This window comes from Acinetobacter brisouii CIP 110357, from assembly GCF_000488275.1.
GTDB lineage: Bacteria > Pseudomonadota > Gammaproteobacteria > Pseudomonadales > Moraxellaceae > Acinetobacter > Acinetobacter brisouii.
On record NZ_KI530763.1, the window covers coordinates 403,448 to 461,118 of the forward strand.

49 protein-coding genes, 2 tRNA genes and 3 rRNA genes (2 of these 54 running past the window's edge) are annotated in these 57,671 nt (G+C 43.2%); 18 read left to right on the forward strand and 36 right to left on the reverse strand.

The genetic code is table 11. From position 1 onward, the window contains the following. A protein-coding gene (locus tag P255_RS12760) for a homocysteine S-methyltransferase family protein (RefSeq protein ID WP_035365551.1) crosses the window boundary here: on the forward strand, window positions 1-580 show its 3' portion. It extends 296 nt beyond the left edge of the window; only the last 580 of its 876 coding nucleotides appear in the window; its start codon lies beyond the left edge, outside the window; it ends in the stop codon at window positions 578-580. A 5-nt stretch (window positions 581-585) separates the two neighbouring features. Further along, the gene (locus tag P255_RS12765; RefSeq protein WP_004902841.1) at window positions 586-1,926 is read left to right on the forward strand and encodes a basic amino acid/polyamine antiporter; all 1,341 of its coding nucleotides are present in this window, start codon (window positions 586-588) and stop codon (window positions 1,924-1,926) included. A 61-nt stretch (window positions 1,927-1,987) separates the two neighbouring features. Here the strand turns inward: P255_RS12765 and gltP are convergent, their stop codons facing one another. Next, window positions 1,988-3,274 (reverse strand): glutamate/aspartate:proton symporter GltP, encoded by a 1,287-nt coding sequence (gltP, locus tag P255_RS12770; RefSeq protein ID WP_004902843.1) that lies wholly within the window; start codon window positions 3,272-3,274, stop codon window positions 1,988-1,990. A 526-nt stretch (window positions 3,275-3,800) separates the two neighbouring features. Here gltP and P255_RS12780 point away from each other — a divergent pair. After that, the gene (locus tag P255_RS12780; RefSeq protein ID WP_004902846.1) at window positions 3,801-5,171 is read left to right on the forward strand and encodes a phosphohexomutase domain-containing protein; all 1,371 of its coding nucleotides are present in this window, start codon (window positions 3,801-3,803) and stop codon (window positions 5,169-5,171) included. A 49-nt stretch (window positions 5,172-5,220) separates the two neighbouring features. Here the strand turns inward: P255_RS12780 and P255_RS12785 are convergent, their stop codons facing one another. The 13 genes from P255_RS12785 to tviB form a co-directional block, all read right to left on the reverse strand. Continuing rightward, window positions 5,221-7,059 (reverse strand): LTA synthase family protein, encoded by a 1,839-nt coding sequence (locus P255_RS12785; protein WP_004902848.1) that lies wholly within the window; start codon window positions 7,057-7,059, stop codon window positions 5,221-5,223. Window positions 7,060-7,177: 118 nt separating this feature from the next. Then, window positions 7,178-8,194 (reverse strand): UDP-glucose 4-epimerase GalE, encoded by a 1,017-nt coding sequence (galE, locus tag P255_RS12790; RefSeq protein WP_004902851.1) that lies wholly within the window; start codon window positions 8,192-8,194, stop codon window positions 7,178-7,180. Window positions 8,195-8,196: 2 nt separating this feature from the next. After that, a complete protein-coding gene (gene pgi, locus P255_RS12795) occupies window positions 8,197-9,864 on the reverse strand; it encodes a glucose-6-phosphate isomerase (RefSeq protein WP_004902854.1) in 1,668 nt (555 codons plus the stop codon). Next, window positions 9,861-11,120, reverse strand: a complete 1,260-nt coding sequence (locus P255_RS12800) for a UDP binding domain-containing protein (RefSeq protein ID WP_004902856.1) — start codon at window positions 11,118-11,120, stop codon at window positions 9,861-9,863. Before P255_RS12800 ends, pgi begins: the two co-directional genes overlap by 4 nt. 15 nt (window positions 11,121-11,135) lie before the next feature. After that, window positions 11,136-12,011, reverse strand: a complete 876-nt coding sequence (gene galU, locus P255_RS12805; protein ID WP_004902858.1) for a UTP--glucose-1-phosphate uridylyltransferase GalU — start codon at window positions 12,009-12,011, stop codon at window positions 11,136-11,138. 14 nt (window positions 12,012-12,025) lie between these two features. Further along, window positions 12,026-12,646, reverse strand: coding sequence for a sugar transferase (locus tag P255_RS12810; protein ID WP_004902861.1), 621 nt, complete (start codon window positions 12,644-12,646; stop codon window positions 12,026-12,028). Window positions 12,647-12,798: 152 nt separating this feature from the next. Next, the gene (locus tag P255_RS12815) at window positions 12,799-13,959 is read right to left on the reverse strand and encodes a glycosyltransferase family 4 protein (RefSeq protein WP_004902863.1); all 1,161 of its coding nucleotides are present in this window, start codon (window positions 13,957-13,959) and stop codon (window positions 12,799-12,801) included. A 3-nt stretch (window positions 13,960-13,962) separates the two neighbouring features. Then, window positions 13,963-15,000, reverse strand: coding sequence for an NAD-dependent epimerase/dehydratase family protein (locus P255_RS12820; RefSeq protein ID WP_004902866.1), 1,038 nt, complete (start codon window positions 14,998-15,000; stop codon window positions 13,963-13,965). Continuing rightward, window positions 14,997-16,103 (reverse strand): glycosyltransferase, encoded by a 1,107-nt coding sequence (locus P255_RS12825; RefSeq protein ID WP_004902867.1) that lies wholly within the window; start codon window positions 16,101-16,103, stop codon window positions 14,997-14,999. The genes P255_RS12820 and P255_RS12825 overlap by 4 nt, the downstream gene beginning before the upstream one ends. A gap of 12 nt (window positions 16,104-16,115) precedes the next feature. Next, a complete protein-coding gene (locus P255_RS12830; RefSeq protein WP_004902869.1) occupies window positions 16,116-17,198 on the reverse strand; it encodes a glycosyltransferase family 4 protein in 1,083 nt (360 codons plus the stop codon). After that, window positions 17,195-18,154: a glycosyltransferase family 2 protein gene (locus P255_RS12835; protein WP_004902870.1), complete on the reverse strand. Its 960-nt coding sequence runs from the start codon at window positions 18,152-18,154 to the stop codon at window positions 17,195-17,197. The genes P255_RS12830 and P255_RS12835 overlap by 4 nt, the downstream gene beginning before the upstream one ends. A gap of 9 nt (window positions 18,155-18,163) precedes the next feature. Beyond that, on the reverse strand, window positions 18,164-19,432 hold the full coding sequence (locus P255_RS12840) for an oligosaccharide flippase family protein (RefSeq protein ID WP_004902872.1): 1,269 nt from the start codon (window positions 19,430-19,432) through the stop codon (window positions 18,164-18,166). Between the two features lie 8 nt (window positions 19,433-19,440). Beyond that, window positions 19,441-20,718: a Vi polysaccharide biosynthesis UDP-N-acetylglucosamine C-6 dehydrogenase TviB gene (gene tviB / locus P255_RS12845; protein WP_004902874.1), complete on the reverse strand. Its 1,278-nt coding sequence runs from the start codon at window positions 20,716-20,718 to the stop codon at window positions 19,441-19,443. A gap of 286 nt (window positions 20,719-21,004) precedes the next feature. On the opposite strand from tviB, the gene P255_RS12850 reads away from it, so the two are divergent. Then, on the forward strand, window positions 21,005-21,703 hold the full coding sequence (locus tag P255_RS12850; protein ID WP_004902876.1) for an FKBP-type peptidyl-prolyl cis-trans isomerase: 699 nt from the start codon (window positions 21,005-21,007) through the stop codon (window positions 21,701-21,703). A 51-nt stretch (window positions 21,704-21,754) separates the two neighbouring features. Next, window positions 21,755-22,447, forward strand: coding sequence for an FKBP-type peptidyl-prolyl cis-trans isomerase (locus P255_RS12855; protein WP_004902878.1), 693 nt, complete (start codon window positions 21,755-21,757; stop codon window positions 22,445-22,447). Between the two features lie 54 nt (window positions 22,448-22,501). Here the strand turns inward: P255_RS12855 and murJ are convergent, their stop codons facing one another. Next, window positions 22,502-24,049: a murein biosynthesis integral membrane protein MurJ gene (gene murJ / locus P255_RS12860; protein ID WP_004902879.1), complete on the reverse strand. Its 1,548-nt coding sequence runs from the start codon at window positions 24,047-24,049 to the stop codon at window positions 22,502-22,504. Window positions 24,050-24,119: 70 nt separating this feature from the next. Beyond that, window positions 24,120-24,695: a 1,6-anhydro-N-acetylmuramyl-L-alanine amidase AmpD gene (gene ampD, locus P255_RS12865; protein ID WP_004902881.1), complete on the reverse strand. Its 576-nt coding sequence runs from the start codon at window positions 24,693-24,695 to the stop codon at window positions 24,120-24,122. A 155-nt stretch (window positions 24,696-24,850) separates the two neighbouring features. Here ampD and P255_RS12870 point away from each other — a divergent pair, with 155 nt between their 5' ends. Continuing rightward, a complete protein-coding gene (locus tag P255_RS12870) occupies window positions 24,851-25,228 on the forward strand; it encodes a diacylglycerol kinase (protein WP_004902882.1) in 378 nt (125 codons plus the stop codon). 40 nt (window positions 25,229-25,268) lie between these two features. Here the strand turns inward: P255_RS12870 and rph are convergent, their stop codons facing one another. After that, window positions 25,269-25,985, reverse strand: coding sequence for a ribonuclease PH (rph, locus tag P255_RS12875; RefSeq protein ID WP_004902885.1), 717 nt, complete (start codon window positions 25,983-25,985; stop codon window positions 25,269-25,271). A gap of 470 nt (window positions 25,986-26,455) precedes the next feature. Between rph and P255_RS12880 the strand changes: the two genes are divergently transcribed. After that, window positions 26,456-27,052 (forward strand): TetR family transcriptional regulator, encoded by a 597-nt coding sequence (locus P255_RS12880; RefSeq protein ID WP_004902887.1) that lies wholly within the window; start codon window positions 26,456-26,458, stop codon window positions 27,050-27,052. Between the two features lie 53 nt (window positions 27,053-27,105). Here the strand turns inward: P255_RS12880 and P255_RS12885 are convergent, their stop codons facing one another. Further along, a complete protein-coding gene (locus P255_RS12885) occupies window positions 27,106-27,723 on the reverse strand; it encodes a thiol:disulfide interchange protein DsbA/DsbL (RefSeq protein WP_004902889.1) in 618 nt (205 codons plus the stop codon). Between the two features lie 183 nt (window positions 27,724-27,906). Here P255_RS12885 and ubiG point away from each other — a divergent pair, with 183 nt between their 5' ends. The 4 genes from ubiG (at window position 27,907) to P255_RS12905 (ending at window position 30,708) form a co-directional block, all read left to right on the forward strand. Further along, on the forward strand, window positions 27,907-28,620 hold the full coding sequence (gene ubiG / locus P255_RS12890; RefSeq protein WP_004902891.1) for a bifunctional 2-polyprenyl-6-hydroxyphenol methylase/3-demethylubiquinol 3-O-methyltransferase UbiG: 714 nt from the start codon (window positions 27,907-27,909) through the stop codon (window positions 28,618-28,620). Window positions 28,621-28,623: 3 nt separating this feature from the next. After that, window positions 28,624-29,295: an HAD family hydrolase gene (locus tag P255_RS12895; protein ID WP_004902893.1), complete on the forward strand. Its 672-nt coding sequence runs from the start codon at window positions 28,624-28,626 to the stop codon at window positions 29,293-29,295. 32 nt (window positions 29,296-29,327) lie between these two features. After that, a complete protein-coding gene (locus P255_RS12900) occupies window positions 29,328-30,074 on the forward strand; it encodes a YciK family oxidoreductase (protein ID WP_004902895.1) in 747 nt (248 codons plus the stop codon). 250 nt (window positions 30,075-30,324) lie between these two features. Beyond that, window positions 30,325-30,708: an RcnB family protein gene (locus tag P255_RS12905; protein WP_004902896.1), complete on the forward strand. Its 384-nt coding sequence runs from the start codon at window positions 30,325-30,327 to the stop codon at window positions 30,706-30,708. A 27-nt stretch (window positions 30,709-30,735) separates the two neighbouring features. Here P255_RS12905 and P255_RS12910 read toward each other — a convergent pair whose 3' ends face one another. The 4 genes from P255_RS12910 to ribF form a co-directional block, all read right to left on the reverse strand. Beyond that, a complete protein-coding gene (locus P255_RS12910) occupies window positions 30,736-31,218 on the reverse strand; it encodes an FKBP-type peptidyl-prolyl cis-trans isomerase (RefSeq protein ID WP_004902898.1) in 483 nt (160 codons plus the stop codon). Window position 31,219: 1 nt separating this feature from the next. Further along, the gene (lspA, locus tag P255_RS12915) at window positions 31,220-31,744 is read right to left on the reverse strand and encodes a signal peptidase II (RefSeq protein ID WP_004902900.1); all 525 of its coding nucleotides are present in this window, start codon (window positions 31,742-31,744) and stop codon (window positions 31,220-31,222) included. Next, complete coding sequence (gene ileS / locus P255_RS12920; protein ID WP_004902901.1) at window positions 31,737-34,571, reverse strand: isoleucine--tRNA ligase; 2,835 nt, start codon at window positions 34,569-34,571, stop codon at window positions 31,737-31,739. The genes lspA and ileS overlap by 8 nt, the downstream gene beginning before the upstream one ends. A 67-nt stretch (window positions 34,572-34,638) precedes the next feature. Further along, entirely contained in the window at window positions 34,639-35,640 is a 1,002-nt protein-coding gene (ribF, locus tag P255_RS12925) for a bifunctional riboflavin kinase/FAD synthetase (RefSeq protein ID WP_004902903.1), read from the reverse strand. Between the two features lie 218 nt (window positions 35,641-35,858). Here ribF and P255_RS12930 point away from each other — a divergent pair, with 218 nt between their 5' ends. Continuing rightward, window positions 35,859-36,431, forward strand: a complete 573-nt coding sequence (locus P255_RS12930; RefSeq protein ID WP_131375913.1) for a 5'-methylthioadenosine/S-adenosylhomocysteine nucleosidase family protein — start codon at window positions 35,859-35,861, stop codon at window positions 36,429-36,431. 16 nt (window positions 36,432-36,447) lie between these two features. Here the strand turns inward: P255_RS12930 and P255_RS12935 are convergent, their stop codons facing one another. The 3 genes from P255_RS12935 to P255_RS12945 all read right to left on the reverse strand — a co-directional run bounded on the left by P255_RS12935 (window position 36,448) and on the right by P255_RS12945 (window position 39,833). Next, window positions 36,448-37,074, reverse strand: coding sequence for a TetR/AcrR family transcriptional regulator (locus P255_RS12935; RefSeq protein WP_004902907.1), 627 nt, complete (start codon window positions 37,072-37,074; stop codon window positions 36,448-36,450). A gap of 128 nt (window positions 37,075-37,202) precedes the next feature. Then, window positions 37,203-38,561, reverse strand: a complete 1,359-nt coding sequence (gene argA, locus P255_RS12940) for an amino-acid N-acetyltransferase (protein ID WP_004902908.1) — start codon at window positions 38,559-38,561, stop codon at window positions 37,203-37,205. Between the two features lie 327 nt (window positions 38,562-38,888). Then, complete coding sequence (locus P255_RS12945) at window positions 38,889-39,833, reverse strand: DMT family transporter (protein WP_004902910.1); 945 nt, start codon at window positions 39,831-39,833, stop codon at window positions 38,889-38,891. A gap of 107 nt (window positions 39,834-39,940) precedes the next feature. Between P255_RS12945 and P255_RS12950 the strand changes: the two genes are divergently transcribed. Then, the gene (locus tag P255_RS12950) at window positions 39,941-40,834 is read left to right on the forward strand and encodes a LysR substrate-binding domain-containing protein (RefSeq protein WP_004902912.1); all 894 of its coding nucleotides are present in this window, start codon (window positions 39,941-39,943) and stop codon (window positions 40,832-40,834) included. A gap of 139 nt (window positions 40,835-40,973) precedes the next feature. Here the strand turns inward: P255_RS12950 and rrf are convergent. The 8 genes from rrf to P255_RS12990 form a co-directional block, all read right to left on the reverse strand. Continuing rightward, window positions 40,974-41,088, reverse strand: a 5S ribosomal RNA gene (rrf, locus tag P255_RS12955). Between the two features lie 213 nt (window positions 41,089-41,301). After that, a 23S ribosomal RNA gene (locus P255_RS12960) occupies window positions 41,302-44,193 on the reverse strand. A gap of 363 nt (window positions 44,194-44,556) precedes the next feature. Further along, a tRNA-Ala gene (locus P255_RS12965) sits at window positions 44,557-44,632 on the reverse strand. Window positions 44,633-44,665: 33 nt separating this feature from the next. Continuing rightward, a tRNA-Ile gene (locus tag P255_RS12970) sits at window positions 44,666-44,742 on the reverse strand. A gap of 60 nt (window positions 44,743-44,802) precedes the next feature. Next, window positions 44,803-46,340 (reverse strand): 16S ribosomal RNA (locus P255_RS12975). Together the 16S, 23S and 5S rRNA genes with 2 tRNA genes alongside form the textbook arrangement of a ribosomal RNA operon. A gap of 380 nt (window positions 46,341-46,720) precedes the next feature. Further along, the gene (locus P255_RS12980) at window positions 46,721-47,287 is read right to left on the reverse strand and encodes a peptidylprolyl isomerase A (RefSeq protein ID WP_004902914.1); all 567 of its coding nucleotides are present in this window, start codon (window positions 47,285-47,287) and stop codon (window positions 46,721-46,723) included. A gap of 98 nt (window positions 47,288-47,385) precedes the next feature. After that, complete coding sequence (locus tag P255_RS12985) at window positions 47,386-48,438, reverse strand: alpha/beta hydrolase (RefSeq protein ID WP_004902916.1); 1,053 nt, start codon at window positions 48,436-48,438, stop codon at window positions 47,386-47,388. A 132-nt stretch (window positions 48,439-48,570) separates the two neighbouring features. Beyond that, window positions 48,571-48,807 (reverse strand): hypothetical protein, encoded by a 237-nt coding sequence (locus P255_RS12990; RefSeq protein WP_004902918.1) that lies wholly within the window; start codon window positions 48,805-48,807, stop codon window positions 48,571-48,573. Window positions 48,808-49,453: 646 nt separating this feature from the next. On the opposite strand from P255_RS12990, the gene grpE reads away from it, so the two are divergent. From grpE to P255_RS13015, 5 genes are all read left to right on the forward strand, one after another. Further along, a complete protein-coding gene (gene grpE / locus P255_RS12995; RefSeq protein ID WP_004902922.1) occupies window positions 49,454-49,987 on the forward strand; it encodes a nucleotide exchange factor GrpE in 534 nt (177 codons plus the stop codon). Between the two features lie 120 nt (window positions 49,988-50,107). Next, entirely contained in the window at window positions 50,108-52,057 is a 1,950-nt protein-coding gene (gene dnaK, locus P255_RS13000; RefSeq protein WP_004902925.1) for a molecular chaperone DnaK, read from the forward strand. 140 nt (window positions 52,058-52,197) lie between these two features. Beyond that, complete coding sequence (locus P255_RS13005; protein ID WP_228130669.1) at window positions 52,198-52,728, forward strand: FUSC family protein; 531 nt, start codon at window positions 52,198-52,200, stop codon at window positions 52,726-52,728. 56 nt (window positions 52,729-52,784) lie between these two features. Next, window positions 52,785-53,735, forward strand: coding sequence for a M57 family metalloprotease (locus P255_RS13010; RefSeq protein ID WP_004902928.1), 951 nt, complete (start codon window positions 52,785-52,787; stop codon window positions 53,733-53,735). 66 nt (window positions 53,736-53,801) lie between these two features. Then, a complete protein-coding gene (locus P255_RS13015) occupies window positions 53,802-54,176 on the forward strand; it encodes a hypothetical protein (RefSeq protein WP_004902930.1) in 375 nt (124 codons plus the stop codon). A 56-nt stretch (window positions 54,177-54,232) separates the two neighbouring features. Here the strand turns inward: P255_RS13015 and P255_RS13020 are convergent, their stop codons facing one another. From P255_RS13020 to purE, 3 genes are all read right to left on the reverse strand, one after another. Next, complete coding sequence (locus P255_RS13020) at window positions 54,233-55,546, reverse strand: lytic murein transglycosylase (RefSeq protein ID WP_004902933.1); 1,314 nt, start codon at window positions 55,544-55,546, stop codon at window positions 54,233-54,235. A 527-nt stretch (window positions 55,547-56,073) separates the two neighbouring features. Then, window positions 56,074-57,195, reverse strand: a complete 1,122-nt coding sequence (locus P255_RS13025) for a 5-(carboxyamino)imidazole ribonucleotide synthase (RefSeq protein ID WP_004902935.1) — start codon at window positions 57,193-57,195, stop codon at window positions 56,074-56,076. A 13-nt stretch (window positions 57,196-57,208) separates the two neighbouring features. Then, on the reverse strand, window positions 57,209-57,671 hold the 3' portion of the coding sequence (purE, locus tag P255_RS13030) for a 5-(carboxyamino)imidazole ribonucleotide mutase (protein WP_004902938.1). The gene runs 53 nt beyond the window's last position; 463 of the gene's 516 nt are visible here — the last part of the coding sequence; its start codon lies beyond the right edge, outside the window; the stop codon is at window positions 57,209-57,211.

The window sequence follows — 57,671 nt, forward strand, 5'->3', positions numbered from 1 at the left end:
CTTGCCACCATTATTTGGTTCGTACCGCGCCGATTTATTTCAAGAAGATCATGTGCGTGAACTGGCTTTGCCGATTATTGAAACATTGGCAGATCAGGTCGATTTCTGGTTGGCTGAAACTCAATCCAGCCTGAAAGAAGTGGAAATGGTACACAACCTCCTTCCAAAAGATGGCAAAGCGTACTGGGTTTCTTTCACCTTGCAAGATGTGTTGCAACAAGACCGTGCTTCCTTGCGTTCGGGTGAAAACCTTGCACAAGCGGTTGAAGTAATTCGTCGCATTGGAGCAGAAGCGGTGCTATTTAACTGCTGTCAGCCTGAAGTGATTTTGCAAGCCATTCAGGAAATCAAACAACTGGCCCCTGAGTTGACCATTGGTGCTTATGCCAATGCTTTCCCGCCACAAGATGAATCTGCCACTGCCAACGACGGTTTGGATGAAGTGCGTCAAGATCTTGACCCAATGGCTTACTTAAGCTTTGCCAAACAATGGCAAGATGCAGGCGCATCTTTAATTGGCGGTTGCTGTGGCATTACCCCTGCGCACATTGCCGAGCTTTCTGCATTTTTTAAAGAATAATCATCATGTCTTCTGCAAAAATTGGTTTACTGTCGCTGACCGCGCTGGTGTTTAGCTCCATGGTTGGCTCTGGGGTGTTTAGCTTGCCGCAGAACATGGCAGCCGTCGCCAATGGTTCAGCCCTGCTGATTGCATGGCTGATCACAGGCGTTGGTATTTTATTCTTGGCATTTTCATTGTTGTATTTATCACGTCAGTACCCTGAACTGGACGGCGGGATTTATAATTATGCCCGCGCAGGTTTTGGCGAACTGATTGGCTTTTGCTCGGCATGGGGCTACTGGCTGTGTACCACGATCGGCATTGTCGGTTATGTGGTGATTGTATTTTCAAGTCTCGGCACATTCGTAGATACGAAGGAGCATGTGATCTTTGGCGATGGCAATACCCTTTATGCCCTGATCGGTTCATCAGTCTTTGTCTGGTTGGTACACTGGCTGGTCAGTCGCGGCATCAAAGAAGCAGCAGTGGTCAACCTGATCGCAACGATTGCCAAGATTGCCCCGATGGTGGTGTTTATTGCCTGTAGTTTAGTCGCATTTAAACTGGATGTATTCAAACTCAACTTGAATGACTTCTCCCTAAAAATGCCGCTTTGGGAACAGGTCAAAGACCTGATGCTGATTACCTTATGGGTATTTACAGGCATTGAAGGTGCTGTCGTACTGTCTTCTCGGGCGCGCAACCGTCATGACATTGGTAAAGCAACTGTTTTTGGTGTGTTATTGGCGCTGGCATTTTATGTCATGGTCACGGTTTTATCTTACGGTGTCACCAGCCGTGCCGAGATTGCAGGTATGCATAACCCGTCTATGGCGACTCTTTTGACCCAGTTGATTGGGTTGCCAGGCACGATTGTGATTACTGTCGGTCTAATGATTTCGGTAGCATCCTCGTATTTGAGCTGGACGCTGTTCGCCACGGAAATTCCGTTCTTGGCTGCAAAGAATGGTGCTTTCCCTGCGATGTTTCTCAAGACCAATGCCAATAACGTGCCGATTTCATCGCTGTGGCTGACTTCGATTGTGGTACAGGCGGCATTGATTGGCGTGTATTTTTTCAATAAAAACTACACGTGGCTGTTGATGATTTCTTCCGTGATGATTCTGTTGCCGTATTTGTTGGTTTCAGCTTTTTATCTAAAAGAATCAGGTAAAAACAAACAGCCTAAACATATCCTGATTGCCTTGGTTGCTACAATTTATGCGGTATGGTTATTGTATGCGGCAGATCTATCTTTGCTATGGGATTCGGTACAACTGTACATGGTCGGGCTCATGATTTTCATCTATAGCTATGTAAAACATAAAAAACGTCTGACTGCGGATGACCAATCATTCACATAAATAATCCCTGACATAAAAAAACGGCTCTGATGAGCCGTTTTTTTATCTGCCAAAAATCATCTTATTTGTAGGATGCTTCATAAGCTTTGGCTTTGTCTTCGTCAAATTGCTTCTGCCATTTACTAATCACAAGCACAGCCAAAGCATTACCCACTACGTTCAGTGCAGTACGTGCCATGTCTAAAATACGGTCAACACCTGCAATAAACGCCAGACCTTCCAGTGGAATACCGACTGAACCCAAAGTCGCCAATAACACCACGAAAGATACGCCAGGAACACCTGCAATCCCTTTTGATGTCACCATGAGAGTCAAGACCAGCACGATTTCTTGAGCAATCGATAAATCCTTACCGTAAAGCTGAGCAATAAAGATTGCTGCGATACTTTGATACAGTGTAGAACCATCAAGGTTGAATGAATAACCTGTCGGTACCACAAAGCTCGAAATGGCTTTTGGTGCACCGTAAGCTTCCATTTTTTCCATGATACGTGGCAAAACGGTTTCAGAGCTTGCAGTTGAATACGCCAAAATCAATTCGTCTTTGAGAATCTTGATCAGGGTAAAAATGTTCAGACCACAAATTTTTGCCACCAGACCGAGTACACCCAGACCAAAGAACAAAATTGCGCCATAAACCAAAATCACCAGTTTTGCCAAAGGTACCAAAGATGCAAAACCGAAGGTCGCTACAGTCGCTGTAATCAGTGCAAATACACCCACAGGCGCATAGAGCATGATCATGTGTGTGACTTTAAACATCGATTCAGAAACCGCTTTTAACACATTCAGTAATGGTTGTTTGGTTTCTACAGGAAGAGCAGCTAAACCAATCCCGAACATGACCGAGAAGAAAATAATCGGTAGCATCTGCCCACTTGCCATCGCACTGAAGATGTTCGATGGAATAAGGGACAAGATCGTTTGCATCAAACCATGAGATTGCGATTTTACTTCTTCAGTCGTATGTTCATATTGGGAAATATCCACTTTATGAAGCAACGACATGTCAACGCCTGTACCAGGATGGAAGACATTGGCACACACAATACCGACAACAATCGCAATTGTGGTAATAATTTCAAAGTAAACAATGGTTTTTACACCCAAGATCCCAAGCTTTTTGGAATCTCCAACCCCGGCAATACCCAAGATTAAAGTTGAAATCACAATCGGTACAACGATCATCTTGATCAAGTTAATAAAAATTTGACCGGCTGGTTTCAAAAAGTTATTCACAACATTTTGCTGAATATCGGGTTGGTTGTGTAAAATTGTTCCCACAACGATACCCAAAATCAATGCAATTAAGATTTGCCAGGCAAGACTAATCTTGAATTTGTTCATAGGCTGAGACCTTATACGATCCAGTTAGTTGTCCACAGTAATGGGCAGACATTAACGACGGAAGATGGAAAAGAATAAAGCATATAAGTCGAAATCCAATTTCGAGGCCGCTCCAAAATGGGACTACTCTACTCATGGGTTATTCTCTCGTCAACATAAAAAATTTACAAACAACGAACAAAAAAAATCTGAAAATACAAATCTTCATTTAATTCAAAATGTTATTTTTACTTTTAAATTTATTTTTTTATTAAGAATTTATTAACAATTCATTAAAACATCTTACTCTATATGAATAAAATGCAAGAAATATAACTATAAGTTATTATTTTTCATATATTTAATTTCTATTTTTTTATAAAAAACCTCAATATTAATTGGAAAAATGTCTAATTGCTTAAAATGCCAATTTATGCTTTAAAAGTTCATGGTTTCGAGGTCATCTGTTGTATTCATACGTATAAACATAACCCTAAAGCCCGCTATAATATGCTGGTCAAATAACCATATTATTCCTCTGTAAATCATGACTAAACTTAGCTGTTTTAAAGCCTACGACATTCGAGGCAAACTCGAAACTGAACTCAATGAAGAAATTGCCTATAAAATTGGTCGTGCTTACGGTCAAATCTATCAACCTAAAACCGTTGCAGTAGGCTGTGATGTCCGTCTCAGTAGCGAAAGTCTCAAACAAGCCACGATTCGCGGTCTCAATGACGCAGGGGTAAATGTGCTTGATTTGGGCATGACAGGTACAGAAGAAGTTTACTTTGCAGCTTTTCATCTCGATGTTCAGGGTGGGATTGAAGTGACCGCAAGTCACAACCCGATGGACTATAACGGCATGAAACTGGTGCGGGAAAATGCCCGCCCGATCAGTGCCGATACAGGCTTAAAAGAGATTCAGGCATTGGCAGAAACGGCTGCATTTACTGAAGTGAGTCTAAAAGGAACCACTCAAAGCTATAATATTCTGGCTGAATTTGTGCAACATCTTTTGACCTACATTCAGCCTGAAAAAATTCGCCCGCTGAAACTGGTGGTCAATGCAGGCAATGGCGCCGCAGGCCATGTGATTGATGCGATTGAAACTCAGTTTAAAGCATTGAATGTTCCTGTCGAATTTATCAAGGTTCATCATGAAGCCGATGGTACATTCCCAAATGGTATTCCTAACCCATTGCTGATTGAAAACCGTGACAGCACTTCACAAGCCGTGATTGCGCATCAAGCTGATATGGGTATCGCATGGGATGGCGACTTTGACCGCTGCTTCCTGTTCGATGAAAAAGGTCAGTTTATTGAAGGCTACTATATTGTCGGTTTACTGGCACAAGCCTTTTTGTTGCAACATCCAAATGAAAAGATTGTGCATGACCCTCGTCTGGTCTGGAACACACAAGATCTTGTCGAAAAATACCAAGGGCAAACGATACAGTCCAAATCAGGTCATGCTTTTATTAAGCAAATCATGCGTGAAGAAAATGCGATTTATGGCGGTGAAATGAGTGCCCACCATTACTTCCGTGATTTTGCCTACTGTGATAGTGGCATGATTCCATGGTTACTGGTTGCAAGCCTGTTGTCTGAAACCCAACAATCTTTGTCGAGTCTGGTCGAAGACATGATTGCCAAGTTCCCGTGCAGCGGTGAAATCAACTTTAAAGTTGCTGACAGCCAAGCAACGATTCAGAAAATTTTTGATCATTATGCCGATCAGAACCCGATCATTGACCGTACCGATGGCGTGAGTCTGGACTTTGGCGCATGGCGTGTCAATGTTCGTTCTTCCAATACTGAACCGCTCTTACGCTTAAACATTGAAAGCCGTCGTGATAAACAACCTCGCCCAATGCAAAGCTATGTGGATGAACTTTCAGCCATGATTCAAAGTTAATCATTTGGCAATTAAAAAAGCTCGGCAGTTGACCGAGCTTTTTTAATGCTTAATTGACTGTTTGAGGCTTGAGCAACTGATAAGTAAAGTTTTGCCCATTTACCGTGTCATTATTTAAGGCTTTATATTGATCCAGCAATTGTGCCTTATCGAACTGACACGAAGCTTTTTCATGAATAAATTTCTGATGAATCACATCATAGCATCGTGAAACACGCTCAATAAACTGATAATACGGTGGCAATGGCAAATTCGCCAGATGCAAAATTTTCGGTGCTAAAAAGCTGGTTGCTATATACGGCTGTGCCAGTATTTTGTGCTGTACAGGATAATTACTCCACAATAGTAACGGCGTTTCGTAAGCATTCAGCTCTTCACGATTCGGATCATTTTCAAAATAATGATATTCATCATAGACATTTTGTAAATTGGGCAAATGATCGCCAAAAGCAATCACAATGGTTGGGCGATCTAGGGTTTTGACAAATTCAGTCAAATCCCGAATATGCTGATCGGCACGTGCCACCCCTGCAGTATAGGTTGCCATTTTCTGCTGTGCGCTTTCTGACAGGTTCGGATTGAGTTTATAGGACTGTGTTCCATAACGGTCATCCGCATACATCGGATGGTTTTCGACCGTAATTGCATAAATAAATTTTGGCTGATCGCTGGCAAGGTTCAATTCGGTTTTAATCGAATCAAAGATCACATCATCATTCGCCCAGCCCGCCTGATTAAATATGGTCGAATGATTGGCTGAATTCATCATGTTTTCCAGAGACACAAACTTGTTAAAGCCCATCTGCTGATAAACACGGTTACGATTGTAGTAATAACGCCAGTTGTTGTGCATGGCGATGGTGTCGTAACCCAAGCTGTTCAAATATAACGGCAAGGAATAAATCGGTTTACGGATTTTGGCCACATAAACCAGCTCGTTACGAAAGAAAATCGTATTTAAACTGGTGAGCGCTTCAAATTCGACATTGGCAGTTCCACCACCAAATGATGGAGACAAGAGTGCCGACACCCGATTTTGACTGGTAAATGGGGTGAGATTTTTGGGTAATTTTTTATCGAGTAATCGTGGATTCCACATTGACTCATCCATGACCACCACAATATTCGGTTGCTCTGTGGTCGAAGATGTCGTGGGACTTGTTACAGCAGATGTCTCTAAAGGTTTAAAAATCTGTTGGATGGTTTCACGTGAAACCGTTTCATGCGGTAAAAAAGCTTCAGTTAAGCTATCCAAAATTTTCGACATGAAAAATGTGGTAAAGCCAAAATTCTGAATTTTACGAAAATCACCCATCCAGTCACTGCGGGTATTGGGAAAGCCCGACATATTTAAACAAATGCTGGGATAATCAGGTTTGCTGCATGCCCCTATCGGGCTTTTGATATAGTTTAAATAAATTGCCGAGCAGAATATCAGCACACTCAGTGTAATCTGTAGCAAATAAGTTTTGAGTAATGTTGTTTTTTCTTTTTTAAAACAGAAAATTAGCACCGCAAAAAATATGGCAATAAAGGCAAAAAAAGCAATTTTAAGTGCCAGAGGCGCAGCCTTAAAGGCTTCTGAAAACAATAAAATATCGTCAGGGCTAAAATTGGTAGAGAGATATTTTTCTTTTTTGAAATTAATAAATTCAATCAAACCGACAAAAATCTGACTGAGTACCAACGCAGTATATTGTCGCCTGAACAGTGCAGCAAAGACCAAAATCAGGCTGTAGTTAAACACACAGGACATCAACGTCTTGGCAAGGCGGTCAGGAGAGAAACCTTCAAGGAAGAAATTCCAGTTAGAAGCAAGATAGATTGAAAAAAACGTAGAAAAACAAGCCACAAGCAAAAATAACATTTGCTGGCGTAAGGTGTTCATAAGGCAGGAGCAAGGAGATTAATCAAACAGATGGTAAATTATAGCAAAAGATTGTCAGCCCTACGGGAAAGCGCCAATAAAAATGGCGCATTCAGCGCCATCTCTATCATTGTATGAATTATCGATAACCCTGTGGATTCTGTTTTTGCCAGTTCCAGCTATGTTTCAGCATATCCTCTAACTGATACTGTGGCTGCCAGCCCAATTCTGCAATCGCACGCGCATTATCGGCAAAACAAGTGGCAATATCCCCTGCACGGCGCGGAGCGAATTCAAAGGCAATCGTTACACCATTAATCTGTTCAAAGCTATTTTTGATTTCAAGAACTGAAATACCCCGCCCTGTACCAATATTCCATGCTCGACAACCTTGCTGTTGCAAACGGTTTTTCAACGCACAAACATGTGCATTGGCTAAATCGACCACATGAATATAATCCCGCACCCCTGTGCCATCAGGCGTGTCATAATCATTGCCAAAGATCGACAATTTTTCGCGTTTTCCAACAGCAACCTGTGTGATATACGGCATTAAGTTATTAGGAATGCCTTGTGGATCTTCACCGATATGCCCAGTTGGATGTGCACCGACAGGGTTAAAATAGCGCAATAAAGCAAATGACCAGCGTTCATCAGACGCTGCCAGTTTTTCCAGCATTTGCTCAACGACTAGTTTGGTATAACCATAGTTATTATTCGGCATGGCAGTTGGCATGTTCTCATTCAGCGGCGATGGATGCGCGTCACCATATACCGTAGCCGATGAGCTAAACACCAGACGAAATACCCCCGCCCGTTGCATTGCCTGTACCAAGTTGATACTGCCAGAAATATTATGATCAAAATAAGTGAGTGGGATCTGCTGGCTTTCACCTACGGCTTTTAACCCTGCAAAATGGATCACCGCATCAATCGCATACTCGGCAAAAATCTGATCCAGCACTCGACTGTCGCGAATATCACCTTCGATAAATTGCAGTGATTTTCCCGCAATTTTTTGTACGCGCTGCAAGGCTTCAGGTGAACTGTTACTGAGATTATCCAGTACGATGACTTCATAATCTGCTGCAAGCAAGGCGATACAGGTATGTGAACCAATATACCCAGCTCCGCCTGTGACTAAAATCGTTGCCATGTTTATTTTCCTAACAGAATCGTGAGTAAGCCTTGTGTCGATGCATCCAGTTGCAACTCATCTTGCTGCTGACCATTTAAAATCGGCAATAACTGATTGGCAATTTCCTTGCCTTTTTCCACGCCCCACTGGTCAAAGGGATTAATGTTCCAAATCACGGATTGTACAAAAACTTTATGCTCATAACAGGCGATCAGCATGCCCAAACTATATGGATTAAGCTCATCCACCAACAGGGTTGAACTACCCTGATTCCCCGCATACTGTTTATAAATGGGTAAATGATCCAGCTCACTTTTATCCAAAGCTTGATTACCAAATGCCAGTAAACGTGATTGTGCCAAACAGTTCGACAGCGCCAGATGATGCTGCTCGATCAGGGCACTGGCATTTTCCACATAGGTAAATTGCTGAGCATTGTAACGTTGTACAGGAGCAAGAAAATCACAACTGACTGCATGCGTGCCCTGATGTAGCAATTGATAAAAGGCATGTTGGGCATTTGGGCCAACTTCCCCCCAAACAATCGGGCAGGTTCTCATACTGACTTTTTGACCATTGCGCTGAATCGATTTACCATTCGATTCCATTTCCAGTTGCTGCAAATACGCCGCAAAATATTTTAAACGCCCGTCATAAGGTAAAATGGCATGGGTCTGTACATCGAGAAAATTGGTATTCCAAACCCCAAGCAGCCCCATGAGTACTGGAATATTCTCTGCAAAATCAGTTGAACGGAAATGCTGATCAATCGCATGCGCCCCTGCTAAAAACTGCTGAAAACCTTTAACGCCAATGGTTAAAGCAATCGGTAGACCAATACATGACCATAGCGAATAACGCCCGCCCACCCAGTCCCAAAGCAGGAACTGTTTGTCCGCAGCGATTCCCCATGCCGTCATCTTATCTGCTTTGGTCGATACGCCAATAAAATGACTTTTCGTCACCTTATCTTGCTGGCCCAAAGCTTTTTCAAGCCACAAACGCGCAGTTTGTGCATTGGACAGCGTATCAATCGTACCAAACGATTTCGATGAAATAATAAACAGTGTCGTCTCAGGTCGTAGCTGATGCAGCAAATCTGAAAGCTGGCTGCCGTCCATGGTCGAAACAAAATGCACATGCAACGATTTTGCGGTATTGACTTTAAAATCCGACAAGGCATGGGTCGCCATCAGTGGCCCTAGGTCAGACCCACCGACTCCGATATTGACCACATCCTGAATCACTTCACCTGTTGCACCACGATATTGCCCTGCATGGATTTTTTCCACCAAAGCATACATACGCTGTAATTGCTGCTGAACTTGATCGGAAAATGTAGGAAATTCAGCGGACTTCGCAGGCAAACGCAGTGCCCAATGCATCGCTGCACGCTGTTCAGTATAGTTAATCCGCTGCTCGGAAAATAAGGCTTGAATCCATTCCTTAAGCTGTTGTTGCTCAGCTAAGCGAACCAACTGCTGGATAATCCGCTGGTCAATACGTTGCTTACTATAATCCAGAAACAACTGTTCAAACCGCAATGAAAACTGTTGAAAACGCTCGGCATCTAGTTCGAATAACTCCGTCAGATGTAACTGCGACATCGTTTCAGCCAAACTGCTGAGTTGTTGCTGTGCCAAACTGGTTTGGTGTTTGGGGAAATGGGTAATATTTTCTTCTGTCATTGTCGACCAACCCCTGCGTAGGCAAAACCTTGTGCCTTCACATAATCAGGATCATAAATATTGCGTCCATCCAGAATTAAAGGATGCTGCATCAACTGATGCAAAAGACGATAATCTAAACTTAAATACTGTTTCCATGCCGTCAGCAAACATAGTGCTGCTGCACCTTGCGTGGCTTCATACTGATCTTCACACAACACCAAATCAGCACGGTTTCCATATTGCTCGGCAATCAGTGATAAAGCCTGTGGATCATGTAATTGCACAATCGCACCTTGCGCCCAAAGCGCTTGCAACATGGTATGAATCGGAGAGTAATCGGTACGTGGTGTGTCCTCTTTAAACGAAGCCCCCCAAATTGCAATCACTTTGCCTTTCAGGTCACACTGATAATAATTCCATAGCTTACGGAACAGGATTTCTTTTTGTTGTTCATTAATTTCCCAGACCTGCTCCAACAACTGACCTTTCACCCCTGCATCTGCAATCGTTTTAGACAGCGTTAAAATATCGTGGGAAAAGTTTGCTCCGCCAAAGCCTGCCCCTGCTGCCAAATAACTCGAACCAATTCGATTATCTGCCCCCAGACCTAAGCGAACATTGGCAATATCGATATTGAGTTTTTCTGCTACCTGAGCCAGATCATTCATATAACTAATGCGTGTTGCCAACATGCCTGAAATACTGAGTTTAGTGAACTCAGCGTCTAGAACTGGCATAAAGACATAATGATGATTTGCGCGATAAAAAGGTCGTAAAATCTCTTTGATTTGTGGCTTCACATCCAGATGATCAATGCCAATCACCACATGAGAAACTTGTAAGACACTATTAATGGCATTGCCTTCTTGCACCATATCTGGCAAATAACACCAATAATCTTGAGGCAATTTTTGTTTTAAGGCTGTTGTCCCATTTAAACCAAAGCTAGAACCATTAATCATTAACTTCGGATGAATAATCGGCTGTTGTTGTAAATAATTTAAAATAAAATCAACTTGTTGTTCTTCATTGCTATTAAATGCAAAAAAATAAGCATCTATATGTAAAGGGATTTCTGCTAAATCACATACTGATAATCTTTTCGTCTGTGCCTGAGTAGAGATGAGCTGATTAACCGTTTTATCTTGATACTGGATAGAACTCGTTTGATCATCACTTGAATATGGACTCCAAAAAACCTGGTGTCCATATTCTGCAAATAACCCAGCCATAACGCCCGCATTCAATGTCGCTCCATAAACTGCGATTTTCATGGCATTTCATCTCTCTTAAAGTTTCAGTTCCTGAATGAGTTCAATAAATTTTTCACCCAATTTAGGATGCTCAACAGCATAGTGCAGTACTGCCTTGAGGTAACCGAGCTTGCTGCCACAGTCAAATGTCACACCAGACATACGATAGGCTTCGACCGCATCAGTTTGTTGAAGCATCGCAATCGCATCGGTCAGCTGGATTTCATTGCCTGCGCCTTTCGGTGTCTGCTGTAATAACTGCATGATTTTGGCAGGTAAAATATAACGCCCGACCACAGATAAATTACTTGGTGCAGTGCCTACAGCAGGTTTTTCAATAATGCCCTGCATGACTATACTTTGCCCTTCGACAGGGACTGTATTTACATCAACAATGCCATATTGATCGACCAAATGGTCAGGCACCGCTTCAACCATAATTTGTGCAGCTTGTACCTGTTGGTAACGCGCGGCCATTTGTGCCAAATCATTTTGCTCAGTTTGACTTTTGACCAAAACATCAGGTAACAATACTGCAAATGGCTCATCACCAATCAATGACTTGGCGCACAATACTGCATGCCCCAAACCCAAAGGCTGCGGCTGGCGCACACTCACAATGCTGACATGCTCAGGCACAATCTGGCGAATCTCTGCCAACAAGTCCCATTTTTGTTTTTGTTCTAATGTGGTTTCAAGTTCAAAATTACGGTCAAAATAGTTTTCAATCGAGGCTTTTGAAGAATGTGTCACCAAAATAATCTGTTCGATACCCGCTTCAACGGCTTCACGTACGACATATTCGATTGCAGGTCGATCAACTACGGTGACCATTTCTTTTGGAATGGACTTGCTGGCAGGTAAAAACCGTGTTCCCAAGCCTGCAACAGGCAAAATCGCTTTTTTAATCATTCATTTCACTATTATCAGGTTTTAGTTTGTTTCGATACGTCAGGATCACTACCTGTAAATAGTGATGGCCCTACATGTCCAGGCGCATTAATGCCTTCTTTTTTCAGCATCACCGATACGGTCTTGAACATGATTTTGAAGTCCACCCAGACATTGTGATGATCAACATACCAGACATCACATTTAAAACGCTCTTCATAATCGAGCTCGTTGCGCCCACTAATCTGTGCAAGACCCGTCATGCCTGGACGCACTTCCAGACGGCGTGCCTGTTCAGGGGTATAGTGCTCAACAAACTCTTTGAGCATCGGGCGAGGCCCCACTACACTCATGTCACCTTTAATGACGTTAAGCAATTGCGGCATTTCATCCAGACTGGTTGAACGCAACTTTTGACCAAACGGCGTAATGCGCTGATCGTCTGGGAGTGGATTGCCATGCTGATCAAGTGCGTCTTTCATAGAGCGAAACTTCATCATTTTAAACAGCTTGCCATCTTTCCCTGGACGTTCTTGGTAAAAGAAAATTGGTGAACCCAAATTCTTTTTGACCTTGAAGGCAACATAAATAAACACAGGCAACAAAATCGTAAATGCAATAGAAGCAATAATGATATCGACAAGTCTTTTGAGCATGATTATTTCACCCGCAAACCGAAATCACATCGCATAGCGATAGTAGACATTTAATTGAACCTTGTTGAAACTCTGGTCTGCCGAAATGGTAGATCAATTTTTAAAAGCATATTTTATCAACTCTTGGGCGAAACTGCCATTCATGTACAGCATCAATGCACCGATGAATCTGTCACAAATTGCATCGCCTGTAACATTTGCTGGTTAACCTGTTTGACCTCATAACGCTGCTGTACCAATGCCAAAGAGCTGGCTGCCATCTGTTCGATCTGTGCAGGCTGTTCGATCAGGCGTTGCATTGCTTGGGCCAGTGCATCGGCATCGCGTACAGGGACTTTAAAACCATTTTGCCCTTCAATCACCGTTTCCTTACAACCTGGTGCATCGGTGGTGATAATGGCACGGCGCATTGCCATGGCTTCGAGTACCGAACGTGGAATACCCTCACGATAAGACGGCAACACAAAAATATTGGCTTGGCAAATCGCCTGACGGACATCACTGAGCTTGCCCCAGTACTGAATCAAACCCGATGCCATCCACGCTTCCAGATCATCCTGAGCAATTGCCGCAGGGTTTTCATCAATCCAGCCGACCAGATGAAAATGTGCTGCAGGATAGCGCTGTTTAATTTGCTTGGCTGCGGCGATATATTCATACACACCTTTGTCTTTCAATAAACGTGCCACCATCAAAAAGATCGGCTGTGGTTGTCCTTTTTCATCCAGTAATAACGGCTGCGGAGCAAATTTTTCGGTATTCACGCCTGAGCCATTCACAATATAGGTCGGAATCCGCACGGGCAGATGCTTCAACTCACGCACCAAAGCCAGATCATCGGCATTTTGAAAAATCACCGCACTGGCTTTGCTCAAGGCAAAGCGGAAAATCTGGTTAAACAGACGTTTCACATATTTAAAACGACCCGCTGACTGATCATTCTGAAAGGCAAAGCCCAAACCGCTGAGTAAAATATAGCGCTCAGGCACTTTCGCCAGATACGCTGCAATCGTGCCATACAGAATCGGTTTAATGGTATAGCTCAGCACTTTATTGGGGCGTATGGCTTTAAGCTGCTGGTAAATTGCCAACATGGTTTTCGAGTCTGCGACAGGATTGGTGCCCATTTTTTGTAATGGGTAACTGTGTAAAGCAAATCCCAGCTTCTGAAAATACGCCTGATCTTCAGGATACAACTCGATATTCGGCGCAAGAATATGAATCGCATAGCCTTGCGCTGCAATGCTATTCAGCAAGTCGCCCCGAAAATTTCGGACGGTATGCAGGTCATTAGAAATAATACAGAACTTCATAGATTATTTTGCTGAACCTTGTAAATGCTGGACATACCACGGCATAGCTTGTTCAATGCCCTGTGCAATATTGAACTGCGGCTGATAACCCAGCAAAGTTTGAATTTTGGAAATATCAGCCTGCGAATGGCGCACATCGCCTGCTCGGAAATCGCGATACACAGCAGCTTGCGTATAGTGCACCGCATTTTTCGCCAAGGTTTCAGTCAGCATATTAAACAGTTGATTGAGATCAGTTCGCCCGCCCACTGCAACATTGTAAATCTGATTGAGTGCAGCCGGATTTTCTGTAGTCGCTGCCAACAGGTTTGCCTGCACGGCATTGGCAATATAGTTAAAGTCGCGACTGGTTGAACCATCACCATTGATATACACCGTATCGCCCTGAATCATGGCAGCCGTCCATTTTGGAATCACTGCGGCATAAGCACCATCTGGGGTTTGGCGTTTCCCAAAAATATTAAAATAACGCAGACCAATCGAGTTAAAGCCATAACAACGCTGGAACACGCTGGCATATAGCTCATTGACATATTTGGTCACGGCATACGGCGACAAGGGATTACCAATAATCTCTTCTTTTTTAGGTAAGGCAGGATGATCACCATAAGTCGAGCTACTGGCAGCATAGACAAAGTTTTTGACTTGAGCCTCTTTGGCAGCCACCAACATATTCACAAAGCCCGAGATGTTGGAAGCATTGGTCGCAATCGGGTTTTCAATCGAACGCGGTACTGAACCCAGCGCCGCCTGATGCAACACATAATCCACACCTGCACACGCCGTTTGGCAGTCTTCAAGGTTGCAAATATCACCCTGAATAAATTTGAAATTCTGCCATTGTTCAGCCGACACGGTGGCCTGCACTTCATCGAGATTGTGCTGAAAACCTGTCGAAAAGTTATCTAAGCCAACCACACGCTGACCTAGCAACAACAGTTGTTCCAGCAAATTTGAACCAATAAATCCCGCGATGCCTGTGACTAACCACGTTTTAGGTTGCTGTTGCAGTTGTTCGCAACATTGTTGATATTGGCTCATGATGCTGTTCTCTCAGTGCTGAGGTGATAAAGTGCCAACCATTGTTGCAGCATGCTCTGCATCGAGTAATGCTGCTGAATGCGCTGACGGTGCTGCTGCCCCAACTGGGCTTTTTGTTCTATCGACAATTGTAACGCTTGGACAAGTTTTTTGCTGAGCATTTCTGCGTTTTGTGGCGGAACCAGCCATTCAGGCTCACCTAACACTTCTTTTACGCCACCACAGTCGGTTGCCACCACGACCCGTTCACAACTCATGGCTTCTGCCACCACCAGACCAAATCCTTCCCAAGCCGAGGACAAGACAAACAGATCTGCGGCTGACAATAGTTCCGCAACATCATGCCGTACCCCCAGAAAATGGATCTGATCTGCCAAGTTCAACTGCTGCACCTGCTGTTCAAGTTCAGCGCGTTGCACCCCATCACCCACAATCAATAACTGAGCTTTTGGCTGAGTTTGTTGGAGTAAGCGAAATGCCTGAATCAGGTTGGGATAATCTTTGGCTTGCATTAAACGCCCGACCGCTATCAACACAGGGGTGTCGTCGGAAAAACCGAATTGCGAACGAAGCTGCTGACGTGCCGATGCAGAAAATTGAAATTTTTGCGTATCGATGCCATTACTGACCGCGGTGCTTTTGGCTGCGCCAAAGGCTTTTTGTGCAATAAAAAAATCTGTAGCTTCCTGACTGACATTGGTATTCACATCGCTATAACGATCGGTCATACGGTACAGCCACTGCCGCGCCTTGCCACCAATCACCTTGCTGTGCGCAGTACAAATCAAATACGGAATCTGTGCCGAACGGCGTAGCAAACGAGCAAATAAAATTGCATGAAACATGTGTGCATGTACCACATCAGGCTGAAACTGCTGCATGATTTGGGCAAAACGCTGGGCACTGTGCGAGAAGTTCGCCAGTGAATTTAAACCCAGTTGAATCAGTTCAATCTCGGGATGTTGTGGTTGAACTTCAATCTCACCACGCAAATAGGCGATTTTGACCTGATGCCCTGCCACAAACAATTGATCGGCCAGACTGGTTACAACTTTCTCTGCACCACCTAAACCCAAGCCTGTAATCAGCAACAAAATTTTCATGGTTAGGCTCGCTTAAGCTTGGGCAAACAGTTGCAGCCATTGGGCCACAATCTGCTCAGTGGAATACTGTTGCACATGTTGCTGATTGTATTGAGCAATCGTTTGATAATGCTCAGTATCCAAGCTCATCATCTGTGCCAATCCATCACTCAAAGCTTGAGCATTTTCAGGGCTAACCAAAGGATTTGGCGTGTTGGCTAAAATTTCACGCGGGCCAATCGGACAGTCAAAAGCCACAATCGGTAAACCAAAGCTCAACGCTTCGAGTAACACCATGCCAAAACCTTCAAAACGCGAACTTAAACAATATACTGAAGCCTGTGCATAGTACGGTGCAACCTCGGGGGTCGCAGCCACCCAATCCACAGACTTTTCAATGCCAAGTTGTGTTGCCTGTTGTTTGAGCGCCTGCTCCTGCTCACCACTCCCCACAATCCGTAGCGTCCAGTCAGGATACTTCGAGCTGAGCAATTGCCAGGCCTCAAGCAGCAAATCAAAACCTTTTTCAGAACGTAAGCGCCCAACCGCAAGCACCGTTTTATGGTTTTGACTCGGTAACTGTGTAGCAATCTGAAAAGGTGACGGATTGGCAATGGCTTGAATCTTCACTGAGATTTTAGCAATGCCCTGCTGCCATAACTGTCGGTCATGCTCAGTTAAAGTCACCACCGCATCGGCATAGCGCGCAGCCCAAATCCGCCCAATACGGCGCAAACGTAACCCTAAATCCACTTCAAAATTAAAATGTTCCCAGCAAATATGCTGTACCTTCAAACCGAACAAGGCAGGTACAGTAAAAATGCAGGAAATGCTATCCACTACCACTAGATGCTGAATCTGTTGCTGCTGGACAAAACGGCGGATTTTCCAGATTGTCCCCAATAAATGACTTTTCATCGACACAGGCTGTGGATAAAGTGCATGGTTTTCCACACGGGCATCCAAGGCAAAAAATGGACGCTCACCTTGTGAAAGATTCAGAATACAGACTTGTTGCCCCTGTGCCGCCAAGGCATTGGCGACCAGTGTGGTGACGCGCTCGGTTCCACCTGCAAGGTTGAGATTGCCAATCAGAAAGCAGATTTTGCCGATCATTTTTTCAGACCCAAACGGCGCAAGGTGCGGTCAAACAATAAAAATGCCACGCCATAATGAAAAAACAGACGATTGCCACGGTTACGGATCATGGTTTCATTCAGTGGATGTTGACGCATTTTCTGTTTTAAAGTTTTCCAGCGCTGCTGTGCCGCACTCACGCCATCGGCGTTCAAAACATCCATAATATGCGACTGGCTAATGGCGATCATGGTTGCCACCAGTTCAGGATGCTGTTCAATACGTTCCAAATAAAACAGCGGCACGCCACCCAAATCATCAATATTTTTACGGGATTTGGTCGCGGTAATACCTTGCGGATTGATGCGGTAATTGATCAATACTTCAGGACTAAAATAGGCGGTTTTTGCTGCGAAAAATAACAACGGCGTGGTGTAGGCATCTTCATAGTTTTTACCGACTGGAAAGCGAATGTCTTTAAATAACTCGCGTTTATAGACCCGCAGCCATGCAAACCAAGCCGAACGGTTGGACAGTTCCAGTAGAATGTCCTGATTCAGGGTTTGCAAACCCTGCTTCGACATACGGTGTAAAAACGGAATGGTATTGCCTTGGTCATCTACACGTTGTACCGCAAATTGGATAATGTCAGCGCCCGTTTCAATACCTTTGAACACTTCAGCAAAATACTGTGGATTGAGATAATCATCTGAATCCAGAAATGCCACGTACTCGCCTTGCGCTTCTCCAATCCCTGTATTACGTGCCCCGCTCAAACCCTGATTTTTTTGGCGGATAATACGAAATTGCTGCTGTACGGCCTCAGGCTGCTGTGCCAAAAACTGCTGCGCTTTGGCTACCGACTGGTCTGGGCTGCCATCATCGACCACAATCACCTCGACCTCAGGCACAGGCAACTGCTGGCAGATACTGGTCAGGCATTGTTCAATGTACTTTTCGACATTATAAACGGGGATGATCAAGCTCAGCTTCATCGGGTATTCTCAGCGTTTGAAATAGGTGGATGGTTTAAAGATACGAATATGCGTATCTAAAATTAAACCCTGCTTATAAAAGTAATTAAACAACGTTAAAGACAAAATTTCTGTGGCGAGAATCGCAAAAATTGCTCCATACAGAGCAAAATAATGAATCGCCAAGAAGGTCACGATGACATTAAATGCCACCAGAGTCATGGTCTTATGATGTAAATAATCGTAGGCATTGAACTTGATCAGATACTTTTCTGCCACCGTCGACATGCCTGAAAACAGGGTCACGAACACCGCAATAATCAGAATATCGTTGACCTGCTGATAGGCAGCGCCATACAACCACTGGATAATCCAGTGCCCAAACAGCGCAAAAAATACCGCAGCCGAAGAAGCAATCACGATGACCATCAGGTTTAAGCGCGCCACCATGTTCTGGCTGCGTTCAAAATCTTTTTCCGCATAAATCTGGGTTAAAAACGAGGAAATAAAAGCATTTAAAACAAAGTAAAAACTGCTGCCAAGGGTCATCGCCACCGAATAAATCCCCAGATCATGCTGTGACTTCATCCCCAAAAACAGTTGTGAGGTCTTGGTAAAAATCGCAATGGATAACGTATACAGCACCAGTTTGCGCCCAACTTTCAATACATAACTGCGATACTGCTGTAAATGATCGGCAATACGTTGTGGTGTACTGAGTTTTTTACGTGCAAAAATCGCCCGACGCATCAAAAACGGAACCAGCGTCACCAACACGATTGGAATACTTAAATAGCTGACAGGTAAATGAAATTCGGCAATGCCATAACGCACGATCAGGCTCACCAAAATCGCAGTGACATTACAAATGGTATTAAAACGTGACTGCAAAGTGGCATTGAAATAAATGCTATAAGCCGTGTCATGCAGGGAAAAATACACCCCGATACACGCTGCGACCGAGAAAATAAAGGTCAGAGGATCAACCGTTAAATACAGATACAGCAGTACCAAACTGGCAAACACTGTAAAGAACAGATTCCGCAAAGTACGTGTGGCAAAAATAATATGCTCACCCGTTTTACGGTTCTGACTGGTTTTTTGGAAAATCAGGTTGTCTGAGCCAAACAATGACACCGTTTGCACGATGGCAAAAATCGAGGTGGCAAAAGTCAGCTTACCGAAGTTGGCAGGCCCGATATAACGTGCCACAAACGAGGTCACGAAGATCAATCCAAAAATGGACAACAGCTTTTCAGCCATCATCCACAATGAATTGAGATAGACTTTTTTACTCATGATGCCGCTTACAGACGGATGTCCACACAGTCTTTGTCGAGCACATATTTCAAGTCATACAGCACAAAATTGGCTTTACACATTTTGGCAATGTCATCGCGCGTCAATGCCTTAAACTGATGATGGGCAACCGCCAGCACCACTGCATCGTAGTAATGGTTTTTCGGCTGTTCAGTCAATTCCAAACCATATTCATGCTGCACTTCGGCAGCATCAACCCACGGATCATACACATCGGCCTGAATGTGGTATTCCTGCAATTCATGAATAATATCAATGATGCGGGTATTACGAATGTCAGGACAGTTTTCTTTAAAGCTTAAACCCAGTACCAAGACCTTAGCACCTTCAACTTGAATTTTCTTTTTTATCATCCCTTTTACAAGTTGAGTCACAACATAAGCACCCATACTGTCATTGAGACGGCGACCCGCCAAAATAATTTCAGGATGATAGCCAATCGCCTGCGCTTTATGGGTTAAATAGTACGGATCAACCCCAATACAGTGCCCACCCACCAGACCTGGACGGAATGGTAAGAAGTTCCACTTGGTGCCTGCGGCTTTGAGCACATCTTCAGTGTCGATGCCCATTTTATTGAAAATCAATGCCAGTTCATTGATGAGTGCAATATTCACATCACGCTGGGTGTTTTCAATGACCTTTGCCGCTTCAGCGACTTTAATACTCGGCGCTTTGTGTGTACCTGCGGTGATAATCAGGTTATAGACTTCATCGACATAATCGGCAATTTCAGGGGTTGAACCCGAAGTAATTTTTAAAATATTAGTGACGCGGTGTTCTTTGTCGCCCGGGTTAATGCGCTCTGGGCTATAGCCTGCATAGAAATCCTGATTGAAAGTCAGACCTGAAACTTTTTCCAGTACAGGAATACAGACTTCTTCGGTCGCACCCGGATACACAGTCGACTCGTACACCACGATATCGCCTTTTTTCAACACACGACCAATGCTTTCCGAAGCTTTCACCAACGGGGTCAAGTCAGGCTGTTTATACTGGTCAATCGGGGTTGGGACTGTCACGATAAAGAAGTTACAATCCTGTAAATCATCAATCTGGGTGGTATAGCTTAAATGGCTTGCCTGTTGTAATTCTTCTGGCGAGGTTTCTAAAGTATGATCCTGACCGCTTCGCAGTTCATCAATACGCTTTTGCTGAATATCGAACCCGACTGTTGCGACAGTTTTACCAAATTCGACAGCTAGTGGCAGTCCCACATAGCCTAAACCAACAATCGCGATTTTGAGTTGATCTCGTTGCAACATAGACAGTCCGATCCTAATCAATAAAGTAAAAGAGGATCATAATGGATGATCCTTACAGGCTGACTAATATAACAGAAATCAGACTGATTTTTCGGATAAAAAAGCGAGTTCGAGCTTTAGTACAGGCGGGCTTTATTTACAGATTTAAAACACGTTTTTGCTCAGATTAGGCGGTTACTTCACACAAAAAACATACCGTTTGTTTACAATCCATTATATGCTTAGAGTCACCAATGCCTGCATGATCAGGCAAGCTGTTTTAATCAAATAAAATTGGATTCCTCTTATGAGTAAAGCCTTACCCGTTGCTGTTGCAGTTATTTTAGGCGGCGCTGCACTTGTTCCTGTTTTTTATGCATCTCAACACCCTGCTCCAGCAAAGACCCATCGCGCATCAGCAGGCACGTCATCTGAACCGAAAAAGGTTCTGAGCTATATGCAAGGCTACCAAATGGGTGGTCAGGTTTCTCCTGAAATGGACATTGACGGCTTTGCACAAGGTCTGCGTGACGCTCGCGAACACAAACCGCACGCTTATAACGATCAACAAGTTAAAGAAGCTATCGTCAACTATCAAAAAGAATTACAAGGCAAACTCAGCAGCTTGCAGGAAAAAAACAAAACGTTCCTGACTGAAAATGCCAAGAAAGCGGGTGTAAAAACCACCGCTTCAGGTTTGCAATATGAAATCATCAAACAAGGTACAGGCAAACAAGCGACTGCCAATTCAACTGTAAAAGTGAATTATGAAGGCAAGCTGGTTGACGGTACAGTGTTTGACAGCAGTTACGCACGTGGTGAACCAGCTGAATTCCCACTTGCAGGCACGATTCCGGGCTGGATCGAAGGGATTCCACTACTCAAAGAAGGTGGTAGCATCATGCTTTATGTTCCAGCCAAACTGGCTTATGGTGAACAAGGTAACCAAGCCATTCCACCAAACAGCGTGTTGATCTTCAAGGTCGATTTACTTGCTGTGAAATAATCAAAACAATGGAGAGTAACAACTCTCCATTTGTATTTTAGGAAGATGATAATGAAAAAGATCCTGAGCGTTGTGTGTGCCTTGTCTTGTTTATCTACCCCCGTATGGGCAGCCAGTACCATTGATGCCAATAGCTCGCTTAGCACACAAGCAGGTTATAGTTTTGGCTATCTTTTGGGAAAAAGTAATGCTGAAGCGATACAAGGGCTCGACTTAAATGCCTTTGTTCAGGGTTTGACTGCTGCATCGCATAACCAGAACCCTGCCTTGTCAGAACAGGAAATGGCAAATGCCTTGGCACTTTATAAAAAACAGGCAGAAGCCAAAGACCTTTTACAACATCAGCAACAAGCTCAGATCAACGCCCAAGCTGGCGCTGACTTTTTAGCCAACAATGCCCGCCAAGCTGGCGTGGTAACCACAGCTTCAGGTCTGCAATATCAAGTGATCAAAGCTGGTCAAGGCAAAAGCCCGAGCAAAAATAGTACAGTTGAAATTAACTATGAAGGTCGCCTGATTGACGGCACCGTTTTTGATAGCTCAATTGCACGTGAGCAGGCTGCCAGTTTCCGCGTCAGTGAAGTAGTCAGCGGCTTGGCTGAAGGTTTATTGACCATGAAAGAAGGTGGCAAAACCCGCTTCTTTATTCCAGCAAAACTTGGTTACGGTGAAATTGGCGCTGGCGATGCCATCGGCCCAAATAGCACACTGATTTTTGATGTAGAGCTGCTTAAAATTAAATAAAGAATTAAAAAATCAGTTAAAAAAACCGACACTGTGATGTCGGTTTTTTTATGTTTAATGCTCTGGACGCAGGTGCCGTGGACGGAAGCCTGAAAGTAATAAACCAATCGTATAGGCAGCCGCACCAACCACGCACAGCGCTGTCAGCTCTACAATTTTCATCCATGTAGACAAGTGTCCGTCGTATAGATGCAAACCATACGCCAGTGCGCCAGCCATACATAAATTGGCAAAGCCGTATTGGGCAAAAATCTTTTTCCAGTGTGCACCAAAGCGGTAAATATTGCGTTTGTGCAAGTAGTAATACAACATCCCTGCATTGACAAATGCAGAACCCGAAGATGCAATTCCAAGTGCCATATGCTCGGCATGCCAGTGAATAGATTTAAAGAAGCTAATCAGAATCACATTTAAAATCGCATTGGCAGCAACCGCCATTAAGCCCACACGAACTGGGGTTTTGGTATCTTGCTGCGCATAAAAGCCTGGAGCAAATACCTTAATCAGCATGAAGGCTAGTACCCCGCCACTCATACACTGCAATGCCAGTGAGGTCATGTGGGTGTCTTCTGCGGTAAATTCACCACGCTGGAACAAGGTCTGGATAATCGGCGTTGACAACATAAACAGTGCCACACTGGCAGGCACACCCACCATGATGATGACCCGTGCAGCCCAGTCAATCATGCCACGGAAACGTTCAAGGTCTTGTTCGGCATGCCGTGCCGACAATGAGGGTAAAATCACCGTACCAATCGCCACACCAATTAAACCCAGTGGTAACTCGGTCATCCGTTCGGCACTATACAACCATGATACCGAACCACTTTGCATGAATGATGCCCAAATGGTATTGAGCAACAAATTGATTTGTGTGACAGATACCCCAAACAGTGCAGGCAGCATCAGCTTAAGAATACGCTCCACCCCTTCATGTTTAAAATCGATGCGTGGTGGAATCAGCAATTTCTTGCGCCATAACTCAGGAATCTGGATCATCAGCTGAATAAAGCCCGCTGCCAGTACCGCCCAGCCCAATGACATGATTGGGGTTTGCAAATACGGCGTCAGCCACCATGCCCCTGCAATCATCACCAGATTCAGCAACACTGGAGAAAACGCTGGACTAAAAAATGCACCGTAACTGTTCAGGATACTGCTGGCAAATGCTGTCAGTGACATAAACATCAAATACGGAATCGTCAAACGGAACATTTCAACCGCTTGTGCGAACTTGTCGGGATCATTGTGGAAACCTGGTGCATAGATATACACCACGGCAGGCGCGATGATCATGGCGAGCAAGGTAATCGACGACATCACCACCAGCAGGCAGCCAAACACCCGACTAATCAGGATTTGCACTTCTGCATGTAAACGTCCGGTTTTGTACTCAGTCAAAATCGGAATAAAGGCTTGGGAAAATGCACCTTCGGCAAACAGTCGCCTGAAAAAATTGGGAATGCGAAATGCAACTACAAAGACGTCGAATTCTTTGCCTGCACCAAACACGTTCAGCAACACCATGTCACGCACCAGTCCCAACACACGGGACAGCATGGTCATTGCACTCACGATAAAGGTCGACCGCCAAAGCGCCATCGCTTACACCTAAGTCAAATTTGAAGTGGCTATTTTAAAGAAAAGCTTGAACAATTTCGTTATTAATTCTTCAATTTCTGTGATTTTCTTGATGCAATAATTCACGAAAATCTGCCCAGTGAAAATGCATCCCTGGATCGGTTTTACGCTGCGGTGCAATATCGGAATGCCCCGCAATATGCTGCTGAATCTGCGGATAAGCTCGCTGCAAGGCTGAAATAACTTGTGCAAGCACCTGATATTGTACAGATTCAAATGGCAAGTCATCACTGCCTTCCAGTTCAATCCCAATCGAATAATCATTACATTCTGGCACACCCAAATAACTCGAACGCCCTGCATGCCATGCCCGATCATTAAAATTGACAAATTGCAGGACTTCACCTGTTCTTAGAATTAAAAGATGTGCCGAAACCTGCATACCTTTAATGGTTTGAAAATACGGATGTGCATTCCAGTCCAGTTGATTTTGGAAAAATTGCTGAATATAGCCCCCTCCAAATTGCGAGGGTGGCAAACTGATATTATGAATCACCACTAGCCGAATCTGCGTTTGAGCAGGACGTTGATTAAAGTTTGGAGAAGGCAACTGCTGCGCACCGCATAGCACACCCTCCACCACTTTAAATTTTGTCTGGTTTTGCATCTTCATTTCCGCATTAAATCACTTTCGAGCATTTTAACCGAGCCAGACCTGAAGAGCGTAATCTAACCGTCCAAACGCTCCTATCACTGGGTTATTTTTTACTTTTTACCAGAGGTTGATTACCATACCCCTAGTTTCTTTATCTGTAGACTATCATGGACCCATACTCACCGCTGAAAGGCAAAACAGGAATCAAACGTATTCTGAATGCGACGAGTTACTCAATTGCTGGATTTAAATCCGCCTTTCGCTACGAAGCTGCCTTTCGCCAGATTGTCTTACTGAATATTGTCTTACTCCCGATCAATTTATGGCTCAGTTTGTCAAAATTAGAACATCTGATTTTGATTTTAGTCGGTTTACTGGCATTAATTGTGGAATTATTCAATTCTGCAATTGAAGCCGTGGTCGATCGCATTTCACTAGAGCGCCACCCTTTGGCGAAAAATGCCAAGGATATGGGCAGCGCTGCACAATTTGTGACGCTGAGTATGATTGCAATTGCATGGGCAAGTATTCTGCTTTTCAAATAAAAAAAGACTCCATGCGGAGTCTTTTTTTTGAGCGATTGACTTACCAGCCTAAAGCTTGTTGCTGTTTTTTAATCAGCTCTTGAATACCTTGCTCAGCCAGTTCTAACATGGCATTACATTGGGTACGGGTAAATGGTTTATCTTCTGCTGTACCCTGAATTTCAATAAACTCACCAGCCTGTGTCATCACTACATTGAGGTCTGTTTGGCAGTTTGAATCTTCTTCATAGCAAAGATCAAGCAGCACTTCATCTTGGTACATCCCCACAGAAATTGCAGCGACCAAACCTTTGAGTGGATCATGCTTAATTTTCTTTTGCTCAAGCAAAACGTTCATGGCATCGACCAGTGCAACTGCAGCACCTGTAATTGCTGCAGTACGTGTGCCACCATCAGCCTGAAGCACATCACAATCGATGGTAATGGTATTTTCACCGAGTTTTTTCAGGTCAATCATGGCACGCAGGCTACGTCCGATCAGACGCTGAATTTCCTGAGTACGACCTGTTTGCTTACCACGTGCCGCTTCACGGTCAGAACGTGTATGGGTTGAACGTGGTAACATGCCGTATTCTGCTGTCACCCAACCTTGACCTTGACCTTTTAAAAAGCGCGGTACACTGTTATCGATACTTGCGGTACAAAGGACTTTGGTATGACCAAACTCAACGAGAACCGAGCCTTCAGCATAGCGCGTGTAGTTACGTGTAATTTTCACATCACGCAATTGGTTTAATGCCCGTTGGTCAATACGCATAATTTTTCCTTCAGTGTTCAGCCAAAAAATTCACGGGCAAGTATAGCAGAATCCTTACAAAATTTTAGAAAATGATCAGTTTGATACGTCAGGTTCATCGACTGATGAAAATACAAGATTTTGAATTTAATTATTATTTATGCAAAAGAATACTCTTTTTTAATGATGTAAATATTGTTTTCTATACCAACCGAGCAGAACCATCAATCTCTCATTAAAACATGAACAATATTGCCCACACATGATCATTATTTGTATAGTGAAACTGATGAACCTACTTGTGTAGACACGACCTATATTTTTTACCCAAGTCGATTTCATTCAAATTCAAACCATTACATTAACTATATAACCATATGATTTATATTTAATATTTTCGAAAAAATAGTAACAACTCACATTTTCTTCACTCAAGAACCGCTATACTTATTGCACAATATATAGAAAAAAATTTTAAGGATGGACTTGCTATGTCAGTACGTGCAGAGCGTAAATTGCAGAGTCAGCAAGCAATTCTGGATCAGGTATTAAAGCTGAACTATGCAGGTCAGTGTTTTAACAGCATTAGTTTACGACAACTGGCACAAGCCGTCGGCATGGTGCCCAGTGCTTTTTATCGTTATTTTCCGAACAAGGAGCAATTGGCAATTGAACTGGTGGATCAAACCTCTTTAATTATCAAAAGCCACCTGACGCAGTTCTTGGAGCATATCCAACATAAAAATAGTGAAATACTCGAAACACATTTATCGTTGTTCTGTGGTCAGGTTCAGCAAAAAGCTGCACATTGGCATTTTTTTATTGTGGAACGTTGGGGAGGTGGAAGCTTTCTTAAAGAAAAAATCCGTCAGGAAGTGATATTTTTAATTGATGATCTGGCACAACTTCTCAATAAAAAATATGCAGGACAATGGCTGGATCAACAGCAACCTCTAGCATTCGCAGAGCTCTGCATTGAACTGCATTTTGCCTGGATCATCAAATGGCTGCATAGCCATGAAACCCAGCAAAAAGATCAGTTATTGCAGTGTTTTATACAACAACTTCAGTATATTCACTTTCCTTAAGCCAATAAAAAAGCGTATGTCACCATACGCTTGAAACCAAAACAGCTAATGAGTTATTTGCTATGGCGTTCTTTGTTAATCAAGTAGCTTACCACTTGAGGCACTTTACCATCTTCACCTCTAACCAGATATTTACCGTTTACCACAACCGCAGGAACACCTGTTAGCTGATACTGAGCAGCAAGCTGATTGGACTGTGCAACTTTGGCAGTGACTGCAAAAGAACTATAGGCTTCGTTGAATTTTGCTGCTGGCACACCATATTTGGTGAAAAATTGGGCTGCTGAAGCCTGATCAAAAATTTGCTGGTTTTTCAAATGAATGGCATCAAACAATGCCAAATGGGTACGTTTACGTACTCCGAGTTGTTCAGAAGCATAATAGGTACGCGCACCTGACTCCCAAACTGGGTTCATGGCTGCAGGAGAACGGACAAAATTCACATCTTTAGGTAATTTTTTCAACCATGACTGCATATATGGTTCTAATTTAAAGCAGTGTGGACAACCATACCAAAAAAATTCACGAACTTCGATTTTCCCTGGAACATCAACCTTACCAGGATTTTGCAAAACCGTATAATCTTTACCCGCAACAAAATCCGCCGCCATAGCGTTGGCTGAAAATGCCATAACTGTTGCAGCTAAGCCATTGATAATGAATTTTTTCATTGATTGATGTTTCCTTATATAAGATTTTGACTAGCTTAGCTGTTAACTATAAAACATCTATGCAAAAAACGTTTTGTTTCTGTCAACTTTTTTACAGCTTTTATCGCTTTTTTCCCAAGACGCGCTACACTAGCAACGAAAACAAATCTTTTAAAAATGAAGCACTGTACTGAGGTGAAGGTCATGTCACAGCTGAATGTTGATCCACAAGAAATTGCAAAATTCGAAGCTCTCGCGGCCAAATGGTGGGACCAGCATTCCGAATTCAAGCCGTTGCATCAGATCAACCCGTTACGCTTAAACTGGATTGATGAATTGTCTGGTGGCTTACGTGGCAAAAAAGTTTTAGATGTCGGTTGCGGTGGCGGTATTTTGGCGGAAAGCATGGCACGTCGTGGGGCAGCAGAAGTACTTGGTATTGACATGGGCGAAGCACCACTGGCAGTAGCACGCTTACATGCCGAACAAGAACAGGTTGCCAATATCCAATATCGTCAAATTCCTGTCGAACAGCTTGCCGAAGAGCAGGCAGGTCAATACGATGTAGTGACTTGTATGGAAATGCTGGAGCATGTGCCCGACCCAGCTTCGATTATTCAAGCTTGCCAAAAGCTGGTGAAGCCAAACGGTCATGTATTTTTCTCGACCATTAACCGCAACCCAAAATCGTATCTGTTTGCCATTATTGGCGCTGAATACCTGTTGCGGATGCTGCCAAAAGGTACGCATGACTATCATAAATTTATTCGCCCATCTGAATTAGCCACTGACATTGAAGCAGCAGGTTTGAAACTGAAACAAATGACGGGCTTACATTACAATCCACTCACCAAACATTATTGGCTCGCACCCAATGTTGATGTGAACTATATGGTGTATACACAAAATCTGGTCTAAGCAATGAAAGCAGTCTTATTTGATTTAGATGGTACGCTGATCGATACAGCAGCCGACTTTATCCGCATCATTCAAAGCATGTGTCGTGAACAGCAACGCCCAGTCGTGGATGCCGATAGCATTCGCAGTCAGGTATCTGAAGGCGCACGCGCCATGGTGAAACTGGTCTATCCAGAGTTGGCTGTTGATGATGCAACCTTCTTGGCACATCGCCAAGACTTTCTGGAGCGTTACGGCAAACAGATCGTGGTGGATACCGATCTGTTTGAAGGCATGTATCCATTGCTTGAAATGCTGGAACAACACCAGATTCCTTGGGGCATTGTCACCAACAAGCCGCGCAATTTGAGCGAGTCTTTATTAGAAGCCTTAGATCTGCAACAGCGTTGCTCGGTTTTGGTCTGCCCTGATGATGTGACACACGCCAAACCACATCCTGAACCGATGTTTTTAGCTGCCAAACAGCTTGAGATCAACCCGCAGCAGATTATTTATGTAGGTGATCATCCGCGTGATATCGAGGCAGGTCGTAATGCAGAAATGTATACAATTCTTGCCGCTTATGGTTATCTACCTGTACAGCAGCGCGATAATTTACAGGCATGGCAAGCCGACTGCATTATTGAAAATGTGCCTCAGCTTCAGCAAGTGTTGCAGCAACATCTAAAAATTTAATAAACAAATCAATGACAAATGGAGGTTTCATAATGAAATATTCAGAATATCAACCTCGAACTGACTTATTAAAAGACAAAATTATTTTAATTACAGGTGCGGGTGAAGGTATTGGGCGTGCAGCAGCCATCAGTTATGCCTTGCATGGTGCAACAGTGGTGCTACATGGACGCACGCTGAATAAACTTGAAGTGATTTATGATGAAATTGAAAGCTTAGGTGCACCACAACCCGCGATTCTCCCCTTACAGCTCTCCACTGCATCTAGCCGTGAATATGAACACTTGGTCGATACTCTGGAACACCAGTTTGGTCGTCTCGATGGCATTTTGCATAATGCTGGCATTTTAGGCGACCGTGTGGCTCTGGCAGATTATCCAGTCGATGTATGGGATGAAGTCATGGCGGTCAATTTGCGCGCACCGTTTATCTTGACGCAAACGCTGTTACCTCTCTTACAAAAATCTCAAAGTGCTTCTGTAGTATTTGCCTCCTCAGGTGTGGGGCGTGAAGCACGTGCCATGTGGGGCGCTTATTCGATTTCAAAAGTTGCGGTTGAAGCCATGAACAAGATTTTTGCCAGTGAAAATAGCTTCGCTAACATTCGTTACAACTGCATTAATCCTGGGGCAACTCGTACCGCGATGCGTGCCAAAGCTTTCCCACAAGAAGACCCGCTCAGCTTACCAACACCAGAAAGTTTAATGCCTGCTTATTTATACCTCATGGGGGAAGATAGTATCGGCATGAATGGTCAGAGTATTAACGCTCAAGACTGATGCTATCGAACGATCAAATCATTATTTTGACGTTTCGCCTCTTATATCTTTACCTCAGACATCAGCATCTTTAAATTAAGATGCTGATTTTTAGATTATAATGACAATAAAATTTGCATAAGAATCTTGAATATAGCCAATATTCCAATGTTTTTAAAAAAATCATGTCATGATCTTCACAGTTTCTCTGCATTTTTTTTATACAGTAGTCAAGCCAGTTAGGCATACGTAATACATTCGAGGAAGCAAAATGAAACAAAGTTTAACAGCGATGGCGCTATGCTTGACTGTTTGGCTAAGTATCCCCGTTGCTTTTGCAGGTCCGCCGCATGGTGGAAATCCAGGTCGTGGTGGCGGCGGCTTTTTTGATTCTACAAATGAGTACCGTGATGCTGTTTCATTGCAAGATTTACAAGAACGTCGTCGCCAACGTGAAGAGCGTGGTTTTGAACGCTTAAAACAACTCAAGTGGCAAACGGGCTATACCATGCCACAGCACTACCGTAGTGACCGTTACAAAGTCGATTATAATTATTATCAGCTGCCTCGCCCTAAGCATGGGCAGCAGTGGTATAAAGTCAATAATGACTACTTGCTGATTGATGATGACAATACCATTATTCAGGTACATTAAAAAAAGCTCCCGAAGGAGCTTTTTTTCTTACATGATTTTAATGCCTTGCTGCCCTGCTGGCGTCACCTTGAAAATCTCGACTTCAAAGGTAATATTCTTGCCAGCCAAAGGATGGTTAAAATCGATTTCAGTAATATCATCATTCACCGATTTCACCACACCAAACAAGCTTGATTTGGCTTTGTCTTCAAATTCAATCATGTGCCCAACCACTGGACGCTGCTCAAATTTGACCGTATCGAAACGCTGAATATTTTCAGGGTTCCAAGGACCAAACGCATCTTCAGGGGGTAAATGCACGGTACGGCGATCGCCTGCACGCAAACCAAAGAGTGCCTTTTCAAAACCAGGTAACAAGTTACCATCACCAATCACCAGACTGACTGGCTCTTCTCGGTTACGGGTATTGTCAATTTCCACACCATTTTCAATCGCAACTGAAAAATGCAAATCAACTTTTGAACCATCGCTGACGCGGGTTTCTTCATTGGGATTAATAATTTCAACCATCTTAGTTTTTTACATCCGCTTTACGCTGCTTTTCCAAAAAGAACGTGTCGATGAGCAACAAAATCGTTCCCAAGGTAATCGCACTATCGGCAACATTAAACGCTGGGAAGTTGTGATTTTGATAATACACATGAATAAAATCAACAACGTAACCCAAAGTTACCCGATCAATCAAATTACCTAGCGCACCACCTAAAATTAAGGCAATTGCTGCAGGTAAAACCTTCATGTATTTCGGCATACGCATCAGCCAAAATACAAAAATCAAAGACACGAGCCCAGCCAGTCCCATAAACAAATAACGCTGCCAGCCACCTGCATCAGACAAGAAGCTAAAGGCTGCGCCATAGTTATGTAGCAATGTCCAGTTTAAAAAGGGCATCACAGGAACAGGTTGCGCATACATCAAAGCGGTGCTGGCAATGTGTTTGGTCCATTGATCCAGCCCGATGGCTAGGGCAGACAGCCCCAACCACAGGATGTTATACGCATGAAATACTAAACCCTTGTTTTGAGGATTAGGCATACTTTCTCTCTTCGCCAGAACCGGCAACATTCACAATACAACGAGAACATAAACCAGGATGTGCTGCATGTGTGTTGACATCTGGTAAGACATGCCAGCAACGTGCACATTTTTCACCTTCAGCAGCAGACACCTGAACACGTAATCCATCTAGCTCAGTTGCTTCGCCCTGTTCTGCAAAAGCATGAACGGCTACTTGTGAAGTAATCAAGACAAAACGGAGTTCATCGCCCAGTTTGTTGAGTACCGCAGCAAGTTCAGGTTGCGCCCAAAGTTCAACTTTCGCCGACAAATTACTGCCGATGAGTTTAGCGTTACGCGCCACTTCAATCTGTTTATTTACTGCTGATTTGACTTGAATTAATGTTTGCCAATCCGCTTCTGACAACAGGTTAGCCATCACTGTTGGAATTTCATACCATTCAGTGGTAAACACATACTGTTCAGATTGCTCTGGAATCAGTGGCCACGCTTCTTGTGCCGTAAAGCTCAAGATTGGGCTCATCCAGCGCACAAAAGCTTGTACCAGATGATACAACGCAGTTTGTGCTGAGTGACGTGCTTGTGAATTTGCATTGGTGGTGTACTGACGGTCTTTAATGATGTCGAGGTAGAAACCACCCAAGTCATTGATACAGAAGTTGGTCAAGGCACTGCACACCACGTGGAAATTCATTTCGTCATAAGCTTGGGTAATGACGTTTTGAACTTCATTGGCACGTTGCAAGATGTATTGATCCAGTGCAATCAACTCTTCAACAGGCAGCAAATCAGTGCTTGGTTTGAAACCGTTTAAGTTCGCAAGCAAGAAACGTAAAGTGTTACGAATACGGCGATAGCTGTCGCTGACACGGCTAAAGATTTCTTTAGACGCTGCAATTTCATATCGGTAATCGCTTGATGCTACATATAAGCGTAGACCGTCAGCACCCAACTGCTTGATGATTTCTTCAAGCGGAATGTAGTTGCCTAAAGATTTAGACAATTTACGACCTTTCTCATCCACCGTGAAACCATGTGTCAATAACGCTTTATACGGCGCACGGTTGTGGATTGCCATAGACGTCAACAATGAAGACTGGAACCAGCCACGATGTTGGTCTGAACCTTCTAGGTACAAGTCCGCTGGGCTTTGCAACTCATCACGTTGCTCAAGTACCGCATAGTGCGTTGTACCAGAGTCAAACCAGACGTCTAGAGTGTCACGTACAGGATTATATTGTTCTGCTTCATCACCCAAGAAGTCTTGAGCACCACGGTTAAACCATGCATCGATGCCTTCTTGTTCAATCAGCTTCGCCACATCTTCAATCAGTTCAGGCGTACGTGGATGCAACTCATTGGTGTCTTTATGCACAAAGAACGGGATTGGCACACCCCATGTACGTTGACGTGAGATACACCAGTCTGGACGACCTTCAATCATCGATTGAATACGGTTTTGACCCCAGTTTGGTACAAATTGAATGTCTTTTTCAATCGCATTCAATGCACCGTCACGTAGGCCTTTGGCATCCATGCTGATAAACCATTGCGGTGTTGCACGGAAAATGATCGGGGTTTTATGACGCCAGCAGTGTGGATAGCTGTGCTTAATCGGGTTATGTGCCCAAAGACGACCAGTTTCACCCAATGCAGCAATAATTTTTGGATTGGCTTTATAAATGTGCTCGCCTGCAAAAATCGGGGCAGTTGGTAAATACACACCATTACCACCCACAGGATTGTCCACTTTCAAGTTGTAGATCAAACCCACTTTATAGTCGTCCACACCATGCCCTGGTGCAGTATGCACTGCGCCCGTACCGCTATCGGCAGTCACGTGTTCACCCAAAATGACAGGCACTTGGCGCTCTGCGATCAGTGGGTGTTGCAGCTGTAGATTTTCCAGTTTTGCACCAACAAAATCAGCCAAAACTACAGGATTTTCTAATTTGTAACGCTCGCACGCAGACTCAACCAAGCTTTTTGCCAAGACAAGGTTTTGTGTGCCACGATCCGTTTGTACTTGAACCAATTGGTATTCAATTTCAGCATGCAATGCAACTGCTTGGTTGGCAGGTAGTGTCCAAGGCGTCGTCGTCCAGATGACAAAATCAGTTGGATCTTTAACTTCAACGCCTAAACGCGCTGACAAATCGGCAAGATCAACCACCGCAAAACCAACGTCAATCGCATCAGATTTTTTGTCTTCGTATTCAACTTCAGCTTCTGCCAATGCTGAACCACAGTCCAGACACCAGTTGACTGGTTTTAAACCTGGTTGAATGTGACCATTTTTCTGGATTGCACCCAAAGCACGCACGATATCGGCTTCTTGCTTGAAGTTCATGGTCAAATACGGATTGTCCCAATCGCCCAAAATACCCAAGCGTTTGAAGTCATTGCGCTGAATATCGATTTGCTCTAAGGCATATTCGCGGCAGTGTTTACGGAAAGTTGCAGCATCAACTTTTTCACCGACTTTACCGACTTTTTCTTCGACTTTAAGCTCGATTGGCAAACCGTGACAGTCCCAACCTGGCACATACGGTGCATCAAAACCATCTAAAGTGCGGCTTTTAACAATAATATCTTTGAGAACTTTGTTGACCACATGCCCAAGGTGAATCTGACCATTGGCATACGGAGGGCCATCGTGAAGCACATATTTTTTCTTGCCAATACGCGAAGCACGAATCTGCTGATAAATGTTGTCAGCGTACCACTCTTCTAACCATTTTTGTTCACGTACTGCCAAATTTGCTTTCATTGCAAATTCAGTACCTGGCAGATTCAATGTGGCTTTATAATCCACTGCATTTTCAGGTGTTTGCTTATCGCTCATGCAAGTTGCTTCCAGTTCTGTCTGCGCTAACGCCGACACGTTGTACCATCAAGATTAAAACTAAAATTTAAAAAGGAAATTCGTTGTGTTGCTCACGAAACGTACGTAATTGTACAACATCATCCTGAATTCCGGCTTTGAGTGCTTCTAAAGAAGGATAATTCCGTTCACCATGCAAAAAGTGTAAGAATGTCACTCGCATTAATAAACCATACAGATTAGCAGAAACCTCAGGAAAATGTACTTCTAAACGCCATTGCGGGTGTTCCTGACGAATCGCAGGACGCGTGCCGACATGTCCAGCACCAAACAGTGCCGTCGGTTGATAACCTTTAACACCGAGTTGATCAGGTGAGTCTTGGCGGACTTTGGCATCGAGTGCTGTTGTTTCACAAACCACATCAACCGCATAAATCCCGTTGATACACGGACGATGACGGTTTAAACGCACATTAATGGTCGGGAAATCAATGGTGCGCCCAATCTGGTCACCATATTGTACCCGTCCCGTAATGCTATACGGACGACCGAGCAGGCGTGCAGCCAGTGCCAGATCCCCCTTTTGCAAGGTTTCACGAATACGGGTTGAGCTGACACGCTCGCCATCAAGTTCTACAGTATGTAGATTAGTGACGCTAAACCCATACTGGCGTAAAAACTCGGCATTGCCCTGACGGTTTTTGCCAAAATGAAAATCATCACCCAACACCAAATGCTGGGCATTGAGTTGTTGTTTTAAAAGCTCTGAAAATTGCTCGGCACTCAAGCTACGAAAGTGATTGTCAAATTTGGCAATCACCACATAATCAACCCCAAGCTCACTTAAATATTCGACTTTTTCACGCAATGAAGTAATACGCGGCGGGGCCTGATAACCTTTAAAAAACTCCAAAGGTTGCGGTTCAAAAATCATCACGGCAGTTTTCAACTGCTCGGCTTGCGCTGCTTGTTTGAGCTGAGCAATCATGGATTGATGCCCAAGGTGCACACCGTCAAAGTTACCAATGGTGACGGCAGTCTTTGGCAAATCTAAATCGGCTGTCATTACATTCAAACGAAGTAGCTTCATGGCACTTTTAAAAATTGATGATTTCAAAGCCAACTATTGTGCCATATTCTGATCAATTCGTCTTGTGGTTGTTTTTATCAAATTTTAATGATTAAAAACATATATTTATCTATAAAAAATTATGTTTATTTAGAACAAACAAACTTAGCATATCTCTTACAGATCAACACAATTTGGTTATACTAAACACGCAGCCTTAACTCCGAAGAGAAGATCGATTGAACACTTTGCACGACCATGCCCTGATTATGGCTCTCCCTAGCGAATCACAAGGTTATTTTGAACAGCATGGTATTCCAGTACACTATAGTGGTATTGGTAAAATCAATGCAGCATTTAAAGCCTATGACGTAATTCAGCGTACAGGTTGTAAAACCTTGATCAACTTTGGTACAGCTGGTAGCTCAAGCTTTCCGCGCCATGCACTGGTCGAAGTTCAACAATTTGTTCAACGCGATATGGATGTTTCTCCGCTTGGCTTCCCGATCGGCACCACGCCAATGGATGATGATCACCCAGCAGAAATTGAACTCGATCGTTATTTTCTTGAGCTTCCACATGCAGTCTGCGGCACAGGCGATTCATTTGAAACAGGCTTACCTAAAGTACAGTGTCAGGTGGTCGACATGGAAGGTTATGCACTGGCAAAAGTCTGTAAAAAGTTAGGTGTGCGCCTGATTTCAGTCAAATATATTACCGATGGCGCAGATGACACTGCACATATCGACTGGCAAGACAATCTAAAAGTGGGTGCAGAAAAACTCTTACAACTCTATCAAAAGCACTTTTAGATTTGATCCATCAGCATCATTCTTGCACTGGAGGAGAAGTCAGACTACCGTGTAATAACATCGCTACGGTATGCTGAATTGCACGCTGGTGAAAGCTGCGATTACGTAAGGTTTTACCTAGAATAGCAGCAAATTGTGCATCAAAATCGGCATAACTTTGGGTAATTGACCATAAATTCAAAACAAATAACTCAGGATCTATGTGTGCCGCCATTTTACCTTCGGCCTGCCATTGCTGTAGCACTTTGAGTTTACGCTTGACGTGTTTTTTAATTGAACCTTTCAGTACTGTCTGAATATATGGCGCGCCCTGAATAATTTCCAAAGCAAACAGTTTCGATGCTTTTGGATTCGTTCTTGAAAACTCAATTTTCTGGGTAATATATTGCGTTAAAATTTCCTCTGGAGCCAAGCCCGACTCAAACAATTGCAGTGGCTCAATCCATTTTTGAAGAACAGACATCAACACTTCAACGTACAGCGCCTCTTTATTTTCATAATAATAGAAAATATTCGACTTATGCATATGTGCCAGCTGAGCAATTTCATCCAGACTTGCCCCATTAAAACCGTACACAGAAAATACATCTAAGGCAGCACTTAAAAGTTGATTACGTTTTTGCGTACTTTTCTTTAGTTCCATTGCCAACACAACAATTTCAGAGAAATGATTTTGATTGTAGAGCAATTCTGTGAATTTGTGCACTCATCTTGTCAGGAAAAGTGCTATTCCATAAAAATAAAATGGGATTTAAAAACTGCATCGAAATTTCAGATTATCTTTTTAAATACCAAGGAATTACGCTGATAGTTATATAGTGCTTGTCGAGCATTTGGTAAATCATCGACTGTGGCATGGCTAAAGCCATGTTCCAGAAACCAATGGGCTGTGCGTGTGGTTAAAACAAACAGCTGATGAATGTTTAACGTACGGGCTTTTTCTTCAAGGAAATGTAAAATCTGGCTACCACGATTTGACTTACGATAACTTGGGTGTACCGCCACGCAAGCAATTTCTGCTGACGCTATTTCATTTGCTGTCGTTGGAATCGGATACAGAGCCGCACAAGCCAAAATCGTTCCATCACGCTCAATCACTGCAAACTGATTAATCTCGGTTTCCAAGCGTTCACGCGAACGGTAGACTAAAATCCCCTGTTCTTCGAGTGGACGCAGTAAGTTAATTAACCCCCCAACATCCTGAATATTGGCCATACGTACTTCTTCATAATGCGCATCGGTCACCATTGTCCCTATCCCATCACGGGTAAATAGCTCCTGAATTAATGCACCATCATGCGCATAAGGCAAAACATGTACCCGCTGTACCCCATTCAATGCCGCATCTTTTGCCCCTTGTAAATACAGCGCCATTTGACTCTGAGCTTGCTGATATTGGGTAATATATTGATCGAGTTGATGCGGTACAATTTCACGCTGCAACTGCCCTTGCGAGTTGAATACCCCATTCTGATTACCCAAGAAAATCAGTTTTTCAGCTTTGAGCGCAATCGCAGTTTTAGTTGCTACTTCTTCCGCCAACAGGTTGAATACTTCACCCGTGGTTGAATAGCCCACTGGGCCTAACAAAACAATATTATGTCGTTCCAACAGACGGGTCATCGCATCGACATCGACACTACGCACCTCCCCTGTAAGTTGAAAGTCGATACCATCGCGAATGCCATATGGTTTTGCAGTCACCAAATTTCCCGATACCACATCAATACGCGCACCAAACATCGGAGAATTTGCTAATCCCATCGATAGTAACGCTTCGATTTGCATACGCGCTGCCCCCACCGCCTGCATCACGCAAGGCAACGCTTCACGAGTAGTAATCCGACGCACATCATGAAATGGCGTTTGCAAATGCTGAATTTGTAGTTGGGCATTAATTTGCGGACGAGCGCCATATACCAGTACCAGACGAATACCCAACGAATGCAGTAATGCAATATCATGAATAATATATTGAAAATTCTCATGCTGGATGGCTTCACCATCAAACATCACCACAAAGGTTTTATTACGATGTGCATTAATATACGGAGCGGAATGACGAAACCAATGCAAATAATCCTGCGTATTTTGATGAACAATCGCAGTAGAATCTTGTATTTTTTGCATGGTGATCTCAAAGGTATGGCATATCTCCAATATTCTAAACAAAAAACTGCGAAGAAACAGTGCTTGCAGCAGCTACATTTTGATGTGTTGATTAAATCGAATATTTGATTATTACAACGTTGTCAGCGATTGCTTACATGAGTTACCGCTGTCAGCGGCTATAGTGCTCCTCTATTTTTTATTAATATAAAACCATACAGAAACAGGACGTTTCTTAATTAAAAGAATAAAAAATCTAGGTATGGAAACCTTATGGTACGACAAGGAGTTGTACCCTCGGTGAAGAATCAAAAAAAGCCTCAACAGGATGTTGAGGCTTTTTTTGCTTTATACCTGAGCTTTTTGCAATGTTTGCACACGCATGTATAAGCGGATCACCCAAAATACACCACCTAAAATACAACCGATTGCAATCGTTTCTAATAAACTTGGCAATCGCCCTGCAAAAATATAAGAATAACTACACGCAAACAATGTCTCAAAAACCATCAGTTGTCCCCCCAAACTAATTGGCAACCGTCTGGTTGAAGCACTCCATAAAGCGTTCGCGACCCATGAACCTGCAATGGCCAAAAATAAACTCACAGCACCAAATGTCAGCCACTGCTGGGTCGTTTGCTGTAGAAACCAAGCTTTAGGCATAACAACAACTGTTAAAATCGCAGCAGGTAACGCGATTAAACCTGTCATAATTCCCATTAAACTTGACCATTCATGACTATTGAATGCACTCTCTTTTAAATAACGTGCATTATGAATTGCAAACCATGACCAACTTCCAACCGCTGCAACAACACAAGCCATGCCAAAAATTCGCTGCGCAGTACTCGAATGCACTCCTAAAAATACATCAGGAATAAAGTTAATCAGAATTAAGCCCAGCGCTACCATACACAGTGGCAGTTTTAGCTGTGAAAATGGCAAGCTCGACTGCTCACCTCGCCCTAAAAAAGCAATCGACACAGGCATTAACCCATTAATCAATGACGTCATGGTAATTCCAGCAAACTGCACTGCCGTACCAATACAAGCAAAATACAAAATATTACCTGCAATCGAGAGCTGAATTAACTTATAAATATCTGCTTTACCAAGTTTTTTTATCAGTTTTTTTAAACTAGGCAATGCCAAAACTAAAGAAATCAGCCCATACAGCACAAAGCGTACGCTACTAATCAGTATCGGATTAAATTCAGGAATGAACCATGGGGCAACAATCGTTCCACCCCATAAAGCACAGGCTAAAATCGCAAAAATAATGCCTTGTCGCATACTGATTTTTCCTAAAAATAAAACAGCAGCATAAACAGATCACAACAAAATGACTAAAGATCATTTAGAATCTACCCATTCCTCAAAGGAATAGCAGAGGGTTTAAAATGAGTCGCTATATCAAAAAATTACCACCACTTGAAACCCTGATTGCATTTGAATCAGTAGGAAGGCATGGCAGCTTTACTCAAGCAGCAACCGAGCTGTACCTGACACAAAGTGCGGTCAGCAAGCAGATTCGGCAACTTGAAGATTCCTTAAAAATTCAGCTATTTGAACGCAAACCACGCGGTGTGGTACTGACGCCTGCGGGGGAAGAATTACATCAGACCACAGAACAGATCTTTGAAAAATTACAACATAAAATCATTAAGTTACAGAAAACTCATCAACCAAACTGTGTCACTATTCTCGCAACGCACGCACTTACTCAATTTTGGTTATTTCCCAAATTGGTTGAATTTCATAAAGCGTATCCAGATATCACGGTACATGTCGATGCAATTAATACGATGGATGAATCCAGTTTCACCCAGTACGATCTCGGCATTTTATATGGTGCAGGACATTGGTCATCACTACACAGCCAATGCTTGATTCCCGAAGTTATCTACCCTGTAGCTCATCCTGATATCGATATTTCTCAGATTCATAGCTTACAGGACTTAGCTGCCGTTCCTTTAGTGCAAATCAATGCCAGCGCATGGGACTGCTTAGATTGGAAGGACTGGTTTCAACACTTTAATATGCCTTACCAAATTGCTTTGGGAAGCCCAACTTTCAATCAACTTACTCTGGCTTTTCATGCAGTACAACAAGGTATGGGGATAGGACTAGCGTGGAGCTTTATGGCAGATGAACTGGTACATACAGGTAAACTACAACAGGTAACAAAATTTAAGTGTAATACAGGCAATGGAGAATTTTTAGTTTATGAAAAGCATCGTAAATTAAGTGAAGCAGCCCAAATTTTTCACGATTGGCTTATTAAATCAATTTAGACCTATTCACCATCATCATTTATCAAACTTTCTTTATTTTTTTAGGTGAACATCTAAATAACTTTTAAACTAATCCATTTTAGGTATGCATAAAAAAGCACCCCCTGCTCTATTGAGTCAGGGGGTGCTTAGAATAATGAGCTGGCGATGACTTACTCTCACATGGGTAACCCCACACTACCATCAGCGCTAAGAGGTTTCACTTCTGAGTTCGGGAAGGGATCAGGTGGTTCACTCTTGCTATGGTCGCCAGCACAACTGTTTATGGACATTTTCGGGTTTTATGCTCAGATCACGTTGATCTTGTTGCTACCGTACTGTGTACCAAATGAGTTATTAACAAATTGGTTAACTGAGTCGAATTTTATGTTCTAGCGTTTACTAAATCAAGTTCTTTGTTTCAGATCAGATTTAACTGATCTTTTATGAATCGATTTAAGCTTTATATACAACTGCTTGGGTGTTGTATAGTCAAGCCTCACGAGCAATTAGTATTGGTCAGCTTCACATATCACTATGCTTCCACACCCAACCTATCAACGTCCTAGTCTCGAACGGCTCTTTAGAGGAATAAATTCCTAGGGAAATCTTATCTTGAGGTAGGCTTCCCGCTTAGATGCTTTCAGCGGTTATCCCTTCCGAACATAGCTACCCGGCGATGCGACTGGCGTCACAACCGGTACACCAGAGGTTCGTCCACTCTGGTCCTCTCGTACTAGGAGCAGATCCTCTCAAATTTCCAGCGCCCACGGTAGATAGGGACCGAACTGTCTCACGACGTTCTAAACCCAGCTCGCGTACCTCTTTAAATGGCGAACAGCCATACCCTTGGGACCTGCTTCAGCCCCAGGATGAGATGAGCCGACATCGAGGTGCCAAACACCGCCGTCGATATGAACTCTTGGGCGGTATCAGCCTGTTATCCCCAGAGTACCTTTTATCCGTTGAGCGATGGCCCTTCCATACAGAACCACCGGATCACTAAGACCTACTTTCGTACCTGCTCGACTTGTGGGTCTCGCAGTTAAGCGCGCTTTTGCCTTTATACTCTACGCGTGATTTCCGACCACGCTGAGCGCACCTTCGTACTCCTCCGTTACTCTTTAGGAGGAGACCGCCCCAGTCAAACTACCCACCAGACATGGTCCTCGTCCCGGATCACGGGACAGAGTTAGAACCTCAATATTACCAGGGTGGTATTTCAAGGATGGCTCCATTGGAACTGGCGTCCCAACTTCAAAGCCTCCCACCTATCCTACACAAGTAAGATCAAAGTTCAATGTCAAGCTGCAGTAAAGGTTCACGGGGTCTTTCCGTCTAGCCGCGGGTACACCGCATCTTCACGGCGAATTCGATTTCACTGAGCCTCTGCTGGAGACAGCGCCGCCATCATTATGCCATTCGTGCAGGTCGGAACTTACCCGACAAGGAATTTCGCTACCTTAGGACCGTTATAGTTACGGCCGCCGTTTACTGGGGCTTCGATCAAGAGCTTCGCTTACGCTAACCCCATCAATTAACCTTCCAGCACCGGGCAGGCATCACACCCTATACGTCCACTTTCGTGTTTGCAGAGTGCTATGTTTTTAATAAACAGTTGCAGCGGCCTGGTTTCTGTGGCTGCCAATAGCTCATCCCGCAAGGGGAATCACCGTCAGCAGCGTACCTTCTCCCGAAGTTACGGTACCATTTTGCCTAGTTCCTTCAGCAGAGTTCTCTCAAGCGCTTTGGTCTACTCGACCTGACCACCTGTGTCGGTTTAGGGTACGATTCCTGTGTAACTGAAGCTTAGAGACTTTTCTTGGAAGCATGGTATCAGCCACTTCACTGTACAAGTACAGCTTGCTATCAACTCTCAGCATAGAGCACCCCGGATTTGCCTAAGATGCATGCCTACTGTCTTTCACCTGGACAACCAACGCCAGGCTGACCTAACCTTCTCCGTCCTCTCATCGCATTACACAGAAGTATTGGAATATTAACCAATTTCCCATCGACTACGCCTTTCGGCCTCGCCTTAGGGGTCGACTCACCCAGCCCCGATTAACGTTGGACTGGAACCCTTGGTCTTTCAGCGAACGGGTTTTTCACCCGTTTTGTCGTTACTCACGTCAGCATTCGCACTTCTGATACCTCCAGCAGACTTCTCAATCCACCTTCATCGGCTTACAGAACGCTCCCCTACCACTTGACTAATGTCAAATCCGCAGCTTCGGCACATAGTTTTAGCCCCGTTACATCTTCCGCGCAGGCCGACTCGACTAGTGAGCTATTACGCTTTCTTTAAAGGGTGGCTGCTTCTAAGCCAACCTCCTAGCTGTCTATGCCTTCCCACATCGTTTCCCACTTAACTATGATTTTGGGGCCTTAGCTGGCGGTCTGGATTGTTTTCCTCTTGACTACGGACGTTAGCACCCGCAGTCTGTCTCCCGGATAGTACTCATAGGTATTCGGAGTTTGCATCGGTTTGGTAAGTCGGGATGACCCCCTAGCCGAAACAGTGCTCTACCCCCTATGGTATTCGTCCGAGGCGCTACCTAAATAGCTTTCGGGGAGAACCAGCTATCACCGAGTTTGATTAGCCTTTCACCCCTATCCACAAGTCATCCCCCGGCTTTTCAACGACGGTGGGTTCGGTCCTCCAGTTAGTGTTACCCAACCTTCAACCTGCTCATGGATAGATCACCCGGTTTCGGGTCTATACCCAGCGACTAAAACGCCCTATTAAGACTCGATTTCTCTACGGCTCCCCTATACGGTTAACCTCGCCACTGAATATAAGTCGCTGACCCATTATACAAAAGGTACGCAGTCACACCACGAAGGTGCTCCCACTGCTTGTATGCATGCGGTTTCAGGATCTATTTCACTCCCCTCACAGGGGTTCTTTTCGCCTTTCCCTCACGGTACTGGTTCACTATCGGTCAGTCAGGAGTATTTAGCCTTGGAGGATGGTCCCCCCATATTCAGACAAGGTTTCACGTGCCTCGCCTTACTCGTCATCATTATATGTGCCCTTTCGTGTACGGGACTATCACCCTCTACGGTTGCACTTCCCAGAGCATTCCGCTAAAACACATATAACTTAATGGGCTGATCCCCGTTCGCTCGCCGCTACTGAGGGAATCTCAATTGATTTCTTTTCCTAAGGGTACTGAGATGTTTCACTTCCCCTCGTTCGCCTTGCAACACTATGTATTCATGTTGCAATACCTACCTTATGGTAAGTGGGTTCCCCCATTCAGACATCTCCGGATCACAGGATATTTGCCGCCTCCCCGAAGCTTTTCGCAGGCTATCACGTCTTTCATCGCCTCTGACTGCCAAGGCATCCACCACATGCACTTAATTACTTGACTATACAACCCCAAACAGTCGTTATTACCTACAAGTAGTAATAAGACATGATCAATGATTTCTCATCAATCTCTTACAGTTTGAAGTACTGTGTATCTAAACACTGTACAGCTTCAATCTAATTCATATACCAAAACGCTTGATTCAGTTAATTTGCTAGTTCTCATTTCATTCTTTCGAATGAATGAGTTGAACAATTTATTTCAGACTCAATTTTACCAATCTGTTAATGAGTTAATGTGCCCTCGTCGGATCACACTAATACCGTGATACTTAAATCACAGAAGTTAATAAAATAAAACCTTCAGGTTTTTCTCTTACTAAATTCTGTAATCTTTAGCTCGAACTCTAATCTTCAGAATTCGTGGTGGAGACTAGGAGAGTCGAACTCCTGACCTCCTGCGTGCAAAGCAGGCGCTCTACCAACTAAGCTAAGTCCCCAGCTTATATCATCAATTTATATCGAATTGTCTTTGGTGGGTCTGACAAGACTTGAACTTGTGACCCCACGCTTATCAAGCGTGTGCTCTAACCAACTGAGCTACAGACCCATTCGATATACCAGAAGAACAACTTGTTGTGGATTCTTACCAATCAATCCGTCTTTTCGTTAAGGAGGTGATCCAGCCGCAGGTTCCCCTACGGCTACCTTGTTACGACTTCACCCCAGTCATCGGCCACACCGTGGTAACCGCCCTCATTGCTGTTAGGCTAGCTACTTCTGGTGCAACAAACTCCCATGGTGTGACGGGCGGTGTGTACAAGGCCCGGGAACGTATTCACCGCGGCATTCTGATCCGCGATTACTAGCGATTCCGACTTCATGGAGTCGAGTTGCAGACTCCAATCCGGACTACGATCGGCTTTTTGAGATTAGCATCCTATCGCTAGGTAGCAACCCTTTGTACCGACCATTGTAGCACGTGTGTAGCCCTGGCCGTAAGGGCCATGATGACTTGACGTCGTCCCCGCCTTCCTCCAGTTTGTCACTGGCAGTATCCTTAAAGTTCCCGACATTACTCGCTGGCAAATAAGGAAAAGGGTTGCGCTCGTTGCGGGACTTAACCCAACATCTCACGACACGAGCTGACGACAGCCATGCAGCACCTGTATCTAAGTTCCCGAAGGCACCAATCCATCTCTGGAAAGTTCTTAGTATGTCAAGGCCAGGTAAGGTTCTTCGCGTTGCATCGAATTAAACCACATGCTCCACCGCTTGTGCGGGCCCCCGTCAATTCATTTGAGTTTTAGTCTTGCGACCGTACTCCCCAGGCGGTCTACTTATCGCGTTAGCTGCGCCACTAAGGTCTCAAAGACCCCAACGGCTAGTAGACATCGTTTACGGCATGGACTACCAGGGTATCTAATCCTGTTTGCTCCCCATGCTTTCGTACCTCAGCGTCAGTATTAGGCCAGATGGCTGCCTTCGCCATCGGTATTCCTCCAGATCTCTACGCATTTCACCGCTACACCTGGAATTCTACCATCCTCTCCCATACTCTAGCTAACCAGTATCGAATGCAATTCCCAAGTTAAGCTCGGGGATTTCACATTTGACTTAATTAGCCGCCTACGCACGCTTTACGCCCAGTAAATCCGATTAACGCTTGCACCCTCTGTATTACCGCGGCTGCTGGCACAGAGTTAGCCGGTGCTTATTCTGCGAGTAACGTCCACTTACTTTGGGTATTAACCAAAGAAGCCTCCTCCTCGCTTAAAGTGCTTTACAACCAAAAGGCCTTCTTCACACACGCGGCATGGCTGGATCAGGCTTTCGCCCATTGTCCAATATTCCCCACTGCTGCCTCCCGTAGGAGTCTGGGCCGTGTCTCAGTCCCAGTGTGGCGGATCATCCTCTCAGACCCGCTACAGATCGTCGCCTTGGTAGGCCTTTACCCCACCAACTAGCTAATCCGACTTAGGCTCATCTATTAGCACAAGGTCCGAAGATCCCCTGCTTTCTCCCGTAGGACGTATGCGGTATTAGCGTTCCTTTCGAAACGTTGTCCCCCACTAATAGGCAGATTCCTAAGCATTACTCACCCGTCCGCCGCTAAGCTAAGGTGCAAGCACCTTCGCTCCGCTCGACTTGCATGTGTTAAGCCTGCCGCCAGCGTTCAATCTGAGCCATGATCAAACTCTTCAGTTTAAAATCATTGCACTTTACTAAAAGTGCTAAATCTGGCTCATTAATCTTACTGACTAAAAATTCGCTCAAATAAACTTCGAGAAATTTCTACCAATTCAATCAATGAAATATATATTCGACTGATCAACTGATAAAAATCCACACAAGTTGTTCTTCCAATTCTCTTAATGATCTTCTTTTTATTTCGTCAATAAAAAGACAACACAACTTCAAAATCCTTCACCCTAGAGCGAAGATTTGTTTCATCAATTGCGTTGGGATGAGTGCATTATAGGTGATTTTTTGCAGCACGCAAGTGCATTTTCATGCATGCTGCATCGAGTGTATTTATTTTACACAGCAAATAAAATTAAGATGTTGATATATATGTGTTTTATTTTTTATTTATTTTGCACGGCTTTGCTCACTATCTGCACACTTTGAATAATAATCGGCTTAACAGGTACATTTTGGTGCATACCATAATTTGTAGTTGGCACTTTAGAAATACGGTCAACAACATCCATACCTTTTGTCACCTTTCCAAATACTGCATAACCCGCATCAAAAGCACTTCGATCTAATGCTTTATTGTTTGCAGTATTAATAAAAAACTGGCTTGTTGCTGAGTCTGGATCATTGGTTCGTGCCATTGCCAAAGTACCGCGGAGATTTTTCAAACCATTGTAAGATTCATTTTTGATTGGGGGTTTTCCTGACTTCTCAGCCATGCGTAGATTAAGACCACCACCTTGAATCATGAATCCTGGAATTACTCGATGAAATAATGTGCCTGAATAAAAGTTCGATTTAACGTAGTTTTTAAAGTTTTGGGTCGTAATCGGTGCTTGCTGGTCAAAAAGCTCTATTTCAATATTGCCTGCATTGGTTTTCATTTGTACAAATGTATTTGCAAGCGCCATTTGCCCTGTGAGAAGTAATCCTAAACCTAATGTAATTTTCTTCATGTCATCAACCTTTAATTCATTATATAAAGTTGCATGAGTTTAATTGAGTTCTGTTTATTTTGCTTTTATATCTCTTTTATAGGTGTTCCACGTGAAACTTAGATGACAGTTTTTAAAAACTTATAAAATGTTTGACCTATATCTACAAGGTCTTTTTTAGCCTGAGCAGAAACCGATGTCAAGTTTATAAAACCGTGTGCTTGATGCTGATAATTTTTATATTTTACTTTTACACCTGCATGATGCAAAAGCTGTGCATAGTGCTCCCCTTCATCATGTAAAACATCATGCCCTGCCGTGACAATAAAAGCAGGTGCCAACTGCTTGAACTCACCATAAATTGGAGAAACCAGCGGATCATCTAAAGACAAATGATTTTGGAGTACATAGTGCTCAGTAACGCTGTCAATATCAGATTCGGTTAAGAGCAAACCTTCTTTATATTTAAAGAAAGAAGGATAACGACTTTTAAAATCAACTGCAGGGTAAATCAGAAGCTGGGCGACAGGTGCTATTTTTTGTCGAGCTAGCCGCTGAGAAATAACAGTGCTGATATTGCCCCCAGCACTATCACCTGCAATAGCAATCGCATTTTTCATAATATTAAATTGGTGTTGGTTCTGCCAGACCCAACACCACGCAGCTTCACATACTGCTATCAGGTGCTGCGCGGATACGTCAGGCACTAAAGGGTAATCAATACTTAAGATTTGACAATGGCTATGTTTGCCAACCACGCGGCAGGCTTCATCATGCGTGTTCAGATCTCCCAGCATAAAGCCACCTCCATGATAAAATACAATCATAGGGCATGGCTTATTTGGCATTGGGTGATAATGTCGGGCTGTGAGTGAACCTGAGTGCAATTGTAATTGTAAGTTTTGTACAAAGGGTAATGTAGTCGGCTTATATATAAGTTCTGCCATACTGCGCTGAAAGTTCTGACGCGATTGTATAAGATCAGGTTTAAGTAATCCCCGATACCCTTGTTGATATTGATATGCCATCAGGCATTGTAAAACAGGATCCAGTTGTGGGTAACTGTAGGGATAGCTCAGCCAATCTACCAAGCGGCGTTGTAATTGTTTTGGTGTGTAATTCAGGCTGCGAGCGAGCAACGCTGTTCTTTTTTCCCAAAGATGATGCAACATAATAGTCACTCAACCCAATTCTTTTTATTTAGATCATTATCTTTATAGCATAAAAGATATGGATCACAGCGAGTGCCACAATCCATATCTTTTGTTTTTTCATCAAGTGCTGTTGTTTATGGCACGACTGAATTATTGCATGTTGGTTGCAGGTGTATTGCTCGCTGGAGTTAATGTTTGCTGCATACTGGCATCAGTACTTGCTGAATCTGAAGCAACCGAGTTCGGTGTTTGATTATCGGCTGAAGCATTCATTGGAGATGTTTCAGTCGTTGTTGGTGCATCTGGTTTTACTTCATGTGAAGCACAGCCCACAGCTGAAAATGTAAACCCTGCAGCGGTTAATGAGAATATTGCTAATTTTTTCATCTTCACTCTCGTATTTAAAAATTAAAAAACTTCAAAAGAAAAACTCGTAAACGAGCTGTTGCATCATGGCGAAGTTTAAAAATGGAAAATACGCTTTAAATGCTATGTTTTTTTAATAACCTTTATAGTTATTGGTCGCTTATGTTATTTAGCCTCGACTTCGCTACATTGTAACCGAGTATTGACGCTTCCCAAGCGTAAGATTACTACATTCATATTTAACAGAATTCGGCACGAGAGATTTCAGTTTCAATCTTAATTTTTTTCAAATTTTCTTTTATAAAAAAACAACGTAGTTTTAACAGTTTTTGAGAATAATTTTCACATAATGGCGGGTTTGATATTGATCTAAAAGATCGCCATGACATTATGTTTTTATGATGTAACTTTCCTACCTCTGACAACATCAGTGCAAATCCACAACACTATAATTAATGGATATAAGGGATAAAAAACCTGTCATTTTCTTCAATCTGTAAAATTAAAAGCTTTAAATCAAACTGAGTGCTTGAATTTTCCTGTACAGCCCATATTTCTCTAACAGCAAAAGAAAACCCAAACCATGGCAGTTCAGAATTTATGCAGTTGCACCACTGATGCCGAAGGACTGTACATGTTTAAAAACCTTTTTAAGCGGAGATCATCAATGGCGAATGAGCACAATGACCAAACTCAAGACCTAGAGCAAGAACAACTTGAGCAAGCTGAAGCACAACCAAATGCAGAAGTGACCGTTGAAGATTTAACAGCTCAGATTGCAAAACTTGAAGAAAGTTTGAAACTTGAAAAAGCGCGTGCTGCCAATGCCGTATATGAAGCAGAAAAAGTCAAGGAACGGGTTGAACGCGAAGCAGATGCAGCGAAAAAATTTGCTGTTGAAAAATTTGCAAAAAGCTTGCTTGATTCTGTCGATAACCTAGAACGCGCCATTCAGGCGGCAGGTGATGAAGAAAGTCCGCTTCTTGAAGGGGTTAAACTGACGTTAAAATCACTCACCCACGCACTTGAAAAATTTGAAGTTCTGGCTGTTGATACGGCTAACGGCTTCAATGCCGATTTGCATCAGGCGGTGGGAATCGACCCAAATGCCAAAGCAGGCGAAATTGGTAACGTGTTGCAAAAAGGCTACACCCTTTCTGGTCGTCTATTGCGCCCTGCAATGGTCACAGTTGGTCAATAAGCCTACAATTTGGAGGGTTTTCCAATTTTTTTCACAAAAATTGCTTGAAAAAAATGGATTCACTCTCATATCGAATAACAAGCATAAACAATTGCAAAAAAATTTTTGAGGAACACATAAATGGCTAAAATCATTGGTATTGACTTGGGTACAACCAACTCATGTGTTGCAGTACTTGAAGGCGACAAAGTAAAAGTTATTGAAAACGCTGAAGGTGCGCGCACTACCCCATCGATTATTGCGTACAAAGATGGCGAAATCTTGGTTGGTCAATCTGCAAAACGTCAAGCAGTGACTAACCCGAAAAACACATTATTCGCGATTAAGCGTTTAATTGGTCGTCGTTATGAAGATCAAGCGGTTCAAAAAGACATTGGTCTTGTACCGTATAAAATCATCAAAGCAGACAATGGCGATGCTTGGGTTGAAGTCAACGACAAGAAATTAGCACCACAACAAATCTCTGCTGAAATCTTGAAAAAGATGAAGAAAACTGCAGAAGACTACTTGGGTGAAACCGTTACTGAAGCGGTAATTACTGTTCCTGCTTACTTTAACGATGCACAGCGTCAAGCAACTAAAGATGCGGGTAAAATTGCAGGTTTAGACGTTAAACGTATCATCAACGAACCAACGGCTGCGGCACTTGCGTTCGGTATGGACAAAAAAGAAGGCGACCGTAAAGTTGCAGTTTACGACTTGGGTGGTGGTACATTCGACGTATCAATCATTGAAATCGCAGACCTTGATGGCGACCAACAAATCGAAGTATTGTCAACCAATGGTGACACATTCCTTGGTGGTGAAGACTTTGATAATGCATTGATCGAGTTCTTGGTTGAAGAATTCAAGAAAGAACAAAGTGTGAACTTGAAAAATGATCCACTTGCGTTACAACGTTTGAAAGAAGCTGCTGAAAAAGCAAAAATCGAGCTTTCTTCTTCTAACGCAACTGAAATCAACTTGCCATACATCACTGCTGATGCAACTGGTCCTAAGCACTTAGTGATCAACGTGACTCGTGCGAAACTTGAAGCATTGGTTGGTGATTTGGTTGCACGCACCATTGAACCATGTCGCGTTGCACTAAAAGATGCAGGCTTATCAACTTCAGATATTTCTGACGTGATCTTGGTCGGTGGTCAAACACGTATGCCAATGGTTCAGCAAAAAGTCCAAGAATTCTTTGGTAAAGAACCACGTAAAGATGTAAACCCTGATGAAGCAGTTGCAATCGGTGCAGCAATTCAAGGTGCGGTATTGTCTGGTGATAAAACTGACGTATTGCTTCTTGACGTGACTCCGTTGACACTTGGTATCGAAACAATGGGCGGCGTATTAACTCCGATCATTGAGAAAAACACGACGATTCCTGCGAAGAAATCTCAAGTGTTCTCTACAGCTGCGGACAACCAGCCTGCAGTAGATATTTCGGTTTACCAAGGTGAGCGTAAAATTGCACAGCAAAACAAATTGCTAGGTAACTTCCAGTTGGGTGACATCCCTCCTGCGCCACGCGGTGTGCCACAAATTGAAGTATCGTTTGACATTAATGCTGATGGTATCTTGAAAGTTTCTGCAAAAGACAAGAGCACTGGTAAAGAGCAATCGATCCAGATTAAAGCCAACTCTGGTTTGTCTGATGCTGAAATCGAAGCAATGATCAAAGATGCTGAAGCAAATGCTGAAGAAGACCGTAAATTTGAAGAGCTAGCGAAAGCACGTAACGAAGCTGATGCTTTGGTTGCAAGCTCAAACAAAGCTGTAAAAGATTTAGGTGACAAAGTCACTGAAGATGAAAAAACAGCGGTGACTACAGCAGTTTCTGAACTTGAAGCAGCAACCAAAGAAAATGACGTTGAAGTGATCAAAGCAAAAACTGAAGCGCTTCAAAACATCTTGATGCCAATCACACAACGTGCTTATGAACAAGCGCAAGGTGCTGAAGGTGGTGCGCAAGGTTTTGATCCAAATGCATTCCAAGGTGGTAATGCAGGTGCGCAACAACAAAAAGCTGATGATGGCGTTGTTGATGCTGAATTCACTGAAGTAAAAGATGACAAAAAATAATTTGTCGCTTTAACTAAAAAACCGCGCGCAAGCGCGGTTTTTTTATATCGGCATTACATGTACTCAAACAGGTACAGATTTTATAACATCGTCTGTTTATAATGCTCAGCACCTCTATGTCCGATCTACTTGACATGAAAATGATGCTGCTGCTCCAGTCTGAAAAAGTGATGTATATCAGCAAGATTTTGAGCTGTGCTGTGATTATCACCCTACTCTCTATCATTTTTGACAAGGATAAAACCAGCAATTTTTTTGTTTGGGCATCACTGACTGCTTTTTCGACTTTACAATTTAGCAGGCAAAGTAAAGTAAACTTTAACCAGATTATTGGTAACGTCATCGGCTCGATCATTGGAATTGTGATCTGGGTATTCATGACCCATGTGTCAGCTCATCATCTGTACTATATTAATCTCGAGTACTGGTTTCTGATTTTGGGTATTTTTGTGACCACCCTGCTCTGCATTATGCTCAATCACAGTGAATATTGCGGGATTGCCTTGTCGAGTTTTTTAATCGTGACGATTTATGATGTGGCACATCACACGATTGAAGGTGCATTATCGCGAATTTTCTTTTGTATTATTGGATGTTTAATTGCTTATCTGGTTGATTTCATTAGCCGCCAGATTGAACAAAAATGGCTATTTTATAAAAGCCAAGACTGAGAATAACTGATCAATTTATTGCAACAAAAAATAAAACTGACAGGGCTAAATATACAATGAAAACAGGAAGTTTATTGCTGATCGCTTTGTGGGTTGCACTCTTGTTCTATCAACACATGCAATATCCACAAGTCAGGTTGAACCCGATTTCAACCCAGCTTTTTCACCCTTTTGATACACGCCTACATTATCGGATTGGTGACGTCGATCCGCGCTTTGAATTATCCCGCAGTGAATTACAACAACTCGCCGAGCAAGCATCCCATATCTGGCAACAAGGTACGGGAAAAGACTGGTTAGTTTACGACCCACATGCCCGCCTGCAAATTAACTTTATTTATGATCAGCGTCAGGTCAATACCACACAGCGTCTCAGTGAGCTGCAACAGATTGAGCAGACTCAAAACCAGCAACAACAGCAGCAGCAACAAATTGATGGTCATAAAGCTGAAATTTTACGTGCACAACAAGCCATTCAGCTCAAGCAAGATATCTTTCAGCATGAACTCAATCAGTACAATTCTATTGTGGAAATGGTCAATACTCATGGCGGTGCAAACCTTGAACTAAAACAACAATTTGATCATCAGAAACAGCATCTTGAACAACTCAAAGCTGAACTAAATCAGGCAATGGCTCAATATAACCAACTGGTACAACAATCAAATGCCCAAGTACAAAACTATAATCAGACCACTCAACAAATTAACCAGTCTATCCAGACTTATAATCAGCACTATGCAGCACGTGCCTTTGATAAAGGGCTTTTTAATGGACGCAGCATTAATATTTATGAATTTGAAAATCAGGATGATTTACGTCTGGTGATTGCACACGAGCTGGGACATGCCTTAGGTTTAGCCCATACCGAAGTCAATTCGCATGCCTTGATGTACCCTATATTAAAAGATCAGAATATGCATAATTTCCAGCTGACTATAGATGACCGCTTGCTATTGCAACAAAATTCTTCTTGGAAAAAGTTTTTGGATAAATTCAATCCATAACGCCATGATGCAAGCGAATTTCATGCTATGGTTATGCGAGATACCTTAAATTCGATGGAGATCAGCGTGAGTTATTATCATATTATTGTCGAAGTGAATGATCACATCAGCACAATTGAAGAAACACGTGATATTGAAATCTTTAATATTGAAGAGCTTACCCCTTATCTGCATGGGCTACTGCTGCCTTATTTCAATAAACAAATGATCGAATTTGAGGACGAAAATATTCCATTTGACGATATTTTGCATCTTGAAATTAAACAGACCAAAATGCCGATTGAATACCTGATTGAAGAAGAGCAAAAAGAATTACCGAGCGATACGGATGTCACAATTACCGCGCACGAAATTTTTAATGATCGTGAACTGAGTCAAGATGTGACAAAAGTGATTTTTGATGTTCTCGATGCAGTCAAAATTGATCGTGAGAGTTTTTAAGCATGATTCTTGAAAAAGGTCTGAACTTTCAGACCTTTTTCAATGCTACTGCTGAATTATTGCATCATTTTAACAGCTTGTTGTTGGCGCAGTGCCTGTAAAATTTTTTGCCCTGCCCGACCTGTAGCTGGCAAGCCCAAACGCTGTTGTTCCTGTTGAATTGCCTGACGGGTTTTATCCCCAATCAAGCCATCTGGGTTACCAATGTCATAACCCTTGTTTAAAAGCATCTGCTGAATTTCACGACGCTCTGCACGTGATGTGCCTGCATCATCAGTTGGCCAAGCAGTTCTAAACTCGCCCTGCCCTTGTAACCGATCCGATAAATGCGCAATTGCCAAGGCATAACTTTCCGAAGCGTTATAACTATAAATTGCATCAAAGTTTTTAAACACTAAAAACGCTGGGCCATTTGTGTCTGTAGGTGTCATTAAACCTGCAGACGTTGTATCACTCAAATTTCCCTGAATTAAAGCAGAACCATCGGCACGGACTACCCCGCGTGAAAGCCAGTAACTGAGTGGTTTTTTATTGCGTCGACTTTCACCTACAATCGACATCCCTGCTGGTAATTTGACTTCAAAGCCCCACGGCAAACCTGTTTGCCAGCCTGCTTTTTTCAAGAAATTGGCTGTAGATGCCAAAGCATCAGGCACACTCGATACTAAATCACGGCGGCCATCTCCATCAAAATCAACGGCTAAACGCTCATAAGTTACAGGCATAAACTGAGTATGCCCAAAAGCTCCTGCCCATGAACCTTTTAACTGATCTAGGGATAAATCACCACGTTGCAAGATACGCATGGCAGCAAAAAACTCACCCCGAAAATAACTTTGACGGCGTCCTTCGCAGCTTAAAGTTCCCAATGCCTGTAAGAGCGGATATTTTCCTGAAATATCCCCATAATTACTTTCCACACCCCATACCGCCACAATCGTTTCGACAGGCACACCATAAACTTGTGAAGCACGGTTTAAAACTTCACGATACTGAGCAATTTTCTGTTGCCCTTGCTGGACACGTTCATCATCGACTAACCCAGACAAATAATCCCAAATCGGCGTTGAAAATTCTGGTTGGTAGTTAAGTTTTTCTAATACTGAGCGATCAGGTGTTAAGTGCTGGGTGTACTGATTATAAGTTTCAGCATTCACACCAGCTGCCTGAGCTTGAGAACGCAAGTTTGCTAAGCATTGCTGAAATTGATCTTGGCCAAAAGCATTGGGTGGAGAAAATTGCGGAGAACTACTGATGATTGTTGTGTGATGGCTCTTGTCTGTATCACTCACACCATTAATGATTAATTCTGCATGAGTATGAGTTGTTGCTAGAAAAAGACTACCGACAAGAAAAGGAAAAGGACGCATATGATCTTGCTCGCCATTTTGAATTCAAATAATCACCCTAACATATCATTATCCCAAAAAAATGACGATGCAATTTAAATTCAAATGTACAAATACTCGCAATTTCACAGCATTTCTGCGTTTTGAATTTAAATTCAAATTTTTAAATTCAAAACAAATGAATTCATTTTTACAATAAGGGAAATGAAGATAAAATTCATAAAATGAGAATGTGGATATCTTTTAACTTATCCACAAAAATAAAACAAGTCACTGTTTTTAAAAATTAAAATTAATTGTATTTTAAAAATTGATAGTTTTGCATGTTGAGCTACAGCAGTTATGATTTTTTGAATTCATTTTTTTAAATTTGAATTCAAACCAACTTTTTAAATTCAAAACTTTAAATTCAAATTTAATTTTCCAGTGTGTGGATTTATCCACAGCCTCAATCATTTTGAATTTAAAACGGCGGCTATCTTGCCTGAGAAATTGTCAAAAAAAAAGCGCTTGCCGAGACAAACGCTTTTTTTAACAACAATCTAGCTTCAGATGTTCATATCTTGAGTTAATGCCAGTGGTTCAGGCAAGATTTTCGCCAATTGACGACATAAAGTCGTTAATTGCGCAGCATCGACTGGCATTAAAGTAATGTGTCCAAGCTTACGACCTTGACGTTCAGTTTTGTTATACAAATGCAGATGCGCACCATCTAATGCCAACACATCTTCGGTTTTTGGATGCTGACCGATGATATTAATCATCACCGTTGGACGAACAACATCTGTTGAACCGAGTGGCAAGCCCGCAACGGCGCGAATGTGGTTTTCAAACTGTGAGCAGACTGCACCTTCAATTGACCAGTGTCCTGAGTTATGCACACGTGGCGCCATTTCATTGGCATATAGGCCTTGTTCTGTCACGAACAGTTCAAGCGTCAACACACCGACATAATTCAAATGATTGAGCAAACGGGTAATATAGTCCTGTGCCACAGGCTGCAAATCTGCACTGTTTGGCGCAGGTACAATCGAGTGTGACAAGATGCCGTTATGGTGATGGTTTTCTGCTAGCGCCCAAGTTTTGACTTCACCATTCTGCCCACGTACCGCAATAATTGAAACTTCGCGCGAGAATTTTACAAAGCTTTCAGCGATCAGGCTTTTTGCAGGGCCGAGTTCTGCCCATGCGGTATCGATCTGATCTTCAGAGCGCAAGACAAACTGACCTTTACCATCATAACCGCCTGTCGCAGTTTTCAGGACAATTGGCAAACCCAAGTCAGTCACAGCCTGTTTTAGGCTCTCAAGGCTATCCACAGCACGATAAGGTGCAACTGGAATACTCAACTGATCAAACAAGGCTTTTTCAAGCAAGCGGTTTTGTGCAATTGCCAACGCCTGACGCGGTGGATGCAATTGTTTGCTTTGCGTCAACACGTCGACATCAGCCAATGGTGTATTTTCAAATTCCAGACTAAAAACATCTGCACTGTCAATAAATTGCTGCAAACCGTTTTCTGCCTGACTTGAAATCACCTGACCCAACACAGCAGATGGGCAATCGGTACTGGCTTCAAAGAAAGTACATTGGATATTTAGTGGTAACGCAGCTTGAGCCATCATACGACCCAGTTGACCACCACCAAAAATTCCGATGGTTTTGTTCATGATCAAATCTCGTTTATACCTGACCTGGAATGTTGTTGTTGGCAACTTTAGCAGTTTGTGCTTCACGGAAAGCTGTGACATTTTTAGCGATGTCAGCACGCGTCAAACCTAAAATTTGTGCTGCCATAATCGCGGCATTGGTTGCACCTGCAGGGCCAATCGCCAAAGTACCTACCGCAATACCTGCTGGCATTTGTACGATCGAAAGGAGAGAGTCGACACCATTTAAAATCGATGATTTGACTGGAACACCTAAAACAGGTAAATCCGTTTTCGCCGCACACATACCAGGTAAATGCGCTGCGCCGCCAGCACCAGCAATAATCACTTGAATACCGCGTTCGCGCGCGGTTTCGGCATATTCAAACAAACGATCTGGAGTACGGTGTGCAGAAACTACTTCAGCTTCAAAAGGGACACCAAGCTGTTTTAGCATATTGGCAGTGTGTTCTAAGGTTGCCCAATCAGATTGAGAA

Excerpts from the sequence above, each read along its gene's own strand:
- P255_RS12825 (WP_004902867.1), bottom strand. The coding sequence starts at position 16,103 with ATGAAAATTTTGTTGCTGATTACAGGCTTGGGTTTAGGTGGTGCAGAG.
- P255_RS12840 (WP_004902872.1), bottom strand. The coding sequence starts at position 19,432 with ATGAGTAAAAAAGTCTATCTCAATTCATTGTGGATGATGGCTGAAAAG.
- P255_RS12905 (WP_004902896.1), top strand. The coding sequence starts at position 30,325 with ATGAAACAAAGTTTAACAGCGATGGCGCTATGCTTGACTGTTTGGCTA.
- ampD (WP_004902881.1), bottom strand. The coding sequence starts at position 24,695 with ATGCAAAACCAGACAAAATTTAAAGTGGTGGAGGGTGTGCTATGCGGT.
- pgi (WP_004902854.1), bottom strand. The coding sequence starts at position 9,864 with ATGACAGAAGAAAATATTACCCATTTCCCCAAACACCAAACCAGTTTG.
- P255_RS12895 (WP_004902893.1), top strand. The coding sequence starts at position 28,624 with ATGAAAGCAGTCTTATTTGATTTAGATGGTACGCTGATCGATACAGCA.
- galU (WP_004902858.1), bottom strand. The coding sequence starts at position 12,011 with ATGATTAAAAAAGCGATTTTGCCTGTTGCAGGCTTGGGAACACGGTTT.
- P255_RS13025 (WP_004902935.1), bottom strand. The coding sequence starts at position 57,195 with ATGAACAAAACCATCGGAATTTTTGGTGGTGGTCAACTGGGTCGTATG.
- P255_RS12785 (WP_004902848.1), bottom strand. The coding sequence starts at position 7,059 with ATGAACACCTTACGCCAGCAAATGTTATTTTTGCTTGTGGCTTGTTTT.
- P255_RS12810 (WP_004902861.1), bottom strand. The coding sequence starts at position 12,646 with ATGCTCAAAAGACTTGTCGATATCATTATTGCTTCTATTGCATTTACG.
- P255_RS12910 (WP_004902898.1), bottom strand. The coding sequence starts at position 31,218 with ATGGTTGAAATTATTAATCCCAATGAAGAAACCCGCGTCAGCGATGGT.
- gltP (WP_004902843.1), bottom strand. The coding sequence starts at position 3,274 with ATGAACAAATTCAAGATTAGTCTTGCCTGGCAAATCTTAATTGCATTG.
- dnaK (WP_004902925.1), top strand. The coding sequence starts at position 50,108 with ATGGCTAAAATCATTGGTATTGACTTGGGTACAACCAACTCATGTGTT.
- P255_RS12980 (WP_004902914.1), bottom strand. The coding sequence starts at position 47,287 with ATGAAGAAAATTACATTAGGTTTAGGATTACTTCTCACAGGGCAAATG.
- P255_RS12950 (WP_004902912.1), top strand. The coding sequence starts at position 39,941 with ATGAGTCGCTATATCAAAAAATTACCACCACTTGAAACCCTGATTGCA.
- P255_RS12935 (WP_004902907.1), bottom strand. The coding sequence starts at position 37,074 with ATGGAACTAAAGAAAAGTACGCAAAAACGTAATCAACTTTTAAGTGCT.
- P255_RS12815 (WP_004902863.1), bottom strand. The coding sequence starts at position 13,959 with ATGAAGTTCTGTATTATTTCTAATGACCTGCATACCGTCCGAAATTTT.
- galE (WP_004902851.1), bottom strand. The coding sequence starts at position 8,194 with ATGGCAACGATTTTAGTCACAGGCGGAGCTGGGTATATTGGTTCACAT.
- ileS (WP_004902901.1), bottom strand. The coding sequence starts at position 34,571 with ATGAGCGATAAGCAAACACCTGAAAATGCAGTGGATTATAAAGCCACA.
- P255_RS12780 (WP_004902846.1), top strand. The coding sequence starts at position 3,801 with ATGACTAAACTTAGCTGTTTTAAAGCCTACGACATTCGAGGCAAACTC.
- P255_RS12885 (WP_004902889.1), bottom strand. The coding sequence starts at position 27,723 with ATGAAAAAATTCATTATCAATGGCTTAGCTGCAACAGTTATGGCATTT.
- ribF (WP_004902903.1), bottom strand. The coding sequence starts at position 35,640 with ATGAAGCTACTTCGTTTGAATGTAATGACAGCCGATTTAGATTTGCCA.
- P255_RS12820 (WP_004902866.1), bottom strand. The coding sequence starts at position 15,000 with ATGAGCCAATATCAACAATGTTGCGAACAACTGCAACAGCAACCTAAA.
- lspA (WP_004902900.1), bottom strand. The coding sequence starts at position 31,744 with ATGCCTAATCCTCAAAACAAGGGTTTAGTATTTCATGCGTATAACATC.
- P255_RS12830 (WP_004902869.1), bottom strand. The coding sequence starts at position 17,198 with ATGATCGGCAAAATCTGCTTTCTGATTGGCAATCTCAACCTTGCAGGT.
- P255_RS12870 (WP_004902882.1), top strand. The coding sequence starts at position 24,851 with ATGGACCCATACTCACCGCTGAAAGGCAAAACAGGAATCAAACGTATT.
- P255_RS12765 (WP_004902841.1), top strand. The coding sequence starts at position 586 with ATGTCTTCTGCAAAAATTGGTTTACTGTCGCTGACCGCGCTGGTGTTT.
- grpE (WP_004902922.1), top strand. The coding sequence starts at position 49,454 with ATGGCGAATGAGCACAATGACCAAACTCAAGACCTAGAGCAAGAACAA.
- P255_RS13005 (WP_228130669.1), top strand. The coding sequence starts at position 52,198 with ATGATGCTGCTGCTCCAGTCTGAAAAAGTGATGTATATCAGCAAGATT.
- P255_RS12945 (WP_004902910.1), bottom strand. The coding sequence starts at position 39,833 with ATGCGACAAGGCATTATTTTTGCGATTTTAGCCTGTGCTTTATGGGGT.
- P255_RS12990 (WP_004902918.1), bottom strand. The coding sequence starts at position 48,807 with ATGAAAAAATTAGCAATATTCTCATTAACCGCTGCAGGGTTTACATTT.
- ubiG (WP_004902891.1), top strand. The coding sequence starts at position 27,907 with ATGTCACAGCTGAATGTTGATCCACAAGAAATTGCAAAATTCGAAGCT.
- P255_RS12855 (WP_004902878.1), top strand. The coding sequence starts at position 21,755 with ATGAAAAAGATCCTGAGCGTTGTGTGTGCCTTGTCTTGTTTATCTACC.
- P255_RS12880 (WP_004902887.1), top strand. The coding sequence starts at position 26,456 with ATGTCAGTACGTGCAGAGCGTAAATTGCAGAGTCAGCAAGCAATTCTG.
- murJ (WP_004902879.1), bottom strand. The coding sequence starts at position 24,049 with ATGGCGCTTTGGCGGTCGACCTTTATCGTGAGTGCAATGACCATGCTG.
- P255_RS12985 (WP_004902916.1), bottom strand. The coding sequence starts at position 48,438 with ATGTTGCATCATCTTTGGGAAAAAAGAACAGCGTTGCTCGCTCGCAGC.
- tviB (WP_004902874.1), bottom strand. The coding sequence starts at position 20,718 with ATGTTGCAACGAGATCAACTCAAAATCGCGATTGTTGGTTTAGGCTAT.
- P255_RS12850 (WP_004902876.1), top strand. The coding sequence starts at position 21,005 with ATGAGTAAAGCCTTACCCGTTGCTGTTGCAGTTATTTTAGGCGGCGCT.
- rph (WP_004902885.1), bottom strand. The coding sequence starts at position 25,985 with ATGCGTATTGACCAACGGGCATTAAACCAATTGCGTGATGTGAAAATT.
- P255_RS13010 (WP_004902928.1), top strand. The coding sequence starts at position 52,785 with ATGAAAACAGGAAGTTTATTGCTGATCGCTTTGTGGGTTGCACTCTTG.
- P255_RS12835 (WP_004902870.1), bottom strand. The coding sequence starts at position 18,154 with ATGAAGCTGAGCTTGATCATCCCCGTTTATAATGTCGAAAAGTACATT.
- P255_RS13020 (WP_004902933.1), bottom strand. The coding sequence starts at position 55,546 with ATGCGTCCTTTTCCTTTTCTTGTCGGTAGTCTTTTTCTAGCAACAACT.
- P255_RS12900 (WP_004902895.1), top strand. The coding sequence starts at position 29,328 with ATGAAATATTCAGAATATCAACCTCGAACTGACTTATTAAAAGACAAA.
- argA (WP_004902908.1), bottom strand. The coding sequence starts at position 38,561 with ATGCAAAAAATACAAGATTCTACTGCGATTGTTCATCAAAATACGCAG.
- P255_RS12800 (WP_004902856.1), bottom strand. The coding sequence starts at position 11,120 with ATGAAAATCGCAGTTTATGGAGCGACATTGAATGCGGGCGTTATGGCT.